52 protein-coding genes and 3 tRNA genes (2 of these 55 cut by a window edge) are annotated in these 56582 nt (G+C 74.7%); 12 read left to right on the plus strand and 43 right to left on the minus strand.

What is annotated here, in order from left to right; genetic code table 11:
- Positions 1-145 carry the 5' end (the start) of an Nramp family divalent metal transporter gene (locus tag QSK22_RS20445; RefSeq protein ID WP_285495854.1) on the minus strand. The gene continues 1292 nt to the left of window position 1, outside the view, so only the first 145 of its 1437 coding nucleotides appear in the window; it begins with the start codon at positions 143-145; the stop codon falls past the left edge of the window.
- A gap of 179 nt (positions 146-324) precedes the next feature.
- On the opposite strand from QSK22_RS20445, the gene QSK22_RS20450 reads away from it, so the two are divergent.
- The 3 genes from QSK22_RS20450 to QSK22_RS20460 are packed head-to-tail and all read left to right on the plus strand — an operon-like array spanning position 325 to position 3454.
- Complete coding sequence (locus QSK22_RS20450; RefSeq protein ID WP_285495855.1) at positions 325-1632, plus strand: four-carbon acid sugar kinase family protein; 1308 nt, start codon at positions 325-327, stop codon at positions 1630-1632.
- A complete protein-coding gene (gene pdxA / locus QSK22_RS20455) occupies positions 1629-2615 on the plus strand; it encodes a 4-hydroxythreonine-4-phosphate dehydrogenase PdxA (RefSeq protein WP_285495856.1) in 987 nt (328 codons plus the stop codon). Before QSK22_RS20450 ends, pdxA begins: the two co-directional genes overlap by 4 nt.
- Entirely contained in the window at positions 2612-3454 is an 843-nt protein-coding gene (locus tag QSK22_RS20460) for a DeoR/GlpR family DNA-binding transcription regulator (protein ID WP_285495857.1), read from the plus strand. Before pdxA ends, QSK22_RS20460 begins: the two co-directional genes overlap by 4 nt.
- A 30-nt stretch (positions 3455-3484) precedes the next feature.
- On the opposite strand, the gene QSK22_RS20465 is transcribed toward QSK22_RS20460, so the two are convergent.
- The 17 genes from QSK22_RS20465 to QSK22_RS20545 form a co-directional block, all read right to left on the minus strand.
- Entirely contained in the window at positions 3485-4138 is a 654-nt protein-coding gene (locus QSK22_RS20465; RefSeq protein WP_285495858.1) for a class I SAM-dependent methyltransferase, read from the minus strand.
- Positions 4139-4310: 172 nt separating this feature from the next.
- Positions 4311-5141, minus strand: a complete 831-nt coding sequence (locus QSK22_RS20470; RefSeq protein WP_285495859.1) for a nitroreductase/quinone reductase family protein — start codon at positions 5139-5141, stop codon at positions 4311-4313.
- A gap of 268 nt (positions 5142-5409) precedes the next feature.
- Entirely contained in the window at positions 5410-6150 is a 741-nt protein-coding gene (locus QSK22_RS20475; RefSeq protein ID WP_285495861.1) for a histidine phosphatase family protein, read from the minus strand.
- Positions 6147-7205: a glycosyltransferase family 4 protein gene (locus QSK22_RS20480; RefSeq protein WP_285495862.1), complete on the minus strand. Its 1059-nt coding sequence runs from the start codon at positions 7203-7205 to the stop codon at positions 6147-6149. Before QSK22_RS20480 ends, QSK22_RS20475 begins: the two co-directional genes overlap by 4 nt.
- Before the next feature lie 101 nt (positions 7206-7306).
- A complete protein-coding gene (locus QSK22_RS20485; protein WP_285495863.1) occupies positions 7307-8056 on the minus strand; it encodes a class II aldolase/adducin family protein in 750 nt (249 codons plus the stop codon).
- On the minus strand, positions 8053-9501 hold the full coding sequence (locus tag QSK22_RS20490) for a xylulokinase (protein WP_285495864.1): 1449 nt from the start codon (positions 9499-9501) through the stop codon (positions 8053-8055). The genes QSK22_RS20485 and QSK22_RS20490 overlap by 4 nt, the downstream gene beginning before the upstream one ends.
- A complete protein-coding gene (locus QSK22_RS20495; RefSeq protein WP_285495865.1) occupies positions 9498-10928 on the minus strand; it encodes an FGGY-family carbohydrate kinase in 1431 nt (476 codons plus the stop codon). Before QSK22_RS20495 ends, QSK22_RS20490 begins: the two co-directional genes overlap by 4 nt.
- Before the next feature lie 9 nt (positions 10929-10937).
- Entirely contained in the window at positions 10938-11951 is a 1014-nt protein-coding gene (locus QSK22_RS20500; protein ID WP_285495866.1) for a 2-hydroxyacid dehydrogenase, read from the minus strand.
- A complete protein-coding gene (locus tag QSK22_RS20505; RefSeq protein WP_285495867.1) occupies positions 11948-13030 on the minus strand; it encodes an ABC transporter ATP-binding protein in 1083 nt (360 codons plus the stop codon). Before QSK22_RS20505 ends, QSK22_RS20500 begins: the two co-directional genes overlap by 4 nt.
- A complete protein-coding gene (locus tag QSK22_RS20510) occupies positions 13023-13517 on the minus strand; it encodes a ribose-5-phosphate isomerase (RefSeq protein WP_285495868.1) in 495 nt (164 codons plus the stop codon). Before QSK22_RS20510 ends, QSK22_RS20505 begins: the two co-directional genes overlap by 8 nt.
- Entirely contained in the window at positions 13510-15294 is a 1785-nt protein-coding gene (locus QSK22_RS20515; RefSeq protein ID WP_285495869.1) for a dihydroxyacetone kinase family protein, read from the minus strand. The genes QSK22_RS20510 and QSK22_RS20515 overlap by 8 nt, the downstream gene beginning before the upstream one ends.
- Positions 15291-16019, minus strand: a complete 729-nt coding sequence (locus QSK22_RS20520) for an HAD family hydrolase (RefSeq protein WP_285495870.1) — start codon at positions 16017-16019, stop codon at positions 15291-15293. Before QSK22_RS20520 ends, QSK22_RS20515 begins: the two co-directional genes overlap by 4 nt.
- Positions 16016-16837, minus strand: a complete 822-nt coding sequence (locus tag QSK22_RS20525) for a DeoR/GlpR family DNA-binding transcription regulator (RefSeq protein WP_285495871.1) — start codon at positions 16835-16837, stop codon at positions 16016-16018. The genes QSK22_RS20520 and QSK22_RS20525 overlap by 4 nt, the downstream gene beginning before the upstream one ends.
- On the minus strand, positions 16834-17937 hold the full coding sequence (locus tag QSK22_RS20530) for an ABC transporter ATP-binding protein (protein WP_285495872.1): 1104 nt from the start codon (positions 17935-17937) through the stop codon (positions 16834-16836). Before QSK22_RS20530 ends, QSK22_RS20525 begins: the two co-directional genes overlap by 4 nt.
- A complete protein-coding gene (locus QSK22_RS20535) occupies positions 17937-18770 on the minus strand; it encodes a carbohydrate ABC transporter permease (RefSeq protein WP_285495873.1) in 834 nt (277 codons plus the stop codon). The genes QSK22_RS20530 and QSK22_RS20535 overlap by 1 nt, the downstream gene beginning before the upstream one ends.
- A complete protein-coding gene (locus QSK22_RS20540; RefSeq protein WP_285495874.1) occupies positions 18767-19744 on the minus strand; it encodes a carbohydrate ABC transporter permease in 978 nt (325 codons plus the stop codon). Before QSK22_RS20540 ends, QSK22_RS20535 begins: the two co-directional genes overlap by 4 nt.
- Positions 19745-19756: 12 nt before the next feature.
- On the minus strand, positions 19757-21253 hold the full coding sequence (locus QSK22_RS20545) for an ABC transporter substrate-binding protein (RefSeq protein ID WP_285495875.1): 1497 nt from the start codon (positions 21251-21253) through the stop codon (positions 19757-19759).
- Between the two features lie 258 nt (positions 21254-21511).
- Between QSK22_RS20545 and QSK22_RS20550 the strand changes: the two genes are divergently transcribed.
- Positions 21512-22987 (plus strand): FGGY-family carbohydrate kinase, encoded by a 1476-nt coding sequence (locus QSK22_RS20550; protein ID WP_285495876.1) that lies wholly within the window; start codon positions 21512-21514, stop codon positions 22985-22987.
- Between the two features lie 29 nt (positions 22988-23016).
- Here the strand turns inward: QSK22_RS20550 and QSK22_RS20555 are convergent, their stop codons facing one another.
- The 8 genes from QSK22_RS20555 to QSK22_RS20590 form a co-directional block, all read right to left on the minus strand.
- Positions 23017-23532, minus strand: a complete 516-nt coding sequence (locus QSK22_RS20555; protein WP_285495877.1) for a hypothetical protein — start codon at positions 23530-23532, stop codon at positions 23017-23019.
- Between the two features lie 70 nt (positions 23533-23602).
- Positions 23603-23917, minus strand: coding sequence for a hypothetical protein (locus QSK22_RS20560; RefSeq protein ID WP_285495880.1), 315 nt, complete (start codon positions 23915-23917; stop codon positions 23603-23605).
- Between the two features lie 115 nt (positions 23918-24032).
- Entirely contained in the window at positions 24033-25907 is a 1875-nt protein-coding gene (iolD, locus tag QSK22_RS20565; protein ID WP_285495881.1) for a 3D-(3,5/4)-trihydroxycyclohexane-1,2-dione acylhydrolase (decyclizing), read from the minus strand.
- The gene (gene iolB, locus QSK22_RS20570; RefSeq protein ID WP_285495883.1) at positions 25904-26743 is read right to left on the minus strand and encodes a 5-deoxy-glucuronate isomerase; all 840 of its coding nucleotides are present in this window, start codon (positions 26741-26743) and stop codon (positions 25904-25906) included. The genes iolD and iolB overlap by 4 nt, the downstream gene beginning before the upstream one ends.
- Before the next feature lie 7 nt (positions 26744-26750).
- On the minus strand, positions 26751-27632 hold the full coding sequence (locus QSK22_RS20575; RefSeq protein WP_352231461.1) for a Cgl0159 family (beta/alpha)8-fold protein: 882 nt from the start codon (positions 27630-27632) through the stop codon (positions 26751-26753).
- A complete protein-coding gene (iolC, locus tag QSK22_RS20580) occupies positions 27629-28576 on the minus strand; it encodes a 5-dehydro-2-deoxygluconokinase (protein WP_502872344.1) in 948 nt (315 codons plus the stop codon). The genes QSK22_RS20575 and iolC overlap by 4 nt, the downstream gene beginning before the upstream one ends.
- Before the next feature lie 17 nt (positions 28577-28593).
- Positions 28594-29466, minus strand: a complete 873-nt coding sequence (locus QSK22_RS20585) for a TIM barrel protein (RefSeq protein WP_285495885.1) — start codon at positions 29464-29466, stop codon at positions 28594-28596.
- Positions 29463-30470: a Gfo/Idh/MocA family protein gene (locus QSK22_RS20590; RefSeq protein WP_285495887.1), complete on the minus strand. Its 1008-nt coding sequence runs from the start codon at positions 30468-30470 to the stop codon at positions 29463-29465. Before QSK22_RS20590 ends, QSK22_RS20585 begins: the two co-directional genes overlap by 4 nt.
- Positions 30471-30707: 237 nt before the next feature.
- Between QSK22_RS20590 and QSK22_RS20595 the strand changes: the two genes are divergently transcribed.
- Positions 30708-31460: a GntR family transcriptional regulator gene (locus QSK22_RS20595; RefSeq protein ID WP_285495888.1), complete on the plus strand. Its 753-nt coding sequence runs from the start codon at positions 30708-30710 to the stop codon at positions 31458-31460.
- Between the two features lie 32 nt (positions 31461-31492).
- On the opposite strand, the gene QSK22_RS20600 is transcribed toward QSK22_RS20595, so the two are convergent.
- From QSK22_RS20600 to QSK22_RS20615, 4 genes are all read right to left on the minus strand, one after another.
- Positions 31493-32785 (minus strand): family 4 glycosyl hydrolase, encoded by a 1293-nt coding sequence (locus tag QSK22_RS20600; RefSeq protein WP_285495889.1) that lies wholly within the window; start codon positions 32783-32785, stop codon positions 31493-31495.
- A complete protein-coding gene (locus QSK22_RS20605; RefSeq protein ID WP_285495890.1) occupies positions 32782-34059 on the minus strand; it encodes a carbohydrate kinase family protein in 1278 nt (425 codons plus the stop codon). Before QSK22_RS20605 ends, QSK22_RS20600 begins: the two co-directional genes overlap by 4 nt.
- Before the next feature lie 168 nt (positions 34060-34227).
- Positions 34228-34452 carry a hypothetical protein gene (locus QSK22_RS20610; protein WP_285495891.1) on the minus strand — a complete coding sequence of 75 codons (225 nt, stop codon included), beginning with the start codon at positions 34450-34452 and terminating at the stop codon, positions 34228-34230.
- Positions 34453-34697: 245 nt separating this feature from the next.
- Complete coding sequence (locus QSK22_RS20615) at positions 34698-35423, minus strand: FadR/GntR family transcriptional regulator (RefSeq protein WP_285495892.1); 726 nt, start codon at positions 35421-35423, stop codon at positions 34698-34700.
- Between the two features lie 135 nt (positions 35424-35558).
- Between QSK22_RS20615 and QSK22_RS20620 the strand changes: the two genes are divergently transcribed.
- Complete coding sequence (locus tag QSK22_RS20620) at positions 35559-36101, plus strand: gluconokinase (protein ID WP_285495893.1); 543 nt, start codon at positions 35559-35561, stop codon at positions 36099-36101.
- A gap of 105 nt (positions 36102-36206) precedes the next feature.
- Positions 36207-37607 (plus strand): GntP family permease, encoded by a 1401-nt coding sequence (locus QSK22_RS20625; RefSeq protein ID WP_285495894.1) that lies wholly within the window; start codon positions 36207-36209, stop codon positions 37605-37607.
- Here QSK22_RS20625 and QSK22_RS20630 read toward each other — a convergent pair.
- On the minus strand, positions 37604-38452 hold the full coding sequence (locus QSK22_RS20630) for a hypothetical protein (protein WP_285495895.1): 849 nt from the start codon (positions 38450-38452) through the stop codon (positions 37604-37606). The genes QSK22_RS20625 and QSK22_RS20630 overlap by 4 nt on opposite strands.
- A 467-nt stretch (positions 38453-38919) precedes the next feature.
- Here QSK22_RS20630 and QSK22_RS20635 point away from each other — a divergent pair, with 467 nt between their 5' ends.
- Positions 38920-39687 (plus strand): peptidoglycan recognition protein family protein, encoded by a 768-nt coding sequence (locus QSK22_RS20635; protein WP_285495896.1) that lies wholly within the window; start codon positions 38920-38922, stop codon positions 39685-39687.
- A gap of 2 nt (positions 39688-39689) precedes the next feature.
- On the opposite strand, the gene QSK22_RS20640 is transcribed toward QSK22_RS20635, so the two are convergent.
- Together QSK22_RS20640 and QSK22_RS20645 are read right to left on the minus strand one after the other, a co-directional pair.
- Positions 39690-42212, minus strand: coding sequence for an ATP-dependent Clp protease ATP-binding subunit (locus QSK22_RS20640; protein ID WP_285495897.1), 2523 nt, complete (start codon positions 42210-42212; stop codon positions 39690-39692).
- A gap of 105 nt (positions 42213-42317) precedes the next feature.
- Positions 42318-43613: an erythromycin esterase family protein gene (locus tag QSK22_RS20645; protein ID WP_285495898.1), complete on the minus strand. Its 1296-nt coding sequence runs from the start codon at positions 43611-43613 to the stop codon at positions 42318-42320.
- Between the two features lie 421 nt (positions 43614-44034).
- On the opposite strand from QSK22_RS20645, the gene QSK22_RS20650 reads away from it, so the two are divergent.
- A complete protein-coding gene (locus QSK22_RS20650) occupies positions 44035-44871 on the plus strand; it encodes an SAM-dependent methyltransferase (protein WP_285495899.1) in 837 nt (278 codons plus the stop codon).
- On the opposite strand, the gene QSK22_RS20655 is transcribed toward QSK22_RS20650, so the two are convergent.
- From QSK22_RS20655 to QSK22_RS20675, 5 genes are all read right to left on the minus strand, one after another.
- Complete coding sequence (locus QSK22_RS20655; RefSeq protein WP_285495900.1) at positions 44789-46324, minus strand: glycosyltransferase family 4 protein; 1536 nt, start codon at positions 46322-46324, stop codon at positions 44789-44791. The two genes, QSK22_RS20650 and QSK22_RS20655, sit on opposite strands and share 83 nt — an antisense overlap.
- Positions 46325-46504: 180 nt before the next feature.
- Positions 46505-47695 carry a L,D-transpeptidase gene (locus tag QSK22_RS20660; protein ID WP_285495901.1) on the minus strand — a complete coding sequence of 397 codons (1191 nt, stop codon included), beginning with the start codon at positions 47693-47695 and terminating at the stop codon, positions 46505-46507.
- Between the two features lie 219 nt (positions 47696-47914).
- Positions 47915-49087 (minus strand): L,D-transpeptidase, encoded by a 1173-nt coding sequence (locus QSK22_RS20665; RefSeq protein ID WP_285495902.1) that lies wholly within the window; start codon positions 49085-49087, stop codon positions 47915-47917.
- Positions 49088-49228: 141 nt separating this feature from the next.
- On the minus strand, positions 49229-49876 hold the full coding sequence (locus tag QSK22_RS20670; RefSeq protein ID WP_285495903.1) for a VC0807 family protein: 648 nt from the start codon (positions 49874-49876) through the stop codon (positions 49229-49231).
- 301 nt (positions 49877-50177) lie between these two features.
- A complete protein-coding gene (locus tag QSK22_RS20675) occupies positions 50178-51137 on the minus strand; it encodes a LysR family transcriptional regulator (protein WP_285495904.1) in 960 nt (319 codons plus the stop codon).
- A gap of 248 nt (positions 51138-51385) precedes the next feature.
- On the opposite strand from QSK22_RS20675, the gene QSK22_RS20680 reads away from it, so the two are divergent.
- Together QSK22_RS20680 and QSK22_RS20685 are read left to right on the plus strand one after the other, a co-directional pair.
- Positions 51386-52630, plus strand: coding sequence for a pyridoxal phosphate-dependent aminotransferase (locus QSK22_RS20680; RefSeq protein WP_285495927.1), 1245 nt, complete (start codon positions 51386-51388; stop codon positions 52628-52630).
- 600 nt (positions 52631-53230) lie between these two features.
- Positions 53231-53623, plus strand: a complete 393-nt coding sequence (locus tag QSK22_RS20685) for a nuclear transport factor 2 family protein (protein WP_285495905.1) — start codon at positions 53231-53233, stop codon at positions 53621-53623.
- A gap of 27 nt (positions 53624-53650) precedes the next feature.
- Here the strand turns inward: QSK22_RS20685 and QSK22_RS20690 are convergent.
- The 4 genes from QSK22_RS20690 to QSK22_RS20705 all read right to left on the minus strand — a co-directional run bounded on the left by QSK22_RS20690 (position 53651) and on the right by QSK22_RS20705 (position 54633).
- Positions 53651-53722 (minus strand) — tRNA-Gly (locus tag QSK22_RS20690).
- Positions 53723-53851: 129 nt separating this feature from the next.
- Positions 53852-53922: transfer RNA gene (locus QSK22_RS20695), tRNA-Ala, on the minus strand.
- A gap of 27 nt (positions 53923-53949) precedes the next feature.
- Positions 53950-54021 (minus strand) — tRNA-Trp (locus QSK22_RS20700).
- A 96-nt stretch (positions 54022-54117) separates the two neighbouring features.
- Positions 54118-54633 carry a PaaI family thioesterase gene (locus QSK22_RS20705; protein WP_285495907.1) on the minus strand — a complete coding sequence of 172 codons (516 nt, stop codon included), beginning with the start codon at positions 54631-54633 and terminating at the stop codon, positions 54118-54120.
- Positions 54634-54850: 217 nt separating this feature from the next.
- Between QSK22_RS20705 and QSK22_RS20710 the strand changes: the two genes are divergently transcribed.
- Positions 54851-55423, plus strand: coding sequence for a hypothetical protein (locus QSK22_RS20710; RefSeq protein WP_285495908.1), 573 nt, complete (start codon positions 54851-54853; stop codon positions 55421-55423).
- Between the two features lie 31 nt (positions 55424-55454).
- Here QSK22_RS20710 and QSK22_RS20715 read toward each other — a convergent pair whose 3' ends face one another.
- Positions 55455-56582: the 3' portion of a Na+/H+ antiporter gene (locus tag QSK22_RS20715; protein ID WP_285495909.1), read on the minus strand. It continues 453 nt past the right edge of the window; the window shows 1128 of its 1581 coding nt (coding positions 454-1581); its start codon lies beyond the right edge, outside the window; the stop codon is at positions 55455-55457.

The raw sequence follows: 56582 nt of genomic DNA on the forward strand, positions 1-56582 counted from the left end.
AAAGGATCATGCCCGGCCCGAGGTACCGGAGCGTGTCGCGCCGGCCGACCGGGGGTTCCTTCACGTCCTCCGCGCGCAGCGCATAGGGGTCGTCCGGCGATCCGGCGGGCTCGGGCGCCCGCGGAGCCTTGCTGTCCACCGCCATAGGGGATTCGTCCTTCCCGTTCGCGCCCGCGGGCGCGGTGCGCGCCCTCCGGGCGGCAACCCGCAGGTTACCTGCGCGTTACGCATGGCAGGTAACCACTTATGCGCGAATCACGCAAGAGTTGCCCGAGGTCGCCACAGAACAGTGCGTGTTTCGCGCAATATCGGGTAGGGTGCGCGGTGAAAGACGAGCGCGGCCGGCATGCCGCGCTGCACAGGAGCGGACGGACGGGGGGCGCGGGCGTGGACGCACCGGGCACGCTGGTCGTCGCCGACGACCTGACCGGAGCCGCAGACGCGGGAATGCCCTTCGCGGCGCGCGGACTGCGCACGGTGGTCGCGCTGGGCACCGTGCCGCCCGGCACGGCGGTGACGGTCGTCGACACCGATTCCCGGCACGCCGACCCCGCCGCGGCCGCCGCGCGCGTCGCCGATGCGCTGCGCGACCGCCCGCCGGGCGCGGCGGTGCTGAAGAAGGTCGACTCGACGCTGCGCGGCAACCTGGCCGCCGAGATCGGCGCGCTGGCCGGCGCGGTCGACGGGCCGGTGGTGTTCGCCCCGGCGTTCCCCGCGACCGGGCGCACGGTCCGCGACGGCGTCCCCCTCCTGGACGGCGTGCCGCTGAACCAGACCTCCGCGTGGGCGGCCGAGGCCCGGCCCGCGCCCGCCCGGGTCGCCGACGCCCTCGCGCCGCTGCCCACCGAGCTCATCGGCCTGGCGGACGTGCGCGGCGACCCCGGCGGCCTGCGCGAACTGCTCGCCCGCGCGGGCGAGCGGGGCCGCGTGGCGGTCTGCGACGCCGTCACCGACGACGACCTGCACGCGATCGTCCGCGCCGGAGCCGGGCTCGGCGCCGCCTGGGCGGGCTCCGCCGGGCTGGCCGCCGCCCTCGCCGCCGCCCAGGCGCCGCCCGCGGCCGCCCCCGCCGCCTTGCCGCCCGTCCCGGGACGGGTCGTCGCCGTGATCGGCAGCGCGGGCGCGGTGGCGCGGGCCCAGGCGCAGCGCCTGGCCGAGCGGTTCGGCCGGTCGATGTTCATCGACGTGCCCGACCTGCTCGACGCCGGCCCGGGCGGGCCGGCCGGGCTCGCCGCCGCCGTCCCGGACGGCGACGTCGTCATCGCCCCGCGCCCCGACGGGCCGCCCGACCCGGCGGTGTCGCGGCGGCTGACCGAGGCGCTGGCCGCCGTGGCCGCCCCCGCCGCGGCCGAGGCCGGGCTGCTGGTGCTGACCGGCGGCGAGACCGCCCGCGCCGTGCTCGCCCGGTGCGGGCTGTCGGCGCTGACGCTGGTCGCCGAGGTCGCCACCGGCACCGTCCTGTCCCGGGCCGCCGCCTGTCCCGGCACGGCCGCCCCCGAGACCACCGGCGCCGACGCGGCGCCGCGCTCCCCGTACGTCATCACCAAGGCGGGCGGCTTCGGCGGACCGGAGACCCTGGTCGACGCGGTCGCCGCGGCCCGCGCCCTCCCCGCTGGAAGGAACCCCTCATGAGCACACCTCTCATCGCCGTCACCATGGGCGACGCGGCGGGCATCGGCCCCGAGGTGATCGTCCGCGCGATCCCGCGGGTGGCGGAGTTCAGCCGCCCCGTCGTGATCGGCGACGCGGCCCGGCTGGCCGAGGCCGCGGCGATCTGCGGCGTGCCGCTGACACCGCACGTCGTCACCGACCCCGAGCAGGCGCGCTTCGCCCCCGGCACCGTCGACGTGATCGACCTCGGGCTGATCCCCGAGGGCCTGCCGTTCGGCGAGCTGTCCCCCGCCGCCGGGGAGGCCGCCTACCAGTACGTGCGCGTCGCGTCCGAGCTGGCGATGGCCGGCAAGGCGCAGGCGATCTGCACCGCGCCGCTGAACAAGGAGGCGCTGCACGCCGCCGGGCACCGCTACCCCGGCCACACCGAGCTGCTGGCCGAGCTGACCGGGGTGCCGGAGGTGTCGATGATGCTGGCCACCGACACGGTCCGCGTCATCCACGTCACCACCCATATCGGGCTGATCGACGCGATCGAGCGCATCGACGACGGCCTGGTCGAGCGCACCGTGCGGCGCGGCCACGACACCCTGGTCGCCGCCGGGGTCGAGCGGCCGCGCATCGCGGTGTGCGGGATCAACCCGCACGCCGGGGAGAACGGGCTGTTCGGCCGGGGCGAGGAGGAGGAGAAGATCGTCCCGGCGCTGGAGCGGCTGCGCGCCGAGGGCGTGGACGCGCGCGGTCCGCTGCCCGCCGATACAGTGTTCTTCCGAGCCGGCCGGGGCGACTTCGACCTGGTGGTGGCGATGTACCACGACCAGGGCCACGGGCCGGTGAAGATCCTGGGCTTGGAGGCGGGTGTGAACATCACCGTGGGCCTGCCGGTGATCAGGACCTCGGTCGACCACGGCACGGCCTTCGACATCGCGGGCACCGGCAAGGCGGACGCGGGCAGCATGGTGGAGGCGATGCGCCAGGCCGCCCGCCTGGCCAGGCGGATATGAGCCCGGACCCGAGCGCCGGCACCGACACCGGCGCGGGCGCCGGGGCCCGGGACGGCGCGGCCGGGGCGGGCGAGCGGCTGCGGGCCGCCGAGCGCCGCCGCCTGATCGAGGAGCTGGTCGCGGCGCGCGGCAATGTGGCGGTGGAGGAGCTGGCCGCCTCGCTCGGCGTCACCCAGTCCACGATCCGGCGCGACCTGGCCCTGCTCACCGAGCGGGGCCGGCTGGCCCGCACCTACGGCGGCGCCATGCCGGTCACCGCCGCGCCGGAGCCGCCGGTGGGGCAGCGCGCGCACGAGCACGTCGCCGAGAAGGACCGCATCGCCCGGTGGGCCGCCGCGCAGATCGGCGACGGCGAGTCCGTCCTGCTGGACGCCGGCACCACCACCGGCCGGGTGGCCCACCACCTGCGCTCCCGCACCGGCCTGACGGTGATCACCAACGGGCTGACCGCGGTCACCGAGCTGGCCGACGCGACGGAGATCGATCTGGTGGTGCTCGGCGGGTCGCTGCGGCACATCAGCCAGGGCCTGGTGGGGCCGCTGGCCGAGCTGACGCTGTCGCGGCTGACCGCCGACCGCGCATTTCTCGGCGCCGACGGCCTGGATGCCGCCCTCGGCATCTGCGAGGCGAGCCTGGTGCAGACCCGGTTGAAGGAGCAGATGGCCGAGCGCGCCCGCGAAGTGTACGTGCTGGCCGACGCCAGCAAGCTGGGCCGCGCCCCGTTCGGCGCCTGGGCCGCGCTGCCCGGTCCGTGGACGCTGGTCACCGACCACACCGCCGACGAGGAGCGGCTCGCCCCGTTCCGCGCGCTGCCGCACGTGCGCGTCGTCCGCGCCTGACCGCCGCCCGCCCGGTGGCGCGGGCTCCGGTCACAGGCGCAGCACGGACGCCGGGGTGACGGCGCGCTCCTCCAGGTGGCCGGTGCCGGGCACGTCGTAGCGGGCCAGGACGGTCAGGCCCGCGGGCAGGTAGGGGCGGTGCGGGTCGCCGACCAGCACGTCCACGCCGTGCCGCCGCTGCGCGCGCAGGAACGCCATCATGGCCTCGGCCAGGTCGGGGTCGTAGCAGACGTCGCCGGCGAGGATCACGTCGGCCGGCACGGGTGCGCGGGAGGCCGACAGGTCCTCGCACAGCACGTCGACGCGCACGCCGTTCAGGGCGGCGTTGAGGCGGACGGCCGCGGCGGCGACCGGGTCGACGTCGCAGGCGGTGACGTGCCCGGCCCCGGCCAGGGCGGCGCAGATGGCGACCATGCCGGACCCGCTGGCCAGGTCGAGGACGCGGCGCTGCGCCACCAGCTCGGGGTGGTCGAGGACGTGGCGGCCCAGCGCCTGACCGCCCGCCCAGGGGAACGCCCAGAACGGCGGCGGCACGTCCTCGCTCCGGTCGCCGGCGACGGCCTCCCACGCGGCGAACGGCTCGTCGGCCAGGTGCAGCCGCAGCTCGGGCAGCAGCGGCGGCGCGCCGACCCGGGTCAGCGACCGCACCACCGCCTCGTGCTCGTCCACGCCGAGCCCCGTCATCCCAGAGCCCCGCGGACGACCGCGATCTGACGCACCGAAAGCCTCCTCCGCCTGCCTCCCTGCGATCCTCGCACAGCGGGAGACGGTCTCCTCTCCCGCCGCCCCGGGCCGCCCGGCGGGATCCGCTGCGGCGTCCGCGCCGCACGGGGCCGGGCGGCGCGGACGCCCGGGCTCACGGCGCGTCGAGCAGCGGGATGAGCTGTTCCTCCTCGTAGTCGAGGTGGGCTTCGAGCTCGGCGGTGAGCCGTTCGACCTCGGCGAGCACCGCGCCGGGGTCGGCGTCCTCGGCGGCGACGGCCCGGCGCAGGCCGTCCAGCAGTGCCGCGACCCGTTCGTGCTCGCGGCGCAGCCGGTCGAAGGTCGCGGCGTGCCCGGGGTGGCGGGCGGCGAGGGCGGGGAACATCCCCTCGTCCTCGGCGGTGTGGTGGAACCCCAGGCCCCTGCAGACGGTCAGGCAGTTGACGCGCAGCTGCGCGCCGAGCCGCGGCCCGGTGCCGGCGATCTCCCTGCGGATGAGCGCCAGTTCGCGGCGGAAGGCGTCGTGCACCGGCTTGAGCGCCGCGCCGGGCGACGCGGCGTTCGACGCCGGCGGGCCGGGGATGGGCTCCAGCGCGACGACGGGGATGACGCGGGTGGTCTTGGCCTGGTACTCGGCCCACCCCGGGTTCGCCTCGGCGGCGCGGGCGAACAGGCGATCGCGTTCGTCGCCCTTCAGGACGGTGGCCTTCGCGTCGTAGATGAAGACGCCGTCCTCGACGGTGACACGCGGATGTGCCACCAGGTTGTGGAACCAGTCCGGGTGCCGGGGGGCTCCCCCGGCGGAGGCGATCACCAGCAGGCGGTCGCCGTCGGGCAGGTAGGCCACGGGCGTGGTGTGCGGGACGCCGGTGCGGGCACCGGTGGTGGTGAGCAGCAGCAGCCGGCCCCCTTCGAAGGGGCCGCCGACGCGTCCGCCGTTGGCGCGGAACTCGGCGATGATCCGCCGGTTGAAATCGTTGGGCATGCTCTCATTTCTCGGTGGGTGCGAGATCTCGGCCGGCCGGTTTTCCGGCATGGCGAAACGGCCGTTGCGGTGGGGTGATTCGTGCGCGGGAATGCGTGCACGCGAAACAGCGGCGGGAAAACGCTGGAAAGGCGGGGAAAGCGTGAGCGGCGGGCCCCTGGCCCGCCGTGCGCTCACGACGCGGCCGGGCGCCTCACTCGTGAACGGCCCATGGCCGACCCGGCAGTCACGTTCCCGACCCTAACCCGGGCGAATAACGCGGAGCAACTCACCGTTGGGCATTTCCGGATTCCCCGCCACGGGACGCGCAGTCGCACCCGGCGTCGCGCAGGTGGGCGGTGTCGTTGAAGACGCGCACGACGGCGGTGCCGTCGCGGAACCAGTCGATCTCCGACAGGCAGGCCGAGTCGAGGAACATGCGATGCATGCTGGCCAGCGGCGCCCGCAGCGCCATCACCACCAGCGTCTTGATCGCGCCGACATGGCTGACCAGCAGCACCGTGCCCGCGGGAAGGCGCTCCACGACGCGGGCGCGCACGCGCTGCAGCCGGGTCAGGGTGTCGGCGAAGCTCTCCCCGCCGGGCGGCGCGACGGCGGGGTCGCTGCTCCAGGCGGCGGCCTCGTCGGGCCAGGCGGCGCGGACCTCCTCGAAGGTCAGGCCCTCCCACTCGCCGAAGTCGGTCTCGCGCAGGTCGTCGTCCACCAGCACCGGGCATCCGCCGAGCCCGTCGGCGACGATCTCGGCGGTCTGCCGGGCGCGGCGCAGCGGCGAGGACAGCACGGCCGAGATGCCGCCGCGTTCGGCCAGGCGGCGGGCGGCCGCCTGCGCCTGCGCCACGCCGTCGGCGCTGAGGCCCACCTCGGACACGCCGCTGAACCGCTTCTGCGGCGACAGCGGGGTGTCGCCGTGGCGCAGCAGCAGGGTGGTGACGGGCGGGGCGGTGACGCAGTTCCAGCCGGTGCCGCGGTCGGGCTCACCGCGATCATGAGGTGAGGACGTGTCGGTCATATGATCTCCCGCAGGGTGGCGAAGAAGGTGCGCGCGCTGTCCTCCCAGGTGGGGAAGGTGAGGGCGCGTTCGCGGGCGGCGGCGCCGAGCCGGGCGCGCAGTCCCGCGTCGTCGATGAGCGTGCGCAGCTCGGCGGCGAGCGCGGGCACGTCGCCGACTTCGGCGTGCCGGCCCTCGCGGTCGTGCCTCGCCAGGTGGGGGAGGTTGCCCGCCCGCCAGCCGACGACGGGCAGCCCCGCTGCCATCGCTTCTCCATACACCGTTCCGTACGGCTCGCGGGTGCTGGGAAGCACAAAGATGTCGCAGTCGCGGTAGAGCCGGGCGACCTCGTCGCCGGGCAGGCGGCCGTGGCGGACGACGCGTCCGATCAGCTCGTCGCGGTTCAGGCGGCGCAGCACCGCGGTGCGGTAGGCGGGGTCGGCGTGCTCGTCGCCCACCAGGTGGAGGCGGGCGGCGCCCTCGGGCAGCAGGGCGACCGCGTCGAGCAGTTCGCAGATGCCCTTGCGGGGCAGCCAGTTGGCGACGCACAGCAGTGCGGCGCGGTTGTCGCCGCGCACGTCGGTGGGCGGCTCGTCGGAGACGGCGGCCACGTCGCACCCGGGCGGCACGACGACGGTGTCGCGGAAGCCCTGCCGGGCCAGCTCCTCGGCGAGGTGCTCGCTGGCGACGATGATCCGCGACACCCGCCGGTAGACGGCCCGGTCGAGCGCGGCCTGCACCCGCGTGCGCAGCGGGCCGTGGTCGATGCCGCCGGGCGGCTGGTGCAGCACGGCGGCGACGGGGGCGTCCGGCCAGGTCCGGGAGGTGGCGAGGAACCCGGCGGCGATGCTGTCGAGCGCCACCACGTCGGGCTCCTGGTCGCGCACCGTCCGCCAGACGTCGTCGGCGTCGCGGGCGGCGAGCGGGAAGCGGCGTTCGGGAAAGGAGGCGAACCGCAGCCGGGCGCCGTTGCGCGGTGCGAGCTCGGCCATCCGGCGGTGGTAGCGGTAGCCGCCGGTCAGCGTGTTCGGATCGCCCAGCGTGATGAGGGACACCGACACGCTCTGCTTCGCCACCAACCCGACCTACCCCCACTCTGCGACGACGATGTGCAAAGGCGACCGTAACGCAGGGCGGGGGGCCGTGGGTCGGTGCGGCGCGGGCTGGCGGCGGAGCTTCAGTGCGACAGCAGCTTACGCCGGGCGATCTCGTCGGGCCGGGTGTGCAGGGCCTGGACGTTCTCCGGCGGCAGGAACGCCGGCTCGCCCACGGCCAGCACGCCCGACATCACCCGGGCCACCTTCACCGCCATCTCGGTGATCGCGTCGACCTCGGCGGCGGACCGGCCGAGCGCGAAGATGCCGTGGTTGGCCAGGTAGACCAGCTTGGGCGGCTCGCCGTGCTCGGCGATGTGGCGACGCAGCCCGGCGTGCACCTCGCGGGCGATGGCCAGGCCCGGATCGGCGTACGGGACCAGCAGCGCGTGCGGCCCGAGCACCACCACCTGGTCGGGGAACAGGGTGCCCTCCACCAGCTTGTGCGCCTTGTCGGAGCACAATACGGCGTTGGCGGCGACCGGGTGGGTGTGCCCGACGACCTGCGCGCCCGCGTACTCGATGCACATGGCGTGCAGCAGCGCCTCGATGGACGGGCGGCCCTCGCCGCCGACGCGGGCCTTGAGCATGGCCTCCGACAGGCCCGCCTGGTCGAGGTCGTCCTCTTCCAGCAGGCCGAGCAGGCGGCCGGTGTCGACCTCGACGAAGTCCTCGGGCGAGGCGGCCGCCATCCGCGCTCCGCTGGCCTTGACGAGCATGCGGTGCGGGCCGGTGCGGGCGGCGGTGTTGCCCTCGGCCAGCACCACCAGGTCGCGGTCGGGCCGCCCCAGCCCGCGGGTCAGCTCGATGAGTTCTGCCAGGCCTTCGGTCACGATTCTCCTTGCACCATGGGGTGGGTCAGGGGCGGCAGCGCGGCGCGCAGCCGCCGGAACAGTTCGTAGCGTTCGGTGTAGCGGGCGGTCCGCTCGGGGTCGGGCCGGTGGATGCGGGACGGCACGACCGCCAGGTCCCGGACCTCCTCCGGCGACGTCCACACGCCGACCGCCAGGCCGGCCAGCATGGCCGCGCCCACGGCGGCGCCGTGGCCGGTGACCGGCACCTGGATCTCTCGGCCCAGCACGTCCGCCTTGACCTGCAGCCACGCCTCGCTCTTGGCGCCGCCGCCGGTGCACAGCACCGACGGTACGCGATGCCCGGCGGCCTCCAGCGCGTCCAGGTCGGCGCGCAGCGCGAACGCGGTGCCCTCGAACACCGCCAGCAGCAGGTCGCGGGCGTCCACGCCGAGGTCGAGGCCGACGACGGCGCCGCGGACGCGGGCGTCCCAGCTGGGCGTGCGCTCTCCCGCGAACGACGGCGCCGCCAGCAGCCGGGTGGGGCGGGGCCGCTCCAGCAGCGGCCCGGAGTCCAGCAGGCCGGGCGGCTCGCCGGTGAGCGCACGCACCCAGTCCACGACGGCGCCGGTGGAGACCTGCGCGGTCAGCACGAGGTCGACGCCGTCCACGCAGTGCCGGGAGTGGATCAGGCCGGGCACGGCGGTGCCGCGCGGCACCGCCAGCACGGTGACGGTGGAGAACCCGGTCATCTCGGTCAGCGGGTCGCCGGGCCGCAGCACCCCGGCCTCCAGCGCCGACCCCACCGCGTCGATGCCCCCGGCGGCGACCGGGGTGCCGGCGGGCAGCCCGGTGAGCTCCGCGGCCTGCGGTGTGACCCGGCCGACGACCGTGCGGCACGGCACGGCGTCGGGGAGCATGCCGACCGGGACGCCCGCGTCCGCCAGCGCGGCGGGCCAGCCGCCGTCCCAGCCCTGCATGAGGCAGGCGCCGGAGTCGTCCAGCGACGACTCGCCGGTCAGCCGCCGCACCAGGAACCCGTTGGCGTGCAGCACGGCCTGGGCCTTGTCCAGTTCGGCGGGGCGGTGCCGCGCCCACCACAGCAGCTTGGCGGTGCCGTGGTAGGGGTCGGGGCCGTTGCGGGACGTGCCGAGCAGCTCCCCGATCTGGCGGGCCTCGGCCATGGCGCGCCGGTCGATCCAGGTCAGCGCGGGGCCGACCGGGTCGCCGTGCGCGTCCACCGCGACCATCGTGGGCGCCTGGCAGGTGACCGCCACCGACGTCACCTCGGCGCCGCCGACCACCTCGGGCAGCGCCTCGCACGCCGCGCGCCACCAGGCGTCGGCGTCCTGCTCGGCGCCCATCCCGGCCAGCCGCGTCGGGTAGCGGACGGTGCGTTCGCGCAGTACGCGGGCCCGGTCGTCCAGGGCGACGGCCTTGAGCCCGGTGGTGCCGATGTCGACGCCGACGGTGACACGCGCGGTCAACTGTTCCTCCATCGGTCGCGGGCGTGCGCCACCCGGTCCAGGTAGTCGGCGTAGCCGGCGGCGTAGAAGTCGGCGCGCCCGGGGTCGGGGTCGCAGCCGGCCGCCGGCTCGGTCCATTCCCCGGCGTCCAGATCGACGCCGAGGCGGTCGGCGGCGGCCAGCACGGCGCCGCGCGCGCCCGTCTCCGGGGCGGCGACCCGCACCGGCCGTCCGATCACGTCGGCGAACAGCTGCAGCCAGCGCCGGCTGCGCGTGCCGCCGCCGCACACCGCCAGGCGGCCGGAGAGCCCGGCGGCGTCCAGGCAGTGCCGGGCCGCGTAGGCGATGCCCTCGCAGGTCGCGCGCACCAGGTCGGCCTTGGACGTCTCCAGGCTGACGCCGCTGATCTCGGCGCGGGCGCCCGGCTCGACGAACGGCGCCCGCTCCCCCGACGGCGCGAAGTACGGCAGGATCCGCACCCCGTTCGCGCCGGGCGGGGACTCGGCCAGCAGGTCCTCGACCCGGTCGTGCGACAGGCCGGTGGACGCCAGCACCCAGTCCAGGGCGGCCGTGCCGACCATCGCGGGCATCGCGCACAGCCACCGGCCGGGCCGCTCGGTCGCCAGCGTCAGCCCGGCGGGCTCGCGCCCCAGGTCCAGGTCGTCGGTGACGACCTGGCAGGCCAGCGTGGTGCCGACGGTGAGCAGCCCGTCGCCCGGCTCGGTGATCCCCGCGCCGCGCGCGCACGCGGGCAGGTCGAACGGGCCGCCGGCGACGGGCGTCCCGGCGGGCAGCCCGGCGCCGTCCCGGCCGGCCGGCGGGCGGATCTCCCCCACCGGGAGGGGGTCGTGGACGGGCGCCAGCAGACCGGCCCGGTGCGTCAGCCCGCACGCCTCGATCGCCTCCGCGTCGTAGCCGCGGGTGCGCGGGTCGAGGAACGGCACGGACGCGTCGGACACGTCGGTGGCGCGCACGCCCGTCCACCGCTGGAACACCACGTCCTTGCAGTATCCAGCGGTGGCGGCGGCGTCGAGCACCTCGGGGCGGTGCCGGTCGAACCACGCCAGCACCGGCCCGGCGCTGCCGGGGAACATGCCCGAGCCGGTGCGGCGGAAGACCCGCTCGGTCACGCCGTCGGCCGTCCACCCGGCCAGGATGTCGGCGGCCCGGCCGTCCATCCATGACACCGCCGGGTGCACCGGCCGGGCGTTTCCGTCCACCAGCCACACGCCGTCGCCCTGGCCGGTCAGCCCGGCCAGGCGCGGTGTCACGCCGAGCGCGGCGGTCACCTCGCCGACGGCCCGACACACCTCGTCGATGTCCTGCTCGACCCGGCCGTCGCGCACCGCCAGCCGGGTGCGCCGCGACTCCACCCGCAGGACGCGTCCCCGCTCGTCGAAGGCCGCCGCCTTGACCAGCGAGGTCCCCACGTCGATCCCGACGTACATGTGCCGCCCTCAGGGGTTCATGCAGTGGGCCAGGGCCTCGCCGCGCGCGTACCGGCCGACCTCGGCGGCGACGATGCGGGCGGCCTTGTGCGCCACCGCGCGGCTGGCGCCGCCCAGGTGCGGGGTCATGACGAGGTTGGGGGTGGTGAACAGCCGCGACCCGGCGGGGACGGGCTCGGCGTAGAAGGTGTCCAGCCCGGCGGCCATCAGGTGGCCGGAGTCCAGGGCGTCGCAGAGGGCGTCGTAGTCGAGCAGCGGCCCGCGCGCCACGTTGACCAGCACCGACCCTGACGGCATGAGACCGATCTCGCGCGCGCCGATCAGGCCGCGGGTCTCGGGGGTGACGCGGGCGTGCAGCGTCACCACCCGCGACCGGCCGAGCAGCTCCTCCAGGGTGTCGACGCGCTCGCCGACGACCTCGCCCTCGGCGTACGGGTCGTACACCAGCACCTTCGCGCCGAACGCCGCCATGACGCGGGCGACGCGGCTGCCGATCGCGCCGTACCCGACCAGGCCGACGGTGGTGTCCTCCAGTTCCAGCCCGCAGTTCTCATAGGAGTAGAAGTCGCCGCGCCACTCGCGCTCGACGGCCAGCGAGTGGTGCGTCTGGGGGATGCGGCGCAGCGTCGCCAGCATGATCCCGACGGTGAACTCGGCGGTGGCGGTGGCGTTGCGGCCGGGCGCGTAGCAGACCCGCACGCCCCGCTCGGCGGCGGCCTCGACGTTGACGTTGACCGGACCGCCGCGGCTGACGACGATCAGCTTCAGGTCGGGTGCGGCCGCCAGCACGCGGCGGGTGAACGGCGCCATCTGGGTGACGCACACCTCCGCCCCGTCCAGCGCCTCGATCATGGCGTCCTCGGTGCCGGACGCCTCGTCCACCTCGGCGACCCGGCCGAACGGCTCCACCGGCCACGGCAGGGTGGCCTCGGCGATGTCCGGGGCGTCGCCCAGCTCGTCGCGCAGGGCCTTGACCAGCAGCGAGGTCAGCACGAAATGGTCACCGGCGGCAAGAATCCTCATCGGATCGCCTCTCCTGTCTCGGCGTCGAACACATGGGTGCGGTGCGGGTCGAAGCGCAGGGCCACGGCCTCGCCGGCGTTCAGCCGGACCTCGGGGGCGGTCTGCGCGACGACGGCCTTGTCCACGCCCTCCAGCCGCAGGGTGGCCAGGCCCATCTCCAGCAGCGGCTCGTAGACCGCGACGGTGCCGCGCAGGTCGGCCTCGGCCCCCGACAGCAGCACGTCCTCGGGGCGGACGCCGACGACGACCTCGCGCCCGTCGGGCACCCGCACGCCCTCCGGCAGCGGCACGCGGACGGCCTGCGACAGCCGGACCGCGCCGCCGTCCACCCGCCCGGGCAGCAGGTTGATGACCGGTTCGCCGACGAAGTCGGCGACGAACAGGTTGGCCGGCCGGTCGTAGATCTCGTCGGGGGTGCCGATCTGCTGGATGACCCCGTCCTTCATCACGGCGATCCGGTCGGCCAGCGAGACCGCCTCCTCCTGGTCGTGGGTGACCAGGATGGTGGTGTAGCCGAGGTCGCGCTGCAGGCGCTTGAGCTCGCGGCGGGTGGTGTCGCGCTGGGCGGCGTCCAGGTGCGACAGCGGCTCGTCCAGCAGCAGCACGTCGGGCCGCCGCACCAGCGCGCGGGCCAGCGCCACGCGCTGCTTCTGCCCGCTGGACAGCCCGCCGGGCTTGGCGTCCAGCAGGTCGGTCAGCTCGATCCGGCGGGCCATGTCCTCGACCCGCCGGGCCGCCTCCCGCTTGTCGACGCCGCGTGCCGACAGCCCGAACGCCAGGTTCTCCCGGACGGTCAGCGGCGGGTACAGCGCGTAGTTCTCGAACGCCACGCCGATGTTGCGGCGCTGCGGCGGCAGCCCCACCATCGACCTGCCGCCGACCACGATGTCGCCGCCGGTCACCTCCTCCAGCCCGGCGATCATGCGGAGGGTGGTGGACTTGCCGCAGCCGGACGGGCCGAGCAGCCCGAGCAGCTCCCCCGACGGCACCTCCAGGTCGATGCCGCGCACCGCCGCCACGTCCGGGCGGCCCTTGCGGCGGTAGGTCTTGCGCAGGTCGCGCAGCGCCATGTCAGCCATGCCGGCCGTCCTCGTACTCGGCGATCACCGCGATCTTGCGGGCGCTGGCGGACCCGGGGTCGAACCGGTGGCCGAGCCACTCGTCGACGATCCGGGCGGCCAGTTCGGGGCCGACGACCCGCGCGCCCATCGTCAGCACCTGGCAGTTGTTGGACAGCACCGCGCGTTCGGCGGAGTAGGTGTCGTGCGCGGTGGTGGCGCGCACCCCGGGCACCTTGTTGGCGGTGATCGCCATGCCGATGCCGGTGCCGCACACCAGCACCGCCCTGTCCAGCCGCCCGGCGGCGACCTCCTCGGCGACCCGGAGGCCCACGTTCGGGTACGGCTCGGTGTCGGCGGCCTCCCGCACCCCGAAGTCGCGGACCTCGGCCACCCGCGGGTCGCCGGCCAGCAGCTCCCGCAGCCGCTCCTTGAGCGCGAATCCGGCGTCGTCGGCTCCCACCCCGATGACGAACCGGTCCTCGCCGCCCGCCTGCACGTCACTCACCGTCCACACCTTTCGCTTCCACCAGGGGTATCCGTCCCGCGTCCGCCGCACCGGTGCCGGCGGCGGTCTCGGTGCCCGTCTCGGCGGCGGCCAGGACGGCGGCCGCCTCCTCCAGGCACCAGGTCAGGGAGACGGCGCCGGGATCGGGCACGCCGCGGCCCTTCTCGCCGAGGGCGGCGGCCCGGCCGCGCCGCGTGATCATCTGCGCGGTGCCGTCCGCGCCGGCGCGGGCGGCGGGCAGCGCCGCGGCCCAGGCGGCGGCGAGCCGGTCGCCCGCCGCGACGCGCTCTTCCAGCGCGTCCGCGAACGGCACCAGCGCGTCCAGCAGGGTCTTGTCGCCGGGGGCGGACCGGCCGAGCCGCATCATCTCCGCGACCGCCGACCGCAGCCCGGCCGCCACGGCCGCCGCCCCGGACCGGGCGGCCAGCTCGGTGCCGAGCCGGTCCAGCAGCACGCCCCACAGCGCGCCGGAGGCGCCGCCCGCCCGGTCGGCGAACGCGGCGCCCGCCGCGACCAGCGCCGGGCCCGCGCCGCCGCAGGTGCGGGCGGCGGCGTCGGCGGCGGCGCGCAGGCCGCGCACCATGCCGGCGCCGTGGTCGCCGTCGCCGGCGACCGCGTCCAGCCGGGCCAGCTCGGGCTCGTCGCGCTGCACGCGGTCGCGGGCGCGGGCCAGGGCGGCGCGCACGATCCGGGCGCCGGGGTCGGCGTCGTCCACCGCCGGGGCCGGCTCCGGCACGGCCGCCCGCTCGGCCACGACCGGGGCGACGTCGGGCAGCGGGGCGCCGCGGCGGAACGCGGGGGTGTCGGCGGGCGCGTCCCACAGCTCGGCCAGCTCGCCGTCCAGCCAGGTGAGGGTGAGCGAGCAGCCCGCCATGTCCAGCGAGGTGACCAGCTCCCCCACCTCGGGGCCGCGCAGCCGCAGCCCCTCGGCCGCCAGCAGCCGCACCACGTCGGCGTACAGGACGAACAGCTCCTCGTACTTGGTCGCGCCGAGCCCGTTGAGGACCAGTGCGACCTCGTCGCCGGCGCCGTCGGGCCGTTCGGCCAGCAGCCCCTCCACCAGGGCGGCGGCCAGTTCGCGGGCGCTGAGCCGGTCCACCGTCCGCACCCCGGGCTCGCCGTGGATGCCCAGGCCGATCTCCATCCGCGCCGGGTCGACGGTGAACAGCGGCTCGTCGCGGCCGGGGAAGGTGCACCCGGCGAACGCGACGCCGAGGGTGCGGGTCCGGTCGTTGGCCTTGCGGGCGATCCGCTCCACCTCGTCGAGCGTGTCGCCGCGTTCGGCGGCGGCGCCGGCCGCCTTGAACACCGTGAAGTCGCCGGCGATGCCGCGCCGGTCGGCGGCGCGTTCGGGCGGGGCCGAGGCGATGTCGTCGGTGACCAGCACCGTCCGCACGTCCATGCCCTCGGAGCGGGCGCGCAGCTCGGCCAGCCCGAAGTGCATGACGTCGCCGCCGTAGTTGCCGTAGGAGATCAGCGCGCCCGCGCCGGAGTCGACCGCGCGCAGCGTCCGGTACGCCTGCTCGGCGGACGGGCTGGTGAAGATGTCGCCGACGACCGCGGCGGTGGCCAGGCCCGCGCCGACCAGCCCGGCGAACGCCGGGTAGTGGCCGGAGCCGCCGCCGATCACCACCGACACCCGGCCGGGGCGCGGCCCGCCGCGCCGCATCACCGCCGACGCGCCCGGCACCCGCTCCAGGTAGCGGCCGTAGGCGGCGGTCAGCCCGGTGAGGAACTGCTCCTTGAAGTCGGCGGGGGCGTTGAACACGTGCGTCACGGCGCCTCCCCGGGGATTCCGGTCTCGATCAGGGTGAGGATGCGGCGCCGGGCGTCGTCGGGCGAGGCCGCGATCTGCGCGGCCAGGCCGAGCGCGTCCGGCTTGGGCGGGTAGACGGGGTTGGGGATGCCGATGACGGTGAGCCCGGCGGCGTGCGCGGCGCGGATGCCGTTGCCGGAGTCCTCCACGGCGAGGCCGTGCCGGGGGTCGATGCCCAGCCGCCGCACCGCCTCGGCGTACACGTCCGGGGACGGCTTGCCGCGCGGGACCTCCTCGCTGGACACCGTGGCGGAGAACCGGTCGGCCACCCCGAAGTGCGGCAGCACCGCGTCGATCAGCTGCCGGGCGGCCGAGGACGCCAGCGCCACCGGCACCCGCTCGGACACGTCGGCGATCAGGTCGAGGGCGCCGTCGAGCGGTTCGATGCGGCCCCGGTGCAGCGCGTCGACCATGAACGCCACGCACTCTGCGCGCACGGCGTCGGCGCGGGACGGGTCGCCGAACAGGCCCGCGATGTGCGCGGCCCATTCGGGGGCGCTCATGCCCTGCACGGCGGCGGTGTCCTCGGGCCGCCACGTGCGGCCGTGGCGGGCGCAGTAGTGCTGCCAGCTCTCCTCCCACAGGTGCTCGCTGTCGACGAGCACCCCGTCCATGTCGAACACCACCCCGGCGACCGAGCGCGTGCCGCGCGCCGCCGAGTCGGATGCGGTGGATGAAAAGGTCACGAACCGGCCACCTCGTAGTTGACTTTGTGTTCCTCCAGGTCGCGCAGGTGGTCGGGGTCGGCGCCGGCGTCGACGAGCACGCGCTCGAAGACGCTCAGCGCCGCCAGCCGGTGCAGCGCGACCTTGCCGAGCTTGGTGTGGTCGAGCAGCAGCACGTTGCGCGCGGCGGCGTCGAGCATGGCCCGCTTGACCGCCACGATGTGCTGCTCCTGGTGGTAGGCGAAGCCGCCGGAGACCGCCGACGTGGACACAAAGCACAGGTCCACGCTGAGCGAGGTCACCGCCTCCACGCACGACACCCCCAGGAAGGAGTCGTGCGACAGGTCGTAGTCACCGCCGACCGCCATCAGCCGGATCCCGCGCGCCCGCGACAGCAGGTTCAGCCCGGCCATGTAGTTGGTGACGACGGTCAGCGGGGTGATGACGCCCTCGGCGAGCCGCCGGGCCAGCGCGAGCGCGGTGGTGGAGTCGTCCAGCATCACCGCCATGCCGGGCTCGATGAGCTCCAGTGCGCGGGCGGCGACGGCGTCCTTCTCCGCCTGCATCGCCTTCAGCCGGTAGGCGACGTTGCTCTCGAACACCCCCGACGGCTGGGCGGTGACGCCGCCGCGGTACTTGCGGACGATGCCCTGCCGCTCCAGCTCGTCCAGGTCCCGGTGGATGGTCATCTGGCTGACCTGGAAGCGCTCGGCCAGCTCCGCGGCCGACAGCGAGCCCTCCGCCAGGACCTGCTCGGCGATCGCCGCCTGCCGCGCCGCCGGGCCCCGCGGCGGGGCCTCGGCGGCGGCCCGCCGGTCCTGCTCCCGGGCGGCGGTCACGGCGCGATCCTCCGCCCGCCGTCGGCGGGGTCGAACAGCAGCAGCCGCGCCGTCGGCACCGCCAGCCGCACCTCGTCCTCGCGGCCCAGGCCGGCGGCGTCCTCGCGCGGCACGACCAGCGACACGCGCGACTCGCCGACGCTGACGGTGACCTCGCTGTGCCGGCCGAGGATCTCGGTGACGTAGACGCGGCCGCGCAGCTCGGCGGTCCCGTCGGCGGGGCGCCCGTCGCGGACCAGCATCACGTCGCGGGGCCGCACGCCCAGCACCAGGTCCCGGCCCGGCGGGACCGCGGCGCCGCCGGGCAGCGGGATGTCGATCTCGCCGTCGGGGGTGCGGAACCGGCCGCCCTCGGCCGCGGCGCCCGCCACGAGGTTGACGCGCGGCTTGCCGAACGACTCGGCCACGAACGTGTCGGCGGGCCGGTCCCAGATCTCCTCGCGGGTGCCGACCTGCACGATCCGGCCCTCGCGCAGCACGCCGATGCGGTCGCCGAGGCCGAGGGCCTCCACGTAGTCGTGGGTGACGTACAGGGTGGTGGTGCGCTCCACCGCGCCGATCGTCTTCAGCTCGGCGCGCATCGACTGGCGCAGCTTGGCGTCCAGGTGCGACAGCGGCTCGTCCAGCAGGAACGCGTCGGCCGGGCGCACCAGCACGCGGCCGAGCGCGACCCGCTGCCGCTGCCCGTTGGACAGCTCGCCCACGTTGCGGTCCAGCAGGTGGGAGATGCCGAGCAGCTCGGCGATGCGGCCCACGCGGCGCGCGGCCTCGTCGGCGGGCACCTTGTAGCGGGGCGAGCGCAGCGGCGAGGCCATGTTGTCGTAGGCGCTGTAGTGCGGGTAGAGGGCGTAGCTCTCGAAGCACATCGCCACGCGCCGGTCGTAGGGCTCGACGCCGTCCATGTCGACGCCGCCGATCTCCACGCGGCCCTCGTCGGGCTGCTCCAGCCCGGCGACGGCCTTGAGGGTGGTGGTCTTGCCGGCGCCGGACGGGCCGAGCAGGCAGAAGAACTCGCCGTCGCGCAGCTCCAGGTCCACCCCGTCCAGCGCGGTGACCTTGCCGTAGGTCTTGCGCAGCCCCTTGAGGACGATCTCGGCCATCAGCTCTTCACCGCCCCGAAGGACAGGCCGCGCACCAGGTAGCGCTGGATGGTCAGCGCCAGCACCAGCGGCGGCACCGCCGACACCAGCGCGGCCGCGGCGGTCAGGTTGTACTTGGGCCGGTCGCCGCCGAGGAACGACAGCGCGCCGACCGTGACGGTCTGGGCGTTGGAGGAGGTGAGGATCAGCGGGAACACGAAGTTGTTCCAGGCGAAGATGAACGCCAGCAGGCTGACCGCGGCGATGCCCGGCTTGACCAGCGGCAGCGCGATCTTCACGAACGCCCGGGTGCGGGAGTAGCCGTCCAGCAGCGCGGCCTGCTCCAGTTCCGGTGACAGGTCGGTGAAGTACGACCGCATGATCCACACGATGAGCGGCATGGTGACCAGCTGCAGCACCCAGATGACACCGACGTAGGTGTCGAAGAGACCGAGCTGCTGGTACAGCACGAACAGCGGGATGATCACCGTCAGCTCGGGGGCGAACCGGAACGACAGCAGGGTGAACATCAGGTTCTCCGAGCCGCGGAACTTCCAGCGCGCCGCCGCGTACGCCGCGGGCAGCCCGATCAGCAGCGACAGCGCCACCGCGCCGATCGACACCACCAGGCTGTTGACGAAGAAGCGCACGAACGGCACGCCCTCGACCTCGCCGCCGCCCAGCACCGTCCGGTAGGAGTCCAGCGTCGGGCTGAACGAGAAGTAGGTGTTGAACAGCTGGTTGTCCGGCTTGAGCGACAGGATCAGCATCCACGCCACGGGGAACAGCGCGAACACGAAGTACACGACGAGCCCGGCGTTGACGGCGATCCCGGTGAGCCGATCCTTGTTCATTTGGTGCTCACCCCCGCCGCCCGGCTCTGCACCCGGCCCAGGTAGCGGACGAGCACCATGGACATCAGGTAGACCACCGCCCAGAGAATGATCATGTAGCTGATCCCGAACGAGTACCGCTGGAACCGGATCGCCTCCAGGTAGGCGCGGATCTGCAGCACCACGGTGGAGTCACCCGGTCCGCCCTCGGTGAGGGCGTAGATGATGTCGAACACCTTCAGCGAGTCCATGAACCGGAAGATCACCGCGACCAGCACGTACGGCCACAGCATCGGCAGCGTCAGCTTGCGGAAGGTGAACCACCAGCCCGCGCCGTCCACGGCGGCCGCCTCGAACGGCGAGCGGGGCAGCGAGCGCAGCCCGGCCAGCGCCAGGATCGCCACGAACGGGGTGTAGACCCACACGTCGACGGTGATGGACGACAGCAGCGCGCCGGTCGGGGTGTCGGTCCACTGCACGTCGCCGAGCCCGAACGGGCGCAGCAGGTAGTTCAGCACGCCCACGCTGGGCTGCAGCATCAGCTTCCACATGATCGCCGCGATCACCGGGGCGATCATCAGCGGCAGGATCAGCACCTTCTCCAGCACCCGGCCGAGCCGGGTGCTGCGGTTGAGCAGCAGCGCCACGCCGACGCCGAGCACCAGCTCGACGGCCGTGGCGCCCACCGCGTACAGCGCGGTGACCAGCGCCGACCGCCAGAACGCGTCCTGCCCGAAGATCGTCAGGTAGTTGTCCAAGCCGACCATGTCGGGCTGCGGCTTGCCGGCCGAGTAGTCGAACAGCGTGTAGAACAGGCCGAGCCCGAACGGGTACAGGATGCCGCCGGTCAGCAGCAGCGCCGGGATGATCAGCAGGTAGGGGCGGGCGGAGCGCCGCCACCGCGGGATGCGGCGCGGACCGCCGGCCGGGCGGCGGCCCGCGCCGCCGGTGCCCGGCCCGGCGGCGGCCGTCTCGGTCTTGGTGACAGAGGCCATCGGCTGCTCCGCCTACCCCGCGACCTTCGGTGCCAGGTCCTTGGCGAGCGCGTCCAGCACGCCCTTGGCGTCCTTGCCGCTGTAGATCTCCTGCAGCGAGGCGGCCCAGCTGGTGGTGGCGTCGAAGAACTGCGTCTGCGGGGTGAACTGGATCTTGGTCTGGTTCACCACCTGCTCGAAGGTGTCCAGGAACCCGGGGATCTTCTTCATCTTGTCCTTGTAGGCGGCGTCGTCGCTGACGGACTTGCGCACCGGGTCCACCTGGTTGTTCTCGACGGCGGCCTTGCGCAGGTGCTCCTTGCCGGTGGCCCACTGCAGGAACAGCCACGCCGCGGTCTTGTTGTCGCTCTTGGCGTTCATGCCGAGCGACCACACCCACATGTTGGTGGCCAGCGAGCCGTCCGGTCCCTTCGGCCCCGGGTGGAAGGCGATCTTGCCGGAGGCGGGGCTGGCGCCCTCGACCGCCTGGAAGTAGGCGGCGGTGTCGGCGTCGAACATCATCGCGGCCTTGCGCGCGCCCAGGTCGCTGGAGCACTGGTACCAGGTGTAGGACGTCCACGACGGGGCGCCGCCCTCGCGGATCATCTTGGCCCAGTTCGCGGCGAACTCCACGGCCTTGGGGTCGTTCATGGCCGGGCGCAGCTTGCCGCCCTCGGACACGAAGTCCTTGAGCCCGAACCGCGAGTACATCGTCATGAAGCCGGGGTGGATGGTGGCCCAGCTGCGCGAGCCGCGCACCGCGATGCCGTACATGCCGTCGAATCCGGCGCCGGGCGCCTTCTGCTTGATGGTCGCGGCCAGCTCGCGCAGCTCGTCGAAGGTCTCGGCGGGCTTGAGGCCGAGCTTGGAGAACACCTCGGTGTTGTAGGAGACGACGTTGCTCTCCCAGCCCCACGGCAGCGCGTACTGGCCGCCCTGGCCGAGCGGGGCGCCGTTCTTCAGGCTCCACTGGTCGGCCTGCAGCAGGTTGGGGTAGAAGTCGTCGGGGTCCCACTCGGCGTTGGTGGCCGAGGAGTTGCGCATCCACGGGCCGAGGTCCTCCAGCCAGCCGGGCGGGCCGTACTGCCAGACCATGTAGGCGCCGAGCATGAACACGTCGTAGGACGCGCGGCCGCTGGACAGGTCGACGGTGAGCTTGTCGAAGTAGTTGTCCTCGGGGAACACGTCGTACTTGACCTGGATGCCGGTCAGCTCGGAGAACGCCTTGAGGTCGGCGATCAGGGCGTCGGAGTAGGGGTGCTTGTTCAGCAGCGCCTTGATCGTCTTGCCCTTGGCGCGCTTCCAGTCGAATGCGCCGGTGACCTCGTTGGCGGCCGAGTCGCCGCTCGCCCCCGACGAGCCGCCGAATCCGGCTCCGCAGGCGCTCAGCGCGGGCGCCGCGGCCAGCGCCGCGGCCGACAGGCCGGCCAGGCCGAGGAAGCGCCGGCGGTCGAGCCGGGCGGCGGCGCCGCCCATCGCGTACCGGTCGGCTGCGCGGTCGATGCCGCCGTCCGGGCGACGTGTGTCCATCCGTCCCTCCAGGGGAGATCCGAGCCAGATCACGCACACGTAACACCGATGCCTGTGTTTTTAACACTCCATGTGCGTTGGCTCACAGAGCTTGTAACACAAGGATTGCCAACGTCAAGACCTGGCCACAGATTGCCTAACATCGCCTTAACGGCGGGCGACCCTGGTAGGGGCGGCCCCATGCGGCGACCTTGCCGAACCCAACATGAGGCTGTTATAAGTTCACAGCACAGATCGATAAGTTGAGGAGGGCAGGCTGTGGAGAACCCTCGGCGAGACCACGGAGGGACGCCGGTCTGGCTGGGGGTGGACCTCGGCACCCAGAGCGTGCGCGTGCTCGCCGCCGACGCCTCCGGGCGCGTGGTGCGGCGCGCGTCGGCGCCGCTGACCGGGCGGCGCGAGGCCGAGCGGCACGAGCAGGACCCCGCCGCATGGTGGGCGGCCGTCCGCGCCGCCGCGCGGGAGGCGCTGCGCGACCTTCCGCCCGGCCTGGTGCAGGGCGTCGCGGTGTGCAGCACGTCCGGCACCGTCCTGCTGGCCGACGGAGACGGCCGCCCCCTCACCCCGGGCCTGATGTACGACGACGGCCGCGCCCGCGCCGAGGCCGCCCAGGCGCAGGAGGCCGGCGCCGAGCTGTGGGACCGGCTCGGCCGCCGCATCCAGCCGTCCTGGGCGCTGCCCAAGGCGCTGTGGCTGACCCGGGCGCATCCCGGCGCCCGCCTGCTGCACCAGGCCGACTTCGTCAACGAGCGGCTGGTCGGCGAGCCGGTCGCCACCGACTCCAGCCACGCCCTGAAGACCGGCTACGACCTGCTCGGCGAACGCTGGCCCGGCGAGGTGTTCGACGCCCTCGGCCTGGACGCGGCGCTGCTGCCCCAGGTGGTGCGGCCCGGCACCGTGCTGGGCAAGGTGTCGCCGCGGGCGTCCGAGGAGACCGGCATCCCGGCCGGGACGCCCGTCGTCGCGGGCATGACCGACGGCTGCGCGTCCCAGATCGGCTCGGGAGCGCTGCGCGTCGGCCACTGGAACTCGGTGCTCGGCACCACGCTGGTGCTCAAGGGCGTCACCCCCGCGCTGGTGCGCGACCCGCTCGGGGTGCTCTACAGCCACCGCTCCCCCGACGGCACCTGGCTGCCGGGCGGCGCGTCCAGCGTGGGCGCGGGCGCGCTGACCGCCGACGGCGACCTCGCCGACCTGGACGAGCGCGCCAGGCACCGGGAGCCGTCCGGCGCCGTGGCCTACCCGCTGGTCTCCTCGGGCGAGCGCTTCCCGTTCCTGGCGCCGGACGCCGTGCCGTTCATGCTCGGCACGCCCGCCGACGACGCCGACCGGCACGCCGCGCTGCTGCAGGGCGTGGCGTTCGTCGAGCGGCTGGCGCTGGCGTACGTGCGGCGCCTCGGCGCGCCCGTCGACGGACCGCTGACGTTCACCGGTGGCGCCGTCCGCAGCGCCTACTGGACGCAGCTGCGCGCCGACGTGCTCGGCCGCCCGGCGCGCGTGCCCGAGCACGCCGACGCCGCGCTGGGCATGGCGATCCTGGCCGCCTACGGCACGACGGGCGCCGCGTCACTGGCCGACGTCGCCGAGCCGATGGTGCGCATCCGCACCGTCGTCGAGCCGCGGCCGGGCGTCCGCGACCGGTTCACCGCGCCGTACCACCGGCTGCTGGACGAGCTGGAACGCCGCGGCTGGCTGCCCGCCGACGTCGCCGCCCACGCCCGCGCGGAGGACTGACCGCGCCGTCGGCGGGGTGCCGGGCCCGCTCAGGGCTCGGCGGCGCGGCCGGCGTCGTCGGCGTCGCAGCCGTCGTGGATGCCGCGGCCGTCGCGGGCGTCGCGCAGCGCCATCTCGATGGCCGCCGACGCGGTGCCCAGGTGCTTGAGCACGAGCTCTCGGTCGTCCTCGAACTCCACGCTCAGCGCCAGCGCGCCCAGCCGCTGCGCCAGCCGGGTGATCAGCGCGGCGATCTCGGCGGCCGACTCGGGCAGCACGCTCGGCACCGCCCCCGCCACCAGCTCGCCGCGCAGCGCCAGCCGCTCCATCGTCTCCTGGTGGTCGGCCGCCATCTGCCGGGCCCGCCACAGCGGGTGCAGGAACGCCGAGCCGTTGCCGCAGGTGCAGGTCCAGCCGAAGATCTCGGCGTCGGGGTCGCGCAGGTCGGCCGGTTCGACGTCGCGCACCCCGGGGACGCCGGAGGATCCGCCGGACGACGGATCGGCGCGGCCGACGACCAGCCGGACCCGGTGCGCACCCGGAGCCTCACCGTGGGGGGCTGTCATGCCCCCGATCCTGCCCCTTTACCGGCCGGTAGACGACGGGATCCGCCGATCCCGTGCGTCCCGTTCCGGCTCAGCCGCCGATCGGCGCCCCGCCCATCGGTGCCGTCTCCCGGGCCCGCTCCCGCTCCCGCTCCCGCTCGCGTTCGATCGCCTCGTGCGGACGGGGCCGGCCCCACTGCTCCTCCATCCGCATCGCACAGCCCAAGGCGAAGAAGGTCGGCGCCCACTGCCCGACGAAGATGCCCCACCGGTCGGCCCGGTCGATGCCCGCGGGTTCGAGGTTGCGCGACAGCACCCACGACGCGATCGACGCGCCGATGGACGCGAAGCCCATCGCGTACATGGCGTTGGACGACAGACCCATCTTGCACAGCATGCCAACCATGTGCCCTCCTGGCGTGAGATGTGGTGCCGTCCTGCACCTTTCCCGGGCATCCGGCACTATGGCCATGCGCACGCCAAGGTTGCTGTCGCTCTTCCTCAGAAAACGGCATCCCTCCTCAGAAAACGGCATCGATGTGGTGCCGCTGGGCTTGGCGCTCCTTGTCGTAGCGGGCGCGGGCCTGCCGGGTCGCCTCCAGCCCCGACACCTCCGCGACCGGCACGTCCCACCACGCCTCGCTGTCGGGCGCCGACACCAGCGGGTCGGTCTCGATGTGCACCACCGTCGTGTGGGAGGCGGCCTTGGCCTGCTCCAGCGCGTCCCGCAGCTCGGCGATCGTGGTCGCGCGGATGACGTGCGCGCCCAGGCTGGCGGCGTTGGCGGCCAGGTCCACCGGGAGCAGGCCGCCCTCCAGGCGCCCGCTGCCGTCGCGGTAGCGGTACCGGGTGCCGAACCGCTGCGCCCCCACCTGCTCCGACAGCCCGCCGATGGAGGCGAACCCGTGGTTCTGCACGAGCACGACGACGAGCTTGACGCCCTCGGCCACGGCGGTGACCAGCTCCTGGGCCATCATCAGGTACGACCCGTCGCCCACCAGCACGAACACCTCGCGGTCCGGCACGGCCAGCTTCACCCCCAGCCCGCCGGCCACCTCGTAGCCCATGCACGAGTACCCGTACTCGACGTGGTAGGTGCGCGGACCGGCCGGCCGCCACAGCTTGTGCAGGTCGCCCGGCATGGACCCGGCCGCGCACACCACCACGTCGCGCGGCCCGGCGGCGGCGTTGACCGCGCCGATCACCTCCGACTGCGCCGGAGCGGGGCCGTGCCCCAGGGCGTAGGCGCGGTCCACCGTCGCGTTCCACGCGGCGACCAGCTCCGCGGCCTCGGCCCGGTAGCCGTCGGGGACGCGGTGGCCGGACAGCTCGCCGCGCAGCGCCGTCAGCGCCTCGCGGGCGTCGGCGACCAGCATCACCCCGCCGAGCTTGGCCGCGTCGAACGCGGTGATGTTCACGTTGACGAACCGCACCCCCGGTTCGGCGAACAGGCTGTGCGAGGCGGTGGTGAAGTCGCTGTAGCGGGTGCCGATCCCGAGCACCACGTCCGCGCGGCGCGCCAGCGCGTTGGCGGCCGTGGTGCCGGTCGCGCCGACCGCGCCCACCGCGCACGGGTGCCGCCAGGGCAGCGCGCCCTTGCCCGCCTGCGTCTCGGCCACCGGGATGCCCGTCTCCTCGGCGAAGGCGGCCAGTTCGGCGCAGGCGTCGGAGTAGACCACCCCGCCGCCCGCGATGATCAGCGGGCGGCGGGCGCCGCGCAGCACGTCCGCCGCCCGCGCCAGCGCTGCCGGTTCGGGCAGCGGGCGCGGGACGTGCCAGGTGCGTTCGGCGAACAGCTCCTCGGGCCAGTCGTGGGCCTCGGCCTGCACGTCCTGCGGCAGCGCCAGCGTCACCGCCCCGGTGGCCGCGGGGTCGGTCAGCACCCGCATCGCCGCCAGCAGCGCCGACGGGAGCTGCTCGGGCCGGTTGATCCGGTCCCAGAACACCGACACCGGCTTCAGGCAGTCGTTGACCGACACGTCGTAGGACCGCGGGTCCTCCAGCTCCTGCAGCACGGGGTTGGCGCGGCGGGTGGCGAACACGTCGCCGGGCAGCAGCAGGACGGGCAGCCGGTTGACGGTGGCCAGGGCCGCGCCGGTCACCAGGTTGGTGGCGCCGGGGCCGATCGAGGTGGTGCAGGCCAGCATCCGCAGCCGGTCGTGCATGCGCGCGTACCCGACGGCGGTGTGCACCATGGCCTGCTCGTTGCGCGCCTGGTAGTAGCGGAACCCGGGGTAGGCGTCGGCGTACTCGGCGAGGGCCTGCCCGATCCCGGCGACGTTGCCGTGCCCGAAGATGCCGAAGCAGCCGCCGAACAGGGGCCGCCGCACGCCGTCCCGCTCGCCGTACTGCGCCACCAGGAAACGCACCACCGCCTGGCCGACCGTCAGCCTCATGATCGCTCCTCCGTCGAGGTCAGCGGCAGCCGCGGGTCGAGCGGCTGCCCGGGCCAGGTGTCGCGGACCCAGGCGTGCGCGGGGTCGTCGCAGATCCGCCACGCGCGCTCGGGGCCGGGTCCGGCCATGACGTTCAGGTAGTACAGGTCGTACCCGGGGACCGCCATCGACGGGCCGTGCCAGCCGTGCGGGATGAGCACCGCGTCGCCGGTGCGGACCTCCCGCAGCACGTCGATGGGCCGTTCGGCGGTGCCGTACACGCGCTGGTAGCCCATGCCCGGCCCGGCGGGCCCGCCGGCGACCTCGAAGTAGTAGATCTCCTCCAGGACGCTCTCGCCGGGGCGGTCCTCGTCGTGCTTGTGCGGCGGGTAGGACGACCAGTTGCCGCCGGGCGTCAGCACCTCGCAGGCGATGAGCCGGTCGGCTCGGAACGCCTCGGGCGTGCAGAAGTTGTTGACCTGGCGGGACGCCTGCCCGGCGCCGCGCAGCTCGACGGGGACGCCCTCGGCGGGGCCGTAGCGGGGCTCGAGCCGGTTGGCGCAGCGGGCCGACGGCAGCGCGAACCGGCCGCCGCCGGCGGAGGCGATCGCCACCCGCGCGTCGCGGGGCGCGTAGGCGAAGTCGGTGACGCGGGAGAACACGCTCCGCCGCCCCCGCAGTTCGAAGACGGCCGAGTCGACGGTCACCGTGCAGGACCCGGCGAGCGGCAGGACGAGCATCTCCTCCCCGCCGGTGTCCAGCGCGTGCTCGCCTCCCGGCGGCAGCTCGACGACGCGCAGGCCCGAGTACGTCCAGCCCGCCGTCTCCGGTGTGATCTCGGTCAGGTAGGGACTCACAGCAGCCTCACAGCAGACTCACCGCGGCGTCGACGGCTCCGGCGACGTCGTCGTCGGAGGGGTACAGCAGGGCGCGGCCGACGACCAGGCCGCGCACGGTCGGCAGCGCCAGCGCCTGCTGCCAGGCGGCCAGCGCCGCGTCCGGGTCGGCGGGCACCTCGCCGCCCAGCAGCACGGCGGGCAGCGTGGAGGCCGCCATCACCCGTTCCATCCTCTCCACCACCGGCACCTTCAGCCAGGTGTACGCCGACGTGGTGCCCAGGCCGGAGGCGATCGCGACCGCCCTGGTCATGGCCTCGGGCGTCAGGACGTTGACGAGCTTGCCGTCGGCGCCGCGCCGGGACACGAACGGTTCGACCATGGCCATCAGCCGGTGCCCGGCCAGGCGCGACACCGCGCGGGCGCAGCCCTCCAGGGTGCGGGCGGTGGCCGGGTCATCGTAGTCCACGCGCAGCAGCATCTTGCCGCCGTCGAGCCCGGCGGCGGCGATCGCGTCGGCGTCGTAGGCGGTGAACCGGTCGTCGATCTCGAACGCGGCGCCCGCCAGCCCGCCCCGGTTCATCGACCCGAGGACGATCTTGCCGTCCAGGGCACCGAGCAGCAGCAGGTCCTCGATGACGTCGGGGGTGCCGAGCACGCCGTCCACGCCGGGCCGCGACAGCGCGACGCAGATGCGTTCGAGCAGGTCGCGCCGGTCGGCCATGGCGAGCGGGTCGCCGCCGGCGGCCAGCGCGCCGCGCGCCGGGTGGTCCGCGGCGACGATCATCAGCCGGGCGGGCGGGGAGGTGCGCCGCACCCGGCGGGCGGCGGCCTGCGCGACCGCCTCCGGGCGGACGGCGCGGATCTCGGCCAGGGCGGCGTACCGCTCGGCGAACGTGCCGGTGCTCACGCCGTGCCCTCCCGGTGCGCCGCCGGTGCCGCGGCGTCCCCGGCCAGCAGCCGCTCCACCTCGTCGGTGGCGGGCATGGCGTCGGCGCAGGCGAGGCGGGACGCGACCAGCGCGCCCGCTGCCGAGGCGAACCGGATGGTGCGCTCCAGGTCCCAGCCGGACAGCAGCCCGTGGCACAGCGCCCCGCCGAAGGCGTCGCCGGCGCCGAGCCCGTTGACGACCTTCACCTCGACCGGCGGGACGCGCACCGTCTCGTCGGCCGTGGCCGCCAGCACGCCGCGCGGGCCCTGCTTGACGACGGCGAGCCGGACGCCGCGGTCGAGCAGGGCGCGGGCGGCGGCGAGCGGCTCGTCCTCCCCCACGGCGACCCGGCACTCCTCCAGGTTGCCGACGGCGACGGCGACGTGCGGCAGCGCCCGGCCGATCTCGCGGCGGGCCCGGCCGGGCGAGTCCCAGAACATCGGCCGGTAGTCCAGGTCGAGCACGGTGGTGCCCGTGTGCGCGGCGAGCGCGGTGACGGTCGCCGCGCGGCTGGGCTCGTCGGACAGCCCGGTCGCGGTGGCCCAGAAGACGGCGGCGGCGCGGATGGCGTCCAGGTCCAGCTCGCCGGGCTCGATCTGCATGTCGGGGGCCTTGGGCCGGCGGTAGAAGTACAGCGGGAAGTCGTCCGGCGGGAAGATCTCGCAGAACGCCAGCGGGGTGGGCAGGTCCGGGACGGCCGCGACGAAGCGGTCGTCCACGCCGTACCCGCGCAGCGCCCGGCGGATGAAGCGGCCGAACGGGTCGTCGCCGGTGCGGGTGATGACCGCGGTGCGGCGGCCGTGCCGGGCGGCGGCGACGGCGACGTTGGTGGGGCTGCCGCCCAGGTACTTGCCGAACGTCTCGACGTCCTCCAGCGGGACGCCGACCTGCTGCGGGTAGATGTCCACGCTGACCCGGCCCATGGTGATCAGGTCGTGGGTCACGGCGTCCCTCCCCGCAGGAAGGCGATGCTCGCGGCGACGTCGTCGCGCGGCCCGGCGCCGGGCGGCGGCTCGGCGGTCAGGACGGTGTCCTGCTCCAGCACGTACCAGCCGCGGTAGCCGGACGACTCCAGCGCGCCGACGACGCCGGGCACGTCGACGTCGCCCCGCCCCAGCGGCCGGTAGACGCCCGCGCGGACGGCGTCGGTGTAGGAGATCCGCCCGTCCCGCACGCGCCCGGCCAGTTCGGCGTCGACGTCCTTCAGGTGCACGTGGGCGACGCGGCCGGCGGCGGCGCGGGCCAGGTCGAGGGGGTCGGTGCCGCCGATGAGCAGGTGCCCGGTGTCCAGGCACAGCGGCACGTCGGTGCCGTCGAGCACGCGGTCCACCTCGTCGCCGCGTTCGACGACGGTGCCGACGTGCGGGTGCAGGACGGCGCGGTGGCCGCGCCCGGCGGCGTGCGCGGCGGCGCGGCCGAGGTTGCCGAGCAGGGTGCGCCAGGCGGCGGCGTCGAGGGCGGGGCGCCGGTCGTAGCCGTCCAGCCCGGTGGCGGCGGCGAGCACGACGGTGGCGCCGGGCCCGCCGAAGCCGTCCAGCACCCGCGACAGCCCGGGCAGCGGGTCGCGCGCGGGGTCGTGCAGGACGAGCGGGACGAACCCGCCGACCGGCCGGAGCCCGTGGGACTCCAGCAGGCTGGCGCGTTCGGCGGGGTCGGCGGGCAGGAAGCCGTCGGGGCCGAACTCGGTGGCGGCCAGCCCGAGGTCGCGCATCTCCGCCAGGACGCGCCCGGGCGCCATCTGGTGGCCCCAGCCCGGCACCTCGCACACGCCCCAGGAGATCGGGGCTCCGGCGATCCGCTCGGCGCTGATCATCTGCGAATCTCCTCGATCGCCACGGCGCGGTGCTCGCGCCGCGCCAGCTCGCACGCCTCGGCCACGTAGAGCGCCTCCAGACTCTCCTCGGGGGGACAGGGGTTGTCGATGCGCCCGGCCGCCAGGTCGACGAACGCGCCGAGTTCGGCCGCGTACGCGTCGGCGAACCGGTCGAGGAAGTGGGTGTGCGGCGGCCCGGCCGGGCGCAGGCCCGCGCCGTCGCCGCCGGCGGGGGCCAGCGGCGTGCGGTCGTCCAGCCCGGCGACGACGCTGCCGGCCGAGCCGTACACCTCCAGCCGCACGTCGTAGCCCGCCGCGTTGTAGCGGGTGGCCGACACCTGGGCCAGGGTGCCGTCGTCGAGGGTGAGCAGCGCGGCGGCGGTGTCGACGTCGCCGGCCTCGGCGAAGAAGTCCGCGCCCCGGTTGGCGCCGGTGGCGCACACGCGGGCCACCTCGCGTCCGGTGACGAAGCGGACGGCGTCGAAGTCGTGCACCGAGCAGTCGCGGAACAGGCCGCCCGAGCCGCGGATGTAGGCGGCGGGCGGCGGCACCGGGTCCAGGGTGCACGAGCGGATGGTGTGCACCCAGCCGAGCCGTCCGGACCGCACCGCCTCGCGGGCCGCCACGTGCCCGGCGTCGAACCGCCGCTGGAACCCGACCTGCACCGGGACGCCCGAGCCGCGGACGGCGTCCATCAGCCGCAGCGTGCCCTCGATGTCGGGGGCGAGCGGCTTTTCGCAGAACACCGGCAGCCCGGCCCGGGCCGCGCGGACCACCAGTTCGGCATGCGCGCTGGTCACCGCGGCGACGACCAGCGCGTCCAGCCCGGAGGTGAACAGCGCGTCCACCGAGGGCGCCGCCTCGGCCCCGGTCTTGGCCGCAACCGCCCGCGCCCGCGCCGCGTCGGCGTCGGCCACCACGACCGCGTCGACGGACGGCAGGGCGCGCAGCGTCTCGGCGTGCCCGGCGCCGATGCGCCCCGCTCCGGCCAGTCCGACCCTCATACCGACCTCCCGATGTCCGGCCGCGCGGCCGCGCGGACCCGCCGAGGGCGCCCCCGGGCCGCGCGCCGTGCGGGACGGCGCACCGCCGGCGGGCATGATCAAGCCTCATGGAACGATCCATATACTGTCAAGAGAATGTCCTGACATTAGGACTCCCTGACTTGAGGATTCCCTGACTCGGTCGTGACACGACTCGTCTATCCTCATGCCGCCGTTCTCACCGAGGGAGCCCCGCCCGTGCCCGACGACTGCGCATACCGCCATCCGGTCTCCGTGGACCGCACCAGCCCCGTCCCGCTGTACTTCCAGCTCGCCCAGCAGCTGGAGGAGGCGATCCGCAGCGGCGCGCTCCCCCCGGGCACCCGGCTGGAGAACGAGATGGAGCTGGCGGCGCGCTGCCGCCTGTCGCGGCCCACGGTGCGCCAGGCGATCCAGCACCTGGTCGACAAGGGGCTGCTGGTGCGCCGGCGCGGCGTCGGCACGCAGGTCGTCCGGCCGCGGGTGCGGCGCCCCCTCGAGCTGTCCAGCCTGTACGACGACCTGGCCGAGGCGGGCGAGCAGCCGTCCACGCGGGTGCTGGAGTTCGGCCCCGTGCCCGCCTCGCCGGAGGTCGCCGAGCAGCTCGGCGTCCCCGCCGAGACCAAGGTCCTGCTGCTGCGGCGGCTGCGCCTGACCGGAGGCGACCCGCTCGCGGTGATGACCAACCACCTGCCGCTCGACGTGCTCGACGTCGCCGCCGACCACCTGGAGCGGCACGGCCTCTACGAGACGCTGCGCGCCGCCGGGGTCAACCTGCGCATCGCCCACCAGACGATCGGGGCCCGCGCCGCCACCGCCGCCGAGGCCCGCCTGCTCGACGAGCGGCGCGGCGCCCCGCTGCTGACCATGACCCGCGTCGCCTACGACGACGGCGGCCGCGCCGTCGAGTACGGCGACCACGTGTACCGGGCCGCGCGCTACTCCTTCTCCCACACCCTCGTCGGCAAGTGACGTGCTCCCCGGCCTTCAGGCCGGGGAGCACGTCAGCGCTCCTTGGTGAACTGGGGGAGGTCGGCGCGGTGCGCGGCCAGGCCCTCGTCGAGGATCCGCTCCGCGACCCGCAGGCTGGAGACGAACGGGTGGGCCAGCAGCGCGCGCAGCGCGGTGCGCCGGTCGCCGGTGACGGCCGCGTCGGCGGCCAGCCGCTCGTACTCGTGGACGGCCTGGGTGAGGCCGCGGACCTGGCGCGGCAGGTCCCCCATCACCAGCGGCACCGCGCCCTGGCGGCCCACCACCGCCGGGACCTCGACGATCGCGTCGGGCTCCAGAGCGGCGATCGCGCCGCGGTTGCGGGTGTTGACGATGAACCGGCGCTGCTCGTCGCGGGCGATCGCGCAGATCACGTCCACCGCGAACTCGCCGTGCTCGCCGCCGCCGCGCTCGCGGCTGGGGTCGGGGTCGGGTCTGCCGGCCTCCGCCGCCACCTGCGCGTAGTAGGCGGGCAGCATCGCCATGATGTCCTCGGCGCGGGTGGTGCCCTTCGCGCGCAGCTCCGCGACGACCTCGTCGTGGAAGAAGTAGTACTTGGCGTAGGAGTTGACCAGCAGGCCGAGGGCCTTGCCGAGTTCGGCCATGCGGACCGGGTCGCGGTGCGGGGTGGCCTCGCCGTGCGGCTCCGCCGCCTCCAGCAGCGGGGCGATGTCGACGGGCTCGCCGTTCAGCCGGACCCGCTCGGCCCAGGTGCCGTGGTTGGTGCCGATCCAGTCGATCTCCAGGCCTTCGGCGGGCAGGCCGAGCAGGTCGGCCCAGGTCTCGGTGTCGCCCACCCACTGGTCGCACAGTCCGAGGATCTTCGCGCCGGTGTAGCGGGAGACCGCGTCGGTGACCACGTTGGTGGGGTTGGTGTAGTTGACGATCCACGCGTCCGGGGCGACCTCGGCGAGCACGGCGGCGATGTCCAGCAGCACCGGGACGGACCGGCAGGCCATGAAGAACCCGCCCGGGCCGACCGTCTCCTGCCCGACGACGCCGTGCCGGAGCGGGATCGACTCGTCCAGGTGGCGGCCGCGCAGCCCGCCCGGCCGGAAGGTGGTGAACACGAAGTCCGCCCCGTCCAGCGCGGCCTTGAGGTCGGTGTGCGCGGTGACGGTGAAGTCGGCCCCGCGGGCGGCGAACATGCGGCGGGCCAGCCGGGCCATGACGTCCAGGTGGTCGGCGTCCACGTCGTGGAAGCGCAACTGCGCCCCGGCCAGGTCGGCGGCGCGGTGCAGCAGCCCCCGGATGACGCCGGGCATGTAGCCGCTGCCGGCGCCGATCACCGCGATGCGCGTGGTCATCGTGTCTCCGCTCTCGTCGTTGCCGCTGTCGTCGTCGGGAAACGCACCGCAGGGGGCCGTTCCCCCGTGTGGGAGCGCAGGGTGGGCTCGGCGCGGACGACGGCGTCGTCGGCCGAGGCGGGGATGAAGGGCACGACGAAGGCGTAGTCCGCCAGCACCTCCTCGGGGACCTCGCCGGACTCGCCGAACGCCGCGATCTCGCCCCAGCACGGCGCTCCCAGCGACCCGCTGCGGTGCCGCACCGACAGCCCGGCGCACAGGTTGGCGAACCGCAGCCGCTCGTCCAGCGGCAGGCCCGCCAGCGTGCCGAACACGAACCCGGCGGCGAACACGTCGCCGGCGCCGGTGGCGTCCAGCGCCTCCACCGGCAGCGCCCGGGTCTCGGCGCACTCCCCCGCGGCCGAGTCGATCGCCAGGGCGCCGTCGCCGCCGCGTTTGACGACCACCACCGCGACCCGCTCCGCCAGCGCCCGCGCGGCCTCCTCCGGGGAGCCGGTGCGGGTGTAGGCCATGGCCTCCACGGCGTTGGGCAGGAACACGTCGACGTACCGGAGCCGGTCGAGCACCTCGGCGGACCACGTCCCGGTGGAGTCCCAGCCCAGGTCGGCGAACACGCGGGCGCCGGCGCGGCGCATCGCCTTCACCCATTCGGGCACCGGCCGGCCGATGTCGACGAAGCACGTCTTGGCCTGCGGCGGCTCGGTGACCAGCTCGTCCGGCTGCAGGGGCAGGGGCTTGGCGTAGGTGACCATGCTGCGGTCGGAGTCGTAGGCCAGCGACACCGTCACCGGGGACGGCCAGCCGGGGATCATCCGGGAGCGGCGCAGGTCGACGCCCTCCTGCTCGGACAGCGTGCGCCACAGGTACGCCCCGAACAGGTCGTCGCCGAACGCCGCGGCCAGGCCGGTGCGCAGGCCGAGGCGGCTCATCGCGACGGCGATGTTGGCCACGCCGCCGGGGGCCGAGCCGAGGCCGTCGGTGACCAGCTCGGTGCCGGGCGGCGGCAGGCCGGGCAGCCCCGTGAAGATCATGTCCATGAAGACCTGGCCGGTGAGGAAGACGTCCAGTTCCGGGGCGTCGTCCCCGCGCGGCAGCCGCCGCCCCGCCTGCTCGCGCTCGGTGCACGGGTCGTGCAGGGTCGGCTCGGGCGCCCGGCCCGGTGCGGCGGCCTCCTGCAGGTCCGGCGGCACGTCCTGCGGGACCTGCCGCCGGACCTGCTGCCGGATCTGCCGGCGGGTGTCGTCGGACCGGGGCCCGCTGAGGGTCTGCGTCATGGTGCCTCCACGGCGAGGCGTCGGCGTCGCTGGTGATCGTAACCAGGCGCACCGGCGGGGCGGCACGTTCCGCTACGCTTTGTGATCGGATCTTGTCCGAACGTGCTTTCGGCCGGATATCGGGGCGTGCCGGGGCGCCCCGGCCGCCGCTCGCCGTGCCGGCGCAGGTCAGCGCTTGAGCGGTACGCCGCCGGGCGTGCTCTCGTTCGGCACCAGGTACGACACCGCGGCCTGCGACACCACCCCGATCAGGGCGATGAGGATCTCCTTGCTGAACGCGCCCGCCTGGATCCAGTTGATCACGACCGCGGTGAGGGCCGTGATCAGCGCCGCCCACCACTTGCGGGTCGGCAGGAGGGACCTGGCGCCGGTCGCGTTCACGTCGCTGTTCACGTCGCACCTCCGGGGGGTCGGGCCGCCGCGTGTCCGCGGGCACCGTCGCGCCCCATCCTTCCCCGCGGACGCCCCCGCCGGATGGCCGATTGCGGAATCCCCGGCCGGGTGTATCCGGCCGCGCGGCGCCCCGCACGCCTCCGCTCCCCCATCCGGCTCCGTGCGCGCACGTCCCGCGGGTTCCGGGGCGCCCTGCCGGCCGCGGGCGCGGTTCTCGCGCCGGCGCCGGGGAGGCCGGCCGCGCGCTAGGAGGCGCCGGGGGCCTCGGGGACGGGCTCGCCGAGCATGGCGCGGGTCGCCTCCTCGACGATGTCGCGCATGGCCCGTTCGGCGGCCTCGGGGTCCCCCGCCTGCACCGCCTGCGCCACCTCGGCGTGCCAGCGGATCGCCGCGGGCTCGGGACGGGCGGGGAACAGGTGGTGGTGGTGCCGGCCCGCCAGCACGGAGGCCACCACGTCGCCGAGCGCGCCCAGCATCTCGTTGCCGGACGCCTCCAGCAGCGTGCGGTGGAACAGGATGTCGGCCTCCAGGTAGGCGTCCAGGTCGCCGGACTTGGCGTGCACCGCCATCTGCATGACCGCGCCGGTCAGCGTGCCGCACTGGGCGGGGGTGGCACGGCGGGCGGCCAGCGCGGCGGCCACCGGCTCGACCCCGCGGCGCAGCTCGCTCAGCGACCGCAGCTGCTCGTCGCGGCCCTCGCCGTCCAGCCGCCAGCCGATGATGCGCGGGTCGAACACGTTCCAGGCCGAGCGCGGGGCGACGGTGACGCCGACGCGGCGGCGGCTGCTGACCATGCCCATGGACTCCAGCACCCGGATCGCCTCGCGGATCACCGACCGGGACACCCCGAACCGGGCCTCCAGCTCCTCGATCCGCAGCACCCGCCCGGGCGCCAGCTCCTGCGAGGTGATGAGCAGGCCCAGCTGGTCCAGGACGCTGCCGTGCAGTCCGGCTCGGTCATTGCCCCCCATGGCCACCAATCATCACACGTAAGCCGCCGTATGCGAGGAGTCGGGATAAAAAATCATACTTATGCAGGTCAGCTGTTGTTAACAGCTGATGAATCATGCCACACTCTGGCAAACGTCATCCGAGAGGTCGATGTCATGGACACAGCCCGCGGCTCCGCCGCCCCGCTGCTCGTCGTCATGGGCGTCGCGGGGTCCGGAAAGACGACCTTCGGCGCCGCGCTCGCCCGGCGGCTGGGGGTGCCGTTCGCCGACGCCGACGACTTCCACCCGCCCGGCAACATCGCCAAGATGTCGGCCGGCATCCCGCTGGACGACGCCGACCGGATGCCCTGGCTGCGCGCGATCGGCGCGTGGCTGGCCGGGCACGCGGCCGGCGGCGGCGTGGTGACCTGCTCGGCGCTGCGGCGGGTGTACCGCGACGTGCTGCGGGCCGAGGCGCCGCAGGCGGTGTTCGTGCACCTGCACGGCGACCGCGAGGTCGTGCGGCGGCGGGTCGCCGAGCGCGCCGGCCACTTCATGCCCGCCTCCCTGGTCGACTCCCAGTTCGACACGCTGGAGCCGCTCGGCCCGGACGAGCGCGGGATCGTCCTCGGCCTCGACGCCCCCGTCGAGGAACTCGTCGACGCCTACCTGGACGCGGCGTCCGGCGCCGCGGCGTCCCCGCCGCGCGAGGCCTGACCAAGGTCCCTGGCCGAGACTTCCGGCCGAGATCCCTGGCCGAGGCCCCCATCCCCATCCCCTCCCCCCGCCCGGAAGGCGGGAGTCCACCCCCGGAGGTCCCTGATGACAGGCTTCGCCCTCACCGCGCTGGCCCTCGCCCCGCCCGAGGAGCCCATCGCCGGCGGCGGCCGGCTCGTGCTGGCCGCGCTCGCCGGCATCGCGCTGATCGTCGCACTGATCACCTGGCTGAAGGTGCACCCGTTCCTCGGCCTCACCCTCGGCTCGCTGCTGGTCGGCGGGATCGCCGGGCTGCCCATGGCCGACACCATCAGCGGGTTCGGCGACGGGTTCGGCAGCACGGCGGCGGGCGTCGGCGCGCTGATCGCGCTGGGCGCCATGTTCGGCCGGCTGCTGGCCGACAGCGGCGGCGCCGACCAGATCGTCGACACCATCGTCGGCCGCGCCGGGCCGCGCGCGCTGCCGTGGGCGATGGCGCTGGTCGGGGCGCTGATCGGACTGCCCATGTTCTTCGAGATCGGGCTCGTGCTGCTGATGCCGGTGATCTTCCTGGTGGCGCGCCGGTCCGGGCTGTCGCTGGTGCGGGTGGGCATCCCGGCGCTGGCCGGGCTGTCGGCCATGCACGGCCTGGTGCCCCCGCACCCCGGCCCGCTGGTGGCCATCGACGCGCTCAAGGCCGACCTGGGCGTCACGCTGGCGCTGGGCGTGCTCGTCGCCCTGCCGACGATCGCGGTGTCCGGGCCGCTGTTCGCCCGGTACGCCGCACGCTGGGTCGACGTCCCGGCCCCCGCCCTCTACGAAACGGGCCCGGAATCGGACGCCGCCGGAGCCGCCCGCCGCCGCCCCTCGTTCGGCGCCACCCTGGCCACGGTGCTGCTGCCGGTCGTGCTGATGATGGGCAAGGCGCTGGCCGACATCTTCCTGGACGAGGGCGACCACCTGCGCACCGTCCTGGACAACCTCGGCACCCCCCTGGTGGCGCTGCTGATCGCGGTGGTCGTGGCGATGTTCACCTTCGGCCGCGGCGCGGGCATGAGCCTGCGCGAGGTGTCCGGGGTGCTGGAGAAGTCGCTGCCGCCGATCGCGGGCATCCTGCTCATCGTGGCCGCCGGCGGCGGCTTCAAGCAGACCCTCATCGACACCGGCATCGGCAAGCTGGTCGCCGACTGGGTGGCCGACAGCGGCCTGTCGGTGCTGCTGCTGGCCTGGGTGGTCGCGGTGCTGATCCGCCTGGCCACCGGTTCGGCCACCGTGGCCACCGTCACCGCCGCGGGCATCATGGCACCGCTGGTCACCACCCTGAGCAGCGGGGAGACCTCGCTGCTGGTGCTGGCGATCGGCACCGGGTCGGTGTTCTTCTCGCACGTCAACGACGCCGGCTTCTGGCTGGTCAAGGAGTACTTCGGGCTGAGCGTCGGGCAGAACGTCAAGAGCTGGTCGCTGATGGAGACGGTGCTGTCGGTCACCGGCCTGGTGTTCGTGCTCCTGCTCGACCTGGTCGTCTAGCGGCGTCGTCCAGCGGCGTACGGGAAGTCGGCCGCGGGGTCGCGCAGCAGCCGCCGCAGCGCCCGCACGAACAGCACCGCCGCCGCCAGCCCAAGCGGCAGCCCCGCCAGGGGCGCGCCCGTGGCCACGGCGAGGGCGCGCCCGCCGAGCACCCCGGCGACGCCCAGGTTGTCGCCCTGCCGGCCCGCCGCCGCGGACACCGTGACGACCGCGCAGACGATCGCGACCCCGGCGGCGGCCACGGCGACCGGCCAGCGCCGTGCCGCCGCCGACACCGCGACCCCCGCCGCGACCAGCACCAGCAGCGCCGCCGCGCCGAACCAGCGCACCGGCCGCGGCCGCATCTCGACCCGCACCACCGGGGCGGGCCGCCCCCGTCCCACCGTCCACCGCGGCGCGTCCGAGGCCCCTCCCGGCGGCCGCGGCCGCACCGTCGCCGGGACGGACGGCAGCCACAGCCGCACCCCGCCCTCGTCGAAGCCCCCGGCGGCCAGCCGCCGCCACGCCCGCGCGGTGTCCAACTGCAGCGATACCGTGCGGCCCGGCCGGAAGGCGCCGGTCACGTCCGCCCTGGCGAACGGGTAGCTGCGGCTGGTCGCGGTGCGCACCCGGACGGCGGCGGCGCCGGGGAACAGCTCCCGCGCGACCGCCGCGGCCAGGTCGCGCACCTGCGCGTCCGACCGCAGCCGCCCGGCGGCGCGCAGATCGACTTGGGCGCCGCCGTCCGGCATCACCGCGATGTCGAGCCACGCCCCGGGCAGCGCGCGTCCGCCTCCCCCGCCGCACGCCGACAGGGCGAGCAGGACGAGGACGCCCAGCACCACGAGACGTCCCGCACCTGGCACGCACACTGCCCCCTCCGCTCTCCGCTGACCGCCGCACCGCAGGATCGGTACCGCAGGTCGCGCGCACGTCTCGTTCCGATCGCGTCCGCCTTGCGCCACATCGCGGCCGACGGGCGCGGACGCGCGCCGGTTCCGGCCTGCGGGTGTCCGCATGTGGCCGGTCCACGAGCCCGACCGCCGCCGGGGGACGCGCCCTCGCATCGTCGCCGAGACTGCGGTGATCGCAAGTTTTACCGAGGTCAGGGCGGGCGGCGTCCCGGCGGACGCGGAGTCACGCTCCGGTCGAGAGCGCGGCGACCGCGTCCCGCGCGGCGTATGGGCAAACCCGCATTTCCGCGAACGCTCGTCCCCGCCGCGCGGCGCAGCTTTCACAGCCGCCTCCTGGGCCCCTTCTGGCCGACGGGTTTCTGGGTTACCGTCCCCGCAAGGTCATCTTCGAGCCGAGCGACTCGCGAGGAGCCCCGCTCATGTCCGAAGTCTTCCGCCTGGACCGCCGCACCATGCTCAGGGGAGCCGCCACGGCTGCCGGCGGCGCCCTGCTCGGCGCCGCGCCCCTGCTGCCGCAGAACGCCCTCGCCGCACCCCGCGTCCACACCCGCGCCGAATGGGGCGCCCGCGCCCCGCGCCGCGCCGCGACCGTACTGGACCGCGCCCCCGACCACATCGTCGTGCACCACACCGCCTCGGCCAACACCACCGACTACTCGCTGTCCGCGGCGTTCGCGCTGTCACGGGCGATCCAGAACCTCCACATGGACTCCAACGGCTGGGATGACACCGGACAGCAGCTCACCATCAGCCGCGGCGGCCACCTCATGGAGGGACGCAACCGCAGCCTCGCCGCCATCCAGGCGGGAGACCACGTCGTCGGCGCGCACACCGCGAGCCACAACGACCACACGATCGGCATCGAGAACGAAGGCCTCTACATGACGGTGCAGCCGACGCCCGAGCTGTGGGTGCGGCTGGTCGAGACGTGCGCGTGGCTGTGCGGGGTGTACGGCCTGGACCCGTACACCGCGATCGTCGGGCACCGCGACTATAACGCCACCGCCTGCCCCGGCGACGTGCTGTACGCGATGCTGCCCCGGCTCCGGGACGAGGTGGCCGGCGTCCTGGGCGCGCAGCGCAGGAGCCAGGTGCTCGCCGAGCGCAGGCGCGGCGGCCTGCCCGGGCCCCGGTTCCGCTTCGACCACGGCCCGGCCCTGGGCCCCGGAGACCCCGGCCGCGGCTGACCTCAGACGCCCGCGGTCTGCGGGACCTCGGTGTCGAAGGCCAGGCGGCCGTCGGCCACCCGGACCCGCACGTGCTGCCCGGGGTGCAGCCGCCCCTCCAGCAGCATGGTCGACAGCGGGTTGTCGACCTCCCGCTGGATGGTGCGGCGCAGCGGGCGGGCGCCGAACTCGGGCTGGAAGCCGCGCTCGGCCAGCCAGTCCACCGCCTCGGGGGTGAACTCGGCGGTGACGTCCTGGGCGCGCAGCCGGCGCCGGGTCTCCTCCAGCAGCAGGTCGGTGATCTGCCGCAGCTGCTCGGCGCCGAGCCGGCGGAACACGATGATCTCGTCGATGCGGTTGAGGAACTCCGGCCGCAGCGACTCGCGCAGCCGCCGCATGACCCGCTCGCGCAGCGGGGCGTCCACGGCGACCGGCTCGGCGGTGAAGCCGACGCCGGCGCCGCCCCCGGTGATCAGCTCCGAGCCGAGGTTGCTCGTCATGATCACGATGGTGTTCTTGAAGTCGACGGTGCGGCCCTGCGCGTCGGTCAGCCGCCCGTCGTCCAGCACCTGCAGCAGCACGTTGAACACGTCCTGGTGGGCCTTCTCGATCTCGTCGAGCAGGACCACCGCGTACGGGGTGCGCCGCACCGCGTCGGTGAGCTGCCCGGCCTCCTCGTAGCCGACGTAGCCGGGCGGGGCGCCGGTCAGGCGGCTGACGGTGTGCCGCTCCTGGAACTCGCTCATGTCGAAGCGGACCATCCGGTCCGCGGAGCCGAACAGCGCCTCGGCCAGCGCGCGGGCCAGCTCGGTCTTGCCCACCCCGGTCGGGCCGAGGAACAGGAAGCCGCCGATCGGCCGGTCCGGGTCGGCCAGGCCGGAGCGCGAGCGCCGCACCGCGTCGGCGACGGCCGCCACCGCGTCGTCCTGCCCGATGACGCGGCGGCGCAGATGCTCCTCCAGCCGCAGCAGCCGCTCCCGCTCCTCCTCGGTGAGCCGGGCGACCGGGACGCCGGTGGTGCGCGAGACGATCTCGGCGATGTCCACCTCGGTGACCTCGGGGACGGCGTGCGGGTCGGTGCCGCGCTGCTGCGCCTGCTGCATCCGCCGCTCCAGGTCCCTGATCTCGTCGCGCAGCGCCGAGGCCCGCTCGTACTGCTCGGCGGCGACGGCGTGGTCCTTCTCCCGGCGGCGGCGCTCCAGCTCCTGCTCCAGCCGCCGCACATCGGCGGCCGGGGTGCGCACCCGCAAACGCACCCGCGCGCCCGCCTGGTCCACCAGGTCGATCGCCTTGTCGGGCAGGAACCGGTCGGTGATGTAGCGGTCGGCCAGCCGGGCGGCGGCCACCAGCGCCTCGTCGGTGAAGCGCACCTGGTGGTGGGCCTCGTAGCGGTCGCGCAGGCCGCGCAGGATCTCGATGGTGTCCTCGACGGACGGCTCGGGCACCAGGATCGGCTGGAACCGCCGCTCCAGCGCCGCGTCCTTCTCCACGTCCTTGCGGTACTCGTCGACCGTGGTCGCGCCGATGATGTGCAGCTCGCCGCGGGCCAGCGCGGGCTTGAGCATGTTCCCGGCGTTCAGCGCGCCCTCCGCGCCGCCCGCGCCGACCACGGTGTGCATCTCGTCGATGAACACGATCAGGTCGGCCGAGTGCTCGCGGATCTCGTCGATGATCTTCTTGAGGCGCTCCTCGAAGTCGCCCCGGTAGCGGGTGCCGGCCACCACGCCCGCCAGGTCGAGCTGGACGACCCGGGTGGCGCGCAGCGTCTCGGGCACCTCGCCGTCGGCGACGCGCTGGGCGATGCCCTCCACGATCGCGGTCTTGCCGACGCCGGGGTCGCCGATCAGCACCGGGTTGTTCTTGGTGCGGCGCGACAGCACCTCGATCGTCTGCTCGATCTGCTCGTCGCGGCCCACCACCGGGTCGATTGCGCCCTCCCGCGCCAGCGCGGTCAGGTCCCGGCTGAACTCGTCCAACGTCGGCGTGCCGGTCGGCGGGGGCGCGGCCTGCCCGCCCGGGCCGCCGCCCGAGCCCGCCTCCTGCAGCGTCTCAGGGGTCAGCCGCACCCTGCCCAGGATGCGTCCCGCGGGCGACTCGGGGTTCAACGGCAACGCGTACAGCAGGTGCTCGGGGCTGATGTAGGACGCGCCCAGGGCCCGGGAGATGTGGTGGGCGTCCAGCAGCGCGCGCTTGGCCGCGGGCGTCAGCACGGGCGGGGCGTCACCGGGGCGGCCGCGCGACACCTCGGATTCGACTTCGCGGGCGATGGCGTCCGGTTCGGTGCCCGCGCGCTCCAGCAGCCGGCGTGTGGCGCCCTGCCGGGTCAGCGCCCACAGCAGGTGGTCGGTGTCCAGGTCGCCGCTGCCGCACTCGGCGGCCTTGGCCGCCGCGTCCCGCACCGCCTCCCGCGCCTCCTCGTTCATCAGGCGCCCGATGTCGATGCGGTGCATCGGCCTGCGGGCGTAACCGGGACCGAAGAAGCGGGCGAAGAAGTCCTCGAACGGATCGGAACCGAACGCCCCGTGCCCGAACATGTCGCCGGTCATGGCGTTCCCCCTCGTCGGTCAAAACGGACGCTCCCCGGCCCCTGCCCGGAGACGGACCGGCAAAACGGCCGTCTCGTCCGGGCCGGTATGCGGGCAAGCGCCCCGTCACACGCCCGTCGGCAGGGACTCCAGCCCGCCGCGCCGGGGCGCCTCCAGGTGCAGCGGGTCCAGCGCGGAGGTGTGAGCGAACCAGCACAGCACGTCGTACCGCTCGCCGAGGCGGGTCGGCACGTAGTTGCCCGGCTCGTGGTCAGGGTCGTACACCGCGCCGATGGCGCGCTGGACGCGGGTGGCGGTCAGCCACCGGGCGCCGGGCGCGGCGGAGAACACGAACAGGGCGCGGTGCAGGCCGGCGCAGGACAGCAGCGCCTCCACCGAGTCCGAACGCGGCGGCGGCACCCGCATGAGCTCCATCGGCGCACCCCACCGCGGCCCGGCGACCACCTCGCCGTACCCGCCCGCGAACCCGACCAGCACCGTGTCCGCGGCGCCGTGCCGGTCGCGGACGAGCCGGCCGAGGTTGACCAGGCCCGCGCGGCCCATGTCGGTGCCGCGGGCGTCGCCGGCGTGGGTGTTGTGCGCCCACACCACGGCGCGCGAGCGCGGGCCGTGGAACTCCAGCAGCCGGTCCAGGGTGTCGGCCATGTGCGTGTCGCGCGCGTTCCACGCCCGCCCCCCGCCGCCGATCATGGCGCGGTAGTAGCGTTCGGCGCCCGCGGCGGCCTCGGCGTTCAACCGGGCGTCGAGCCGCCCGGAGGGGTCGGCGGCCGGGTCGGGGGCGTGCCCGCCGCCCGCCGGCTGCCGCAGCCGGGTGAGCAGGGCGAGCACCTCCTCCGCGCAGTCCTCGGGCACCAGCCGGGCGTAGCCGCGCGGGTCGTCGCCGTACGGCTCGAAGCACCGGTACGCCTCGCACGCGGCCGCCAGGTGCTCGGGCCGGTGCTCGGCCAGGTGCAGCATGACGGCGCGCAGCGACTCCCGCAGGCCGTAGACGTCCAGCCCGTAGAAGCCGACGCGCCGCTCGGGCGGCAGGGCGGCGTTGTGCCCGCGCAGCCACCGGCAGAACGCGACCGTCTCGTGGTTGGCCCACGTCCAGGCGGGCCAGCGGCGGAACGCGTCCAGCGCCGCGTAGGGGTCCCCGTCCGCGCCGGGCGCCCCGGTCACGCTGCGGTGGACCCGCCGGCAGTCGGGCCAGTCGCCCTCGACCGCGACGAACGAGAACCCCCGTTCGGCGATCAGCCGCCGGGTGAGCGCCGCCCGCCAGGCGTGGTACTCGTGGGTGCCGTGGCTGGCCTCGCCGAGCAGCACGCAGCGCGCGCCGCCGATCCGGTCGAGCACCGGGTCGAGGTCCGCCTCCTCCTCGATCGGCAGGGCCGACCGCGTCACGTCGTCGATGTCGGGCACGGCGCCCCCTTTCGGCGTTCGGTCCGGGTCCTCCCCCGGTTCCCCGTTCGCTCGCGTCGATTCACCCGGCGGGCCGGCGCCCGGGGGCGGCCGCCCGCGGCTCGGCCGGATTCGGTCACCTGTCAATAAGCGGCGGAGGGTCGGTTTTCTCGGGCCGGTCAGGGGATGATCGGTATGCGGCCCCTGGGACGGGGAGCGCTCCCCACGTTCCGCCGGACCCGTCCCGCCCGGTCGCCGCCGGCGACACGGTGGGCCGCCCGCTGCCGACGGGGGTCGGCTGTCGAGCCGAGGGTGAGGTGACCATGTTCGACGACGGGTCCACGTTTCACGACGGGGCCACGTACCACGGCGGATCCGGAAACCACCACGGAGCGGCGTCGCGCGGGCCGGCCGGGTGCCACGACCGACCGGCGGAACGGCGATGAGCGAGCCGGAGATCGTCATCGCGGCGCCGCCGGCGCCCCCGTCCGCACCGTCCCGGCCGTGGGCGACGGCGGGCGAGGCGAACCCGGCGCGGTTCTACGACCTGCTGCTGGGCGGCAAGGACAACTACGCCGCCGACCGTGACCTGGCCGAACGGCTGCTGCGCGTCCAGCCGCACGCCCGCACGGCCGCCCGGGAGAACCGGGCGTTCGTCGGACGGGTCGTGCGCGCGCTGGCCGAGCACGGCGTCGCCCAGTTCCTCGACATCGGCTGCGGCCTGCCGGCCCGCGAGAACGTCCACCAGATCGCCCAGCGCCACGCGCCCGGCGCGCGGGTGGTGTACGTCGACCACGACCCGATCGTGCTGTCGCACGCCCGGGCGCTGCTGGCCGACGACGGCAACGTCAGCGTGGTGTGCGCCGACCTGCGCGACCGCGACGCGCTGCTGGAGGCGGTGACGGTCGCCGCGCCGCTGGACTGGACCCGCCCGGTCGGGGTGCTGCTGACGAGCGTGCTGCACCATCTCACCGCCGGCGACCGCCCGCACGAGCTGACCGCCGGGCTGCGCCGCGCCATGCCGCCCGGCAGCGCCCTGGCGGTCTCCCACCTGACCGCCGACCCGGCGCCCGCCGCGGTGACCGAGGCCGCGGCGCTGTACGCGGCGGGCTGCGGCGCTCCGCTGGTGCCGCGCGGGCGGGCGGAGGTGGCGGCGTTCCTCGACGGTCTGGAGCCGATGGAGCCGGGGGTGGTGTTCACCTCCGAGTGGCGTCCGGAGGGCCCGGTGCGCCCGCCGGACCAGGCGCTGATGTACGCGGCGGTCGGGCTGCGCCGCTGAGCCGCCCCGGCCGCTCCCCGGCCTTTCCGGGGCGGGCGTGCCCGGCTGGGCGCGGGCGGATGTCGGCGGGACGGCCGGCGCGGACCTCGCGCGGGGCCGCCAGCAGGCCGTCCAGCAGCCGCTCCCACTCGGGGCCGACCAGCTCGAGGCGGTAGCCGCGGGCGGTGGCGGCGGCGCGGGCGCCCAGCCGGTCGCGCAGTCCGGCGTCCCCGATCACCCGGCGCAGCGCGGCGGTGAGCGCGGGCACGTCCTCGGCGGGCACCACCAGGCCGTCGCAGCCGTCGGTGATCATCTCGCCGGGGCCGGTGGGGCAGTCGAACGCCACCACCGCCAGGCCCTTGCCCATCGCCTCCAGCAGCACCATCGGCATGCCCTCGAACCGCGACGACAGCACGTACACCGAGGCCCGCGTCATCTCCCCGGCCAGGTCCGGGGTGCGGCCGCACAGCTGCACCCGGCCGGTCAGCCCGTGCTCGGCGATCGCCGCGCGCAGGGCGTCGCGCCGGGGACCCGCGCCGAAGATGCGCAGCGTCCAGCCGGGGTGCGCGGCGGCCAGCGGGGCGTAGGCGCGCAGCAGCAGGTCGAAACCCTTCTGCCTGGTCAGGCGGCCGGCGGCCAGGATCACCTTGGCGGTGCGCGGCGACGGCCCGCCGGGCAGCTTTGGCAGCGCGTTGGGGATGCGCACCACCCGGGTCGGCGCGCCCGCCAGCACCTGCCGGTAGCCGGCGCGGGACGCCTCGGTGAGCACGGCCACCGCGGTGAGCCGCCGGTAGGCGCGGGCGATCTCGCGGCGCAGGCGGGGCCGGTAGGCGGCCAGGTTCATGTGGTCCTGCCCGATGGTGACCACGCCGCGTCCGCCCAGCTCGGCGGCGAGCAGGTTGAGCGACGGCCGGGTGCCGACCAGCACGTCGGGCGCGGGCCCGCGCAGCGCGCGCAGCAGGCACAGGTCGGTCCACAGGCTGACGGTGCTGAACGAGGCGTCGTCGACGGGCACCAGCACGCTCGGCAGCCGCGTCAGCAGGCGCTCGACCCGCCCGGGCGGCGGAGTGCGGCGGTCCTCGGCGAACCGCACCGTCACGTCCGGGGAGATCGGGAAGAACGGCTCGGCCCGGCGGCGGACAACGCTGACGATCTCCACGTCGTACCGCCGGGCCAGGTGCCCGGCCAGGTTGAGCACCGTGCGGACGGTGCCGCCGGTCCCGTGGGCGTGCTGCAGCAGGATCCGCACGCGCGGCCGCCGCGCCCCGTCCGGCGATTGGTCCGGCGCCCGGTCCGGCGACTCGGCCGCGGCCGCGGTCCATGGCGCGTCCCACGGCGGCGGCCTGCCGGGCATCAGGGGCCGCACCGTCCACAGGGCCGCCCTCCGCACGCCCCGGTGCGCGACCGCCAGCACCCGCCGCCGACCGCGCCGCAGCCTCCGGCGCGCGGCGGCGCGCACGTTCCGCGGTGTCACGCGCCGCGCCCGGCGCCGTGCGCGTCGTTCTCCAGGCACCATGCGGCGTCCCCCGATCCCCGGAAATCCCTAGTGGGATATTTCCCGAGATGTCGCCATATCAACGACGCGCACCGGCCGGAGCCGGTCGCCGGGGGACCTCCGGACGGCGATCCGGCGGGCGGTCCCCCGGCGGGCGGTTCAGGCGGTGGTGACCTCGCGGTCGAGGGCGCTGCCCTTCACCCAGCGGTTCCAGCTCATCTGGTAGTAGCTCCACCCGTTGTTCCACTCCAGGCGGCGCGCACTGCCGGTGATGATCACGATGTCACCCCGGTAGGACCAGTTGTAGAACCACTTGGCGTAGGCGGGCGGGGAGTTGACGCAGCCGTGGCTGACGTTCTGGCGCCCCTGCGCCCACACGGTGCTGGCCATGGAGTGGACGTACTCGCCGCTGTTGGAGATCCGCACGGCCCACGGGATGACCTCCCGGTAGCCGCCGTTCTTCTTGTCGTCGGGGTCGACGCCCATCCACTCCGACGTCATGATCGCCGGGTTCTCCTTGCCCATGGTCAGGTGGATGCCGCTGGTGGTCAGGAAGGTGTCGACGCCGTTGACCACCCGGCCGCCCCGCCCGGCGCTGATCGGCCAGCTCTTGACCCGCTGGCCGTTGCTGGTGACGACCATCCGCTTGGTCTTGGTGCTGACCCTGGACACGTGCGCGTCGCCGACGGTGAACCGGCGGGCCGCGTCGTTCACCCCGTAGGTGCGCTTGCCCGCCTTGACCCCGGCCAGCCGGGCGCGGAAGGTGACCGTCTGGTTGGCCTGCCAGTAGGTGCCGTTCTTGGTACGGAAGATCACCTGGTTGGGGGCCGTCCAGTACCACGCGCCGGTGGCGGGCTTGGTGGACTTGACCTCCAGCGCCTGCTCGACCGCGCGCTTGTCCTCCACCGCGCGGTTGAACGTCACGATGATCGGCATGCCGACGCCGACCTTCTCGCCCTGCATGGGCGTCACGTCGGAGATGCTCAGCGCGACCGGCGCCTTCATCGTGGTGAAGGTGCTCTGCACGCTGGTGCTCTTGCCCTTCGGGCTCTTGGCCACCGCCGTCACCTGGTACTGGCTGCCCGGCCGCAGGGTGCGCGACTGCCAGCTGGTGCGGTCCTGCGACAGCTGCCCCTCCACCGGCTTGCCCTTGCGGGTCAGCGTGACCTTCTCGATCGTGCCGCCCGTCACCCGGACCGTCACGCCCTGATCGGGGCGGGCCTGCCCGCTGCCGTTGCCGGGGGTGATCGTCACCTGCGGGGCGCCGGCCTCCCCCTTGCCGCCGACGGTGACCCCGTCGCCTTCCTCACCGCCCGAGCAGGCCGCCAAAAGCAGCAGCGCCCCCGTCACACCCGCGCCCGCCCGAACTCCTGCGGAAACCCTCCGCTGCACCTCTAACCTCCAGGACCCCGCCCGTCTACCACCGGAACATTAGCGACAAATGAGGGTGTCGATGTCGCCAATCGGGGTATTCACCAAGGCTTGGGCGCAGAGCGAGGCCGAAGGTCGCGGCGGCCGCCGGGGCCGGCGGCCGCCGCGACCGGACGGTCAGGGCCGGCGGCGGCGCGCTCAGGACAGGGTGCTGCCCTTCTTCCACTCGGCGAACGACAGCTGCCAGAAGCTCCAGCCGTTGTCCCACTCGACCTCGCGGGACGTGCCGGTGAGCTCGATCACATCGCCGCGCTGCATGATGTCGTAGTACCACTTGGCGTTGGCCGGGCTGACGTTGAGGCAGCCGTGGCTGACGTTGGCCGACCCCTGCGAGCCCACCGACCAGGGCGCCGAGTGCACGTACTCGCCGCTGTTGGAGAAGCGGACCGCGTAGTTCACCTTCTGCTTGTAGTAGCCCGGGTCGCCGGGCTTGCGGCCCGGCGCCTCCATGACGACCGGGTTGCCCTTCTCCATCAGCAGGTGGACGCCGCTGGTGGTGGTGTACTCGCGGGTCGTGCCGTTGCCCGCGCTGAACGGGATGGTGCGCAGCTTCTTGCCGTCCCGCGTGACGGTCATGTGGTGGCTGTTGATGTTGCCCTTGGTGATCTGCGCGGCGCCGATCTGGATGGTCTCCTGGACGTCCTTGGCGCCGTAGACCCCGTTGCCGAGGTTCAGCCCGGCCAGCTGGGCGCTGAAGCGGACCCGCTGGTGCGCGGCCCAGTACGTCTCGGTGCGGTAGACGACCTGGTCGGGCGCCACCCACCGCCAGGCGCCCGCCACCGGCTTCTCCGGCGTCACCTGCAGCGCCCGCTCCACGGCGGCCCGGTTGGTGACCGCCCGGTTGAACCGGACGAAGATCGGCATGCCGACGCCGACCTTCTCGCCCGCCACGTTGGGCGTGACGTCGACGATCGACAGCGTCTTGGCCGGCTTCAGCGTGGTGAAGGTGCTGCTCACCGTCTCGGTCTTGCCGTCGTGGCTGACCTGCGCGGTCACCGTGTAGGAGGTGGCGGGGGTGAGCGTGCGGTCCGACCGCCACGTCTTGCGGTCGGCCGACATCTTCCCGGTGATGGTCGAGCCCTTGCCCTGCACGGTGACGTTCTGCAGGGTGCCCTCGGACGCCTTGACCTCGATGGGCCCGTCCGGCCGCACCGAGGCGGCGCCGTTGGCGGGAGTGATCGTCGCTATGGCCGTCTTGCCGGAGGCCAGCTCCCCCGAGCCGCCGTCGCCGCCGCTGCAGCCCGTGACCAGGACGAGCACGGCACCGGCGCCTCCGGCCACCGTCAACGCCAAACGACCCTTGTCACCCACGAAAACCACCACTGTTCTTGAATGTTTGCTTACTCGGAATCCATCCGAGAAGGGGAGACGCTCCGCCAGAAGGAAAAGTTCGCCGCGTGTGGGAGATGTGACACGTCGGACGAAGGGCTCCCGGGCGGGCCTCCGGAGGGTTCAGACGGCCGACGGTGCGGGCGCGGCGGCGGCCGGGGCCGCGGCGTGCTCGCCGGTGACGTGCCGCAGGCACCGCCGGAAGCCCCACACCGACACCGCCGCGGCGGCCGCGCCCAGCGCGGTCACCAGGCCGGTGCGCACCCACAGGTACGCGCCGATCGACTCATTGAACAGCATCCACAGGCTGATCAGCGCGTTGGCGAAGAAGACCAGCGACCACAGCAGCGAGATGCGCAGGAAGAACCGCCGGACGCGCTCGTGCCGCAGGAACGCCTCGGGCAGCGGCACCATGTCGGTGGCCAGTTTCTGGGCGAGGGGGCGGCGCAGCGGCACCGACGCCAGGAAGGCCATGCTCACCGCGAGCGTGCCGAGCGTGGGCTGCAGGAAGTACACCACCGCGCTGTGCGTGGCGGCCGCCAGGGCCGCCCGGACGGTCACGCCGAGCGCGGCCAGCACCAGCATCGCCGACACGCCGTGGCCGCGCCACCAGCGCCAGGCGATCCCGCCGTAGACCCAGGTGACGGCGGCGGCCAGCCCGCCGTTCAGGCCGAGCAGCGCGAACGCGGCGTAGAACACCGCGACCGGCGCGATGACGCCCTCGACGAAGCGCGGCAGGGCGTGCCGGAGCAGCGTCGTCAGGCGGGGCATCTCGACGGCGTGGCGGCCGGCCCGGCACGCGGGGGACGGCCCCGTGGAGGCCGGGTCTGCGGAGCTCGGGTCTGCGGAGCTCGGGTCTGCGGAGGGTGCGGAAGGTGCGTCCATGAAGCGCTGCGAATCGGCTGGGTCCGGGCGGGCGGAGCTGGTCACGCCCCGCCCCACGGTACGGGATGCCGCGCACCGGACTGCACGGTTTCGCCCCGATTGGCCGCCATGCCGACGCCTCCCTCCGGCGGTGTGCCGTCACGGTGGGGTTCGGGCCGGGCGACGGGGAGGTTCAGCCGAACGCGATTCAGCCGAGCAGGGTTCGGCCCGGCTCCCCGTCCGGTTCGTCGGGCAGGACGGGCGGGACGTTCCGCGCGGCCGCGTAGATGGCGCGCAGCGTCACCGCGACCGAGGGGCGGCGCACGCTGGCCGCCCGCGTCACCGCGTACACGTCGCGGGTCAGGTCGCAGTCGGGGATGCGGCGCACCGCCACGTTGCGGTCGCCGGCCGCCAGCGCCAGCGCCGGGATCGCGGCGATGCCGATGCCGCGCGCCACCAGGCTGAGGATGGTGTGCAGGCCCTCGAACTCCCACGGGATGGGCCGCCGCCCGCCCACGGTGTCCAGCAGCCGGTCGACGGCCTGGCGGGACGGCTCGCCGGTGGGCGCGGCCATCCACGCCTCCTCGCGCAGCTCCTGCAGGTCGACAGGCCTGGCGGGGTCGGCCATGGGGTGGCGGGCCGGCACCGCCAGCACCAGCGGGTCGCGGCACAGGTGGAAGAACTTCAGCGTGGCGGGGGCGTGCGCGGCCAGCTTGCCGGTCCAGTCGTCGACGAGCGCGATGTCCACCTCGCCGCTGCGCACCTGGCGGATGCCGTCGCCCGGCCGGGTCTGCCGCAGCACGAACGTCAGCTCCGGGTGGTCGGCCAGGCTGCCGGCCAGCGCCGGGGCGAACGCCACGGCGGCGGTCGGGAAGGCGGTGACGACCACCCGGCCCATGGGGGCGTCGGCGTTGGCCGACAGCTCGGCCTCGGCGGCCTCGACCAGGGTGAGGATCTCCTCGGCGCGTTCGGCCAGGCGGCGCCCGGCGTCGGTGAGCTCGGCGCTGCGGGCGGTGCGGTCCAGCAGCGCCACCCGCGCCTCCCGCTCCAACGCGGCCAGCTGCTGGGAGACCGCGGAGGGTGTGTAGCCGAGCGCCGCGGCGGTGGCGGCGATGCTGCCCCGGCGGGCGAACTCGGCCAGCAGCCGCAGCCTGCGCACTTCGAGCATCAGCTCATCTTATGGTCTGCATCGATGAGACTCGCTTGTGATGACGCTTTTTGTGGGAAAACATCGAGTCGAGCCCGGCCGGGTCACTTGCGGGGATCCCTGTGTAACTCTCCGTGTACATCAGCATGCCCTGGAGCATTTGAATGCCAGTCCAGAACGAGTCCACCGAGTCGACCTCCTCCACCGGGTCCAGACCCGCCGGCGCCCGCCGGGTGCCCCTGTCTCCCACCCTCGCCATCAACGAGGCGATGGCGCGCAAGCGGCGCGAGGGGGTGCGGGTGCTGCCGCTCGGCTTCGGCGAGGCCGGGCTGCCGATCCACCCGGCGCTGGCGCGCGAGCTCGCGGCCGGCTCCGACCGCGGCGCCTACGGGCCGGTCGCCGGATCGGCGGCCCTGCGCGCCGCCGCGGCCGGGTACTGGAGCCGGCGCGGCCTGCCCACCGAGCCGGGGATGGTGGTGAGCGGCCCGGGCAGCAAGGCGTTGCTGTTCGGCCTGGTGATGTCACTGGGCGGTGAGATCGCCATACCGACGCCCAGCTGGGTCAGCTACGCCGCCCAGGCGACGCTGGCCGCCGAGGGGGCGATCCAGGTCGCCACGCCCCCGGGCGAGGGCGGGGTGCCCAGTCCGGCGCTGCTGGCCGACGCCGTGGTGCGGGCCCGCGGGCAGGGCCGCAGGGTCGCCGGGGTCGTGGTGACGCTGCCGGACAACCCGACCGGCACGCTGGCCTCCGAGCAGACCGTGCGGCGGCTGTGCGAGGTGGCGCGCGAGCTGGACCTGGTGATCATCTCTGATGAGATCTACCGCGATCTGGTGCACGACCCGTCCCGCCAGGTGCCGAGCCCGGCGGGGTTCGCCCCCGAGCGCACCGTGGTGACGACGGCGTTGAGCAAGCACCTGGCGGCGGGCGGCTGGCGGATCGGGGTGGCCCGGCTGCCGGAGGGCCCGATCGGCGAGACGCTGCGCGCCGACCTGCTGGGCGTGGGCAGCGAGATCTGGTCCAGCGCGCCGGCGCCCATGCAGCACGCGGCCGCGTACGCCTTCTCCGAGCCGCCAGAGCTGGTCGAGCGGGTCGACCGCAGCCGCCGGCTGCACGCCGTGGTGGCCGCCGCCGTCACCGCCCGCTTCGAGGCGGCGGGGGCGCGCGTCCCGTCTCCGGAGGGCGCCTTCTACGTCTACCCCGACTTCGAGCCGCTGCGCGAGCGCCTGGCCGCCGACCACGGCGTGCGCACCGGCGCCGACCTGACCGGGCTGCTGCTGGAGCGGTACGGCGTGGGCGTGCTGCCGGGCGCCGCCTTCGGCGACGACGAGGAGGCGCTGCGCATGCGGGTGTCGTCCAGCCTGCTGTACGGGGAGACCGAGGAGCAGCGCCTGGCGGCGCTGGCCACCCCCGACCCGCTGACGCTGCCCTGGATCGCCGACTCCCTGGACCGCCTCAGCGAGGTCCTGGAGGCGGTGACCGCCCCGATGCCCCTGGCCGCCCCCGCCAACTGCTGACCCCGCCGCCTGCCCACCCCCGGCGGGGCCGTCCTGAACACCACGGCGGCTCGCCGGTCGCCGTGGCCTCGCCATGTCCAGGCGCACCGCTCTGGCGCGCGCCTGCGAGGGGGGCGGCCGTCCCGGGGCCCGGCGTTGCGAGCCGGCCCCGGGACGGCCGTGGGGCCCTTGCGTCCGCCGTGTCAGGCGCCGCCGAGGGCCTTGACGACTCGGCGGCCGGCGCCGCCGACGACTGCGGGTTCTGGGCCGCCGCCCGGCGCGCCCGGCGGCCGTGGTCGTCCCCGACCTGCACGGCGTGCCGGCCGCCGTGGCGCGGGCGCCGGCATCAGCGTGCTGCCGCGCCACCTGTGCGAGGACGAGCCGGCCGCGGGCGCCCCGGTGGCCCTGCCGGAGCCGGAGGATCCGCCCGTCGACACCGCCCGCCGGGCGCGCCGGTCCTCCCGGCAATCCGCACGTCGCCCTCGTCCGCGACCACCTGCCGCGGGCCGCAGGCGCCTGGTAGCCCGGCCCCGGACGGCGCCTGGAGGGGTACCTGGACAGGGCGGGGAGGGGACACTAGCATCCCGGGCCTATTCAAAAATGTGACTATGGAGGTGCCGGATGAACCCGTTCCGCAAGGCGGTCGAGCGGGGCGATATCGACGCCCTGCCGGGGATGCTGGCGGAGGACGTCGTGTTCCTCAGCCCGGTGGCGTTCACCCCCTATACCGGCCGCGCCATGGTCGGCGCGATCCTGCGCGGCGTCGCGCGGGTCTTCGAGGACATGCGCTATGAGCGCGAGTTCGCCGACGAGTCGGGGCGCGGCCACGCGCTGGTGTTCAAGGCCCGGATCGGCGACCGCGAAATCCACGGGTGCGATTTCCTGCGCACCAATGACGAAGGGCTGATCGAGGAACTGTGCGTCATGGTCCGGCCGTTGTCGGCCGCCCGCGCCCTCGCCGATGCGATGGCCGCCCAGTTCGAGACGATCCGGCGCGAGGCGCTGACGCCCTAGCCGGCGGCGAATGAGCAGCGAATCGAGAGCCGCAGCCGGGAGTCGAACCCGGTTCTTCAGGGTGGAAACCTGACGCCTCACCCGCAAGGCTTCTACGGCACGGGCGCATCGGCCGCACCCCCTCGAAAGCCCCCTGACCAGGGGGTTCGGGGGGCGTCGGCACCCCAGTGAAATGACGGGCGCCGACGCGGCCGGCCGGCTTTCCGGCGACCGGATCCGGCCTTGCCGTGGACTCGCGGGGAATCGAACCCCGATCATCTGTGTGCAAGACAGACGTGTTCCCGTTACACCACAAGCCCATTGCGCGGGCGCCGTCGCCCGCCCCGCAGGGGTGACAGGAGTCGAACCTGCTTTTCACTGGTTTTGGAGACCAGTCGCCTAACCGGTGGCTCACCCCCGGCGATCGCTGTCGCCTTCCGGCACATCAAGGATGCGCGGGCCCGCGATCCGCCGCAATTGTTTTTCCAGGGCGGGCGATCGCGGGCCGCCCCCGGTCACAGGTCGGGGTCGGTGGCCGTGGCGCCGTCGACCGGCCGCAGCGGCCTGCGCAGCGGGACGATCATCATGGAGAAGTCGGCGGCGGCGATCACGCGGTCCTCGACGTCGGTGACCCGGCATTCGACGATCACCAGCCGGCGGCCGGCCTTGAGCACCTCGGCGCGGGCGAACACCGTGTCGCCGTGCGGCCGGCCCAGGTAGCGCACGTGCAGGTCGGCGGTGACCAGGCTCTGCTCGCCCGGCTTGAACGCGCTGCCGCGCGCGGCGGCGGTGCCGGCGGCCACGTCGATGAGCGTGGCGATGGCGCCGCCGTGCAGGTTGCCGGTGCTGTTGAACGCCTCCGGCCGGACCGGCATGGACAGCACCGCGTGCCGTTCGCCGATCTCGACCATCTCCAGCGCCAGCAGCCGGTGCAGCGGGGTGGAGTCGCGCAGCATGGCGTGCAGCTCGTGCTGCCGCTCGGGCGGCAGGTCGGCGACGCGGACGGTGCCGGACTGCGGGGTGCTGGTCATGGCCGGTCTCCCTCGTGACGTGGTCTGGTTGGTCATGGGCTGGTTTCGTTATGGGCTGGATCGTCACATATAAGCGTGGTGTAAAGTCCAACGGCGCGGGGGGCGAAGCAGGCATAGCACCCGGTGGCGACCCGGTAGCCCCGTGCCGGGGATCACAGTGGTGGCACCCGCACCAGTGTGATGGGGCGAATGGTTCGACGAAGCGAGGGGGCCCGCCATGAGGCACGCACGTGACGGGGCTGCCGCGGCGATGAGCGCCGCCTCCAGGATTCTGGTCGCTCGGGGCAAGAACGAGCCCCAGGAACTGGAGAACCCCGACGTCGGCTGGGGCCAGCGCGCCCGCGACGGCGTGTGGGTACCGACCAAGGACGGCCAGCGCGTCCACATCGGGATCGACACGGCCGCCGCCGACACCGCGGCCCAGGTGATCCGGCCGAGCCTGCGGGTGTTCGTCGGGGTGGACGTCGACACCGACATGGTCGCGCAGACCACTTCCGGCGGCGTCCGGCTGCTGACGGTGATCCACGGGCCGGAGGCGCCCACCGAGTTCCGCCTGCCGTTCGCGCTGGCCGACGGGCTGGCGCTGGAGGCGATGCCGTCGGGCGGCTACGACGTCGTGCACCTGCGCTACGGCGCCACCGTGGGCCGCCTGTACAGCCCGTGGGCGTGCGACTCGATGTTCCGGTCGGTCAAGGCCGACTACGTGCTGGACGGCAATGTCGTGACGATGCGGGTCGCGCACGAGGGCGCCTACTACCCGGTCGTGGCCGACCCCCTGTACTCGCGCTGAGCCGCACGCCGCCGAGCGCGTGCCCGACCCGTCAGGGGTTGCGGCGGCGGATCAGGGCCGAGTACTCCAAGTCCAGTTCGCGGCTGATCTCGCGGAGCGTGTCGGCGCCGATGCGGCCCTTGCGGTAGAGGGCCTGCAGCTTGGCGCGCTGGGCCCGCACCAGCTCGGCGCGGACGCGGCGGCCGCTGGTGAGGGCGGTGCCGTCCGCCTCGTCCCCGCCGCCGTCGAGCCGGTCGCGCACGCGCTGCAGGCGCAGTTCCAGCATCTGCCGGAACGCGTCGGCGGTGCGGTCGTCGACCTCGTCGGCGGCGGCCATCTCCTCCAGCCGGGTCAGCGCCGCCTGCAGCGCGTCGTGCCGGGCGCGCATCGTCTCCGCGCGCCGGCGGTCCGGCTCGATCAGGTCGAACCGCCGCAGCAGCACCGGCAGCAGCGGCGCCTGCCCGACCAGCGTGACCAGCACGACCAGCGCCGCCAGCAGCACCAGCACGCCGCGGTCGGGGCCGGCCGCCGCGGGCACCGACAGCGCCATGGCGAACGAGATCGCGCCGCGCATCCCGCCCATGCCGATCACCACGCGCTGCCGCCGGCCCAGCCCGCGGCGGCTGCGGCGGCCGCCGGGCACCAGCACCGCCAGCGGCCCGGTCGCCGTCTCCCACACCAGCCGCACCGCCACCACCACGGCCGCCAGCGCGAGCGCGGCCCAGCCGACCTCCGTCCAGGTGTGGCCGTGCGGCTCGCGCAGCACCTGGCGGATCTGCAGCCCGAGCAGCACGAACAGCGCCGACTCCAGCAGGAACACCAGGATGCGCCAGAACGCGCCGCCGACCAGCCGGGACGCCGACTGCAGCACGCCCTCGGAGCGGGTGCCGATGTAGAACCCGGCGGTCACGGTCGCCAGCACCCCGGACCCGCCGAGGTTCTCCGCCGGGATGAACGCCAGGTAGGGGGTGATCAGTGACAGGATGATCTGGCTGCTGGGGTCCTGGATGCGGCGCCGCAGCCGGCGCACGGCCAGGCCGACCGCCAGCCCGTAGGCCACGCCGACGAACGCGACCTGCGCCAGCCGGGCGGCGGCGTGCCCGACGGTGAACGGCGTGGCCAGCGCCTCGACCGCCAGCCCGAAGACGGTCAGCGCCACCCCGTCGTTGATCAGGCTCTC

Source organism: Actinomadura sp. NBRC 104425, from assembly GCF_030269545.1.
Classification (GTDB): Bacteria; Actinomycetota; Actinomycetes; order Streptosporangiales; family Streptosporangiaceae; genus Spirillospora; species Spirillospora keratinilytica.

Coding starts and splice junctions, on each gene's coding strand:
- QSK22_RS20555 (WP_285495877.1), bottom strand. CDS start 23,532: ATGACAGCCCCCCACGGTGAGGCTCCGGGTGCGCACCGGGTCCGGCTG.
- QSK22_RS20620 (WP_285495893.1), top strand. CDS start 35,559: ATGGACACAGCCCGCGGCTCCGCCGCCCCGCTGCTCGTCGTCATGGGC.
- QSK22_RS20710 (WP_285495908.1), top strand. CDS start 54,851: ATGAGGCACGCACGTGACGGGGCTGCCGCGGCGATGAGCGCCGCCTCC.
- QSK22_RS20650 (WP_285495899.1), top strand. CDS start 44,035: ATGAGCGAGCCGGAGATCGTCATCGCGGCGCCGCCGGCGCCCCCGTCC.
- QSK22_RS20680 (WP_285495927.1), top strand. CDS start 51,386: ATGGCGCGCAAGCGGCGCGAGGGGGTGCGGGTGCTGCCGCTCGGCTTC.
- QSK22_RS20505 (WP_285495867.1), bottom strand. CDS start 13,030: ATGGCTGACATGGCGCTGCGCGACCTGCGCAAGACCTACCGCCGCAAG.
- QSK22_RS20640 (WP_285495897.1), bottom strand. CDS start 42,212: ATGACCGGCGACATGTTCGGGCACGGGGCGTTCGGTTCCGATCCGTTC.
- QSK22_RS20670 (WP_285495903.1), bottom strand. CDS start 49,876: ATGCCCCGCCTGACGACGCTGCTCCGGCACGCCCTGCCGCGCTTCGTC.
- QSK22_RS20705 (WP_285495907.1), bottom strand. CDS start 54,633: ATGACCAGCACCCCGCAGTCCGGCACCGTCCGCGTCGCCGACCTGCCG.
- iolD (WP_285495881.1), bottom strand. CDS start 25,907: ATGAGGCTGACGGTCGGCCAGGCGGTGGTGCGTTTCCTGGTGGCGCAG.
- QSK22_RS20560 (WP_285495880.1), bottom strand. CDS start 23,917: ATGGTTGGCATGCTGTGCAAGATGGGTCTGTCGTCCAACGCCATGTAC.
- QSK22_RS20590 (WP_285495887.1), bottom strand. CDS start 30,470: ATGAGGGTCGGACTGGCCGGAGCGGGGCGCATCGGCGCCGGGCACGCC.
- QSK22_RS20635 (WP_285495896.1), top strand. CDS start 38,920: ATGTCCGAAGTCTTCCGCCTGGACCGCCGCACCATGCTCAGGGGAGCC.
- QSK22_RS20675 (WP_285495904.1), bottom strand. CDS start 51,137: ATGCTCGAAGTGCGCAGGCTGCGGCTGCTGGCCGAGTTCGCCCGCCGG.
- QSK22_RS20500 (WP_285495866.1), bottom strand. CDS start 11,951: ATGAGGATTCTTGCCGCCGGTGACCATTTCGTGCTGACCTCGCTGCTG.
- QSK22_RS20685 (WP_285495905.1), top strand. CDS start 53,231: ATGAACCCGTTCCGCAAGGCGGTCGAGCGGGGCGATATCGACGCCCTG.
- QSK22_RS20495 (WP_285495865.1), bottom strand. CDS start 10,928: ATGTACGTCGGGATCGACGTGGGGACCTCGCTGGTCAAGGCGGCGGCC.
- QSK22_RS20600 (WP_285495889.1), bottom strand. CDS start 32,785: ATGACCACGCGCATCGCGGTGATCGGCGCCGGCAGCGGCTACATGCCC.
- QSK22_RS20535 (WP_285495873.1), bottom strand. CDS start 18,770: ATGAACAAGGATCGGCTCACCGGGATCGCCGTCAACGCCGGGCTCGTC.
- QSK22_RS20540 (WP_285495874.1), bottom strand. CDS start 19,744: ATGGCCTCTGTCACCAAGACCGAGACGGCCGCCGCCGGGCCGGGCACC.
- QSK22_RS20545 (WP_285495875.1), bottom strand. CDS start 21,253: ATGGACACACGTCGCCCGGACGGCGGCATCGACCGCGCAGCCGACCGG.
- QSK22_RS20460 (WP_285495857.1), top strand. CDS start 2,612: ATGAGCCCGGACCCGAGCGCCGGCACCGACACCGGCGCGGGCGCCGGG.
- QSK22_RS20585 (WP_285495885.1), bottom strand. CDS start 29,466: ATGATCAGCGCCGAGCGGATCGCCGGAGCCCCGATCTCCTGGGGCGTG.
- QSK22_RS20475 (WP_285495861.1), bottom strand. CDS start 6,150: ATGACCGACACGTCCTCACCTCATGATCGCGGTGAGCCCGACCGCGGC.
- QSK22_RS20605 (WP_285495890.1), bottom strand. CDS start 34,059: ATGACGCAGACCCTCAGCGGGCCCCGGTCCGACGACACCCGCCGGCAG.
- QSK22_RS20530 (WP_285495872.1), bottom strand. CDS start 17,937: ATGGCCGAGATCGTCCTCAAGGGGCTGCGCAAGACCTACGGCAAGGTC.
- QSK22_RS20465 (WP_285495858.1), bottom strand. CDS start 4,138: ATGACGGGGCTCGGCGTGGACGAGCACGAGGCGGTGGTGCGGTCGCTG.
- iolC (WP_502872344.1), bottom strand. CDS start 28,576: ATGGGCCGGGTCAGCGTGGACATCTACCCGCAGCAGGTCGGCGTCCCG.
- QSK22_RS20625 (WP_285495894.1), top strand. CDS start 36,207: ATGACAGGCTTCGCCCTCACCGCGCTGGCCCTCGCCCCGCCCGAGGAG.
- QSK22_RS20470 (WP_285495859.1), bottom strand. CDS start 5,141: ATGCCCAACGATTTCAACCGGCGGATCATCGCCGAGTTCCGCGCCAAC.
- pdxA (WP_285495856.1), top strand. CDS start 1,629: ATGAGCACACCTCTCATCGCCGTCACCATGGGCGACGCGGCGGGCATC.
- QSK22_RS20615 (WP_285495892.1), bottom strand. CDS start 35,423: ATGGGGGGCAATGACCGAGCCGGACTGCACGGCAGCGTCCTGGACCAG.